47 protein-coding genes and 2 pseudogenes (1 of these 49 running past the window's edge) are annotated in these 57,243 nt (G+C 73.8%); 30 read left to right on the top strand and 19 right to left on the bottom strand.

From position 1 onward, the window contains the following. Both IG05_RS0130635 and IG05_RS0130640 read left to right on the top strand, forming a co-directional pair. A protein-coding gene (locus tag IG05_RS0130635; RefSeq protein ID WP_030347285.1) for a LysR family transcriptional regulator crosses the window boundary here: on the top strand, positions 1-282 show its 3' end. Its footprint begins 684 nt before the window's first position; the window shows 282 of its 966 coding nt (coding positions 685-966); its start codon lies beyond the left edge, outside the window; it ends in the stop codon at positions 280-282. Next, positions 279-1,214 carry a serine hydrolase gene (locus IG05_RS0130640; protein WP_051790417.1) on the top strand — a complete coding sequence of 312 codons (936 nt, stop codon included), beginning with the start codon at positions 279-281 and terminating at the stop codon, positions 1,212-1,214. The genes IG05_RS0130635 and IG05_RS0130640 overlap by 4 nt, the downstream gene beginning before the upstream one ends. A gap of 37 nt (positions 1,215-1,251) precedes the next feature. Here IG05_RS0130640 and IG05_RS0130645 read toward each other — a convergent pair whose 3' ends face one another. Continuing rightward, a complete protein-coding gene (locus tag IG05_RS0130645) occupies positions 1,252-1,899 on the bottom strand; it encodes a response regulator (RefSeq protein ID WP_030347287.1) in 648 nt (215 codons plus the stop codon). Then, positions 1,896-3,098 (bottom strand): sensor histidine kinase, encoded by a 1,203-nt coding sequence (locus IG05_RS0130650; RefSeq protein ID WP_030347288.1) that lies wholly within the window; start codon positions 3,096-3,098, stop codon positions 1,896-1,898. Before IG05_RS0130650 ends, IG05_RS0130645 begins: the two co-directional genes overlap by 4 nt. A gap of 186 nt (positions 3,099-3,284) precedes the next feature. Here IG05_RS0130650 and IG05_RS0130655 point away from each other — a divergent pair, with 186 nt between their 5' ends. Next, positions 3,285-3,848 (top strand): GlcG/HbpS family heme-binding protein, encoded by a 564-nt coding sequence (locus IG05_RS0130655; RefSeq protein WP_030347289.1) that lies wholly within the window; start codon positions 3,285-3,287, stop codon positions 3,846-3,848. A 175-nt stretch (positions 3,849-4,023) separates the two neighbouring features. On the opposite strand, the gene katG is transcribed toward IG05_RS0130655, so the two are convergent. The 3 genes from katG to IG05_RS45850 all read right to left on the bottom strand — a co-directional run bounded on the left by katG (position 4,024) and on the right by IG05_RS45850 (position 7,044). Continuing rightward, positions 4,024-6,249, bottom strand: a complete 2,226-nt coding sequence (katG, locus tag IG05_RS0130660; RefSeq protein ID WP_030347290.1) for a catalase/peroxidase HPI — start codon at positions 6,247-6,249, stop codon at positions 4,024-4,026. A gap of 33 nt (positions 6,250-6,282) precedes the next feature. Next, complete coding sequence (locus IG05_RS0130665; protein ID WP_030347291.1) at positions 6,283-6,720, bottom strand: Fur family transcriptional regulator; 438 nt, start codon at positions 6,718-6,720, stop codon at positions 6,283-6,285. 126 nt (positions 6,721-6,846) lie between these two features. After that, on the bottom strand, positions 6,847-7,044 hold the full coding sequence (locus IG05_RS45850; RefSeq protein ID WP_199808410.1) for a hypothetical protein: 198 nt from the start codon (positions 7,042-7,044) through the stop codon (positions 6,847-6,849). A gap of 84 nt (positions 7,045-7,128) precedes the next feature. Between IG05_RS45850 and IG05_RS48530 the strand changes: the two genes are divergently transcribed. Then, positions 7,129-7,416, top strand: coding sequence for a hypothetical protein (locus IG05_RS48530; RefSeq protein WP_199808411.1), 288 nt, complete (start codon positions 7,129-7,131; stop codon positions 7,414-7,416). Between the two features lie 85 nt (positions 7,417-7,501). After that, positions 7,502-7,711: pseudogene (locus tag IG05_RS0130675) on the top strand (DUF1062 domain-containing protein); the annotation flags it as partial. An 11-nt stretch (positions 7,712-7,722) separates the two neighbouring features. Here the strand turns inward: IG05_RS0130675 and IG05_RS0130680 are convergent. Continuing rightward, the gene (locus IG05_RS0130680) at positions 7,723-8,433 is read right to left on the bottom strand and encodes a hypothetical protein (protein ID WP_030347294.1); all 711 of its coding nucleotides are present in this window, start codon (positions 8,431-8,433) and stop codon (positions 7,723-7,725) included. 385 nt (positions 8,434-8,818) lie between these two features. Here IG05_RS0130680 and IG05_RS0130685 point away from each other — a divergent pair, with 385 nt between their 5' ends. From IG05_RS0130685 to IG05_RS0130710, 6 genes are all read left to right on the top strand, one after another. Continuing rightward, entirely contained in the window at positions 8,819-9,982 is a 1,164-nt protein-coding gene (locus IG05_RS0130685; RefSeq protein ID WP_030347295.1) for an acyltransferase family protein, read from the top strand. Positions 9,983-10,529: 547 nt separating this feature from the next. Further along, positions 10,530-11,423 carry an STAS domain-containing protein gene (locus tag IG05_RS0130690; protein ID WP_030347296.1) on the top strand — a complete coding sequence of 298 codons (894 nt, stop codon included), beginning with the start codon at positions 10,530-10,532 and terminating at the stop codon, positions 11,421-11,423. Then, on the top strand, positions 11,420-11,800 hold the full coding sequence (locus tag IG05_RS0130695; RefSeq protein WP_030347297.1) for an STAS domain-containing protein: 381 nt from the start codon (positions 11,420-11,422) through the stop codon (positions 11,798-11,800). The genes IG05_RS0130690 and IG05_RS0130695 overlap by 4 nt, the downstream gene beginning before the upstream one ends. After that, positions 11,800-12,246 (top strand): anti-sigma regulatory factor, encoded by a 447-nt coding sequence (locus IG05_RS0130700; RefSeq protein ID WP_030347298.1) that lies wholly within the window; start codon positions 11,800-11,802, stop codon positions 12,244-12,246. The genes IG05_RS0130695 and IG05_RS0130700 overlap by 1 nt, the downstream gene beginning before the upstream one ends. Continuing rightward, positions 12,243-13,304, top strand: a complete 1,062-nt coding sequence (locus IG05_RS0130705; RefSeq protein WP_199808412.1) for an ATP-binding SpoIIE family protein phosphatase — start codon at positions 12,243-12,245, stop codon at positions 13,302-13,304. The genes IG05_RS0130700 and IG05_RS0130705 overlap by 4 nt, the downstream gene beginning before the upstream one ends. Then, on the top strand, positions 13,288-14,955 hold the full coding sequence (locus IG05_RS0130710) for a PP2C family protein-serine/threonine phosphatase (protein WP_030347300.1): 1,668 nt from the start codon (positions 13,288-13,290) through the stop codon (positions 14,953-14,955). Before IG05_RS0130705 ends, IG05_RS0130710 begins: the two co-directional genes overlap by 17 nt. A gap of 111 nt (positions 14,956-15,066) precedes the next feature. Here the strand turns inward: IG05_RS0130710 and IG05_RS0130715 are convergent, their stop codons facing one another. Next, positions 15,067-17,343, bottom strand: coding sequence for a catalase (locus tag IG05_RS0130715; protein ID WP_030347301.1), 2,277 nt, complete (start codon positions 17,341-17,343; stop codon positions 15,067-15,069). Positions 17,344-17,792: 449 nt separating this feature from the next. After that, positions 17,793-19,256 (bottom strand): aminotransferase class I/II-fold pyridoxal phosphate-dependent enzyme, encoded by a 1,464-nt coding sequence (locus IG05_RS0130720; RefSeq protein ID WP_030347302.1) that lies wholly within the window; start codon positions 19,254-19,256, stop codon positions 17,793-17,795. A gap of 141 nt (positions 19,257-19,397) precedes the next feature. Here IG05_RS0130720 and IG05_RS0130725 point away from each other — a divergent pair, with 141 nt between their 5' ends. Continuing rightward, entirely contained in the window at positions 19,398-20,564 is a 1,167-nt protein-coding gene (locus IG05_RS0130725) for an amidohydrolase (protein ID WP_030347303.1), read from the top strand. A 22-nt stretch (positions 20,565-20,586) separates the two neighbouring features. On the opposite strand, the gene IG05_RS0130730 is transcribed toward IG05_RS0130725, so the two are convergent. After that, positions 20,587-20,943 (bottom strand): ANTAR domain-containing protein, encoded by a 357-nt coding sequence (locus tag IG05_RS0130730; protein WP_030347304.1) that lies wholly within the window; start codon positions 20,941-20,943, stop codon positions 20,587-20,589. Positions 20,944-21,075: 132 nt separating this feature from the next. Between IG05_RS0130730 and IG05_RS0130735 the strand changes: the two genes are divergently transcribed. Next, positions 21,076-22,026, top strand: a complete 951-nt coding sequence (locus IG05_RS0130735) for a helix-turn-helix transcriptional regulator (protein WP_030347305.1) — start codon at positions 21,076-21,078, stop codon at positions 22,024-22,026. 8 nt (positions 22,027-22,034) lie between these two features. Here the strand turns inward: IG05_RS0130735 and IG05_RS0130740 are convergent, their stop codons facing one another. The 4 genes from IG05_RS0130740 to IG05_RS0130755 form a co-directional block, all read right to left on the bottom strand. Then, complete coding sequence (locus IG05_RS0130740) at positions 22,035-24,575, bottom strand: discoidin domain-containing protein (protein ID WP_030347306.1); 2,541 nt, start codon at positions 24,573-24,575, stop codon at positions 22,035-22,037. A 141-nt stretch (positions 24,576-24,716) separates the two neighbouring features. Further along, positions 24,717-26,072, bottom strand: coding sequence for an FAD-binding protein (locus tag IG05_RS0130745; RefSeq protein WP_037814995.1), 1,356 nt, complete (start codon positions 26,070-26,072; stop codon positions 24,717-24,719). 128 nt (positions 26,073-26,200) lie between these two features. Beyond that, the gene (locus IG05_RS0130750; protein ID WP_324605029.1) at positions 26,201-27,988 is read right to left on the bottom strand and encodes an RICIN domain-containing protein; all 1,788 of its coding nucleotides are present in this window, start codon (positions 27,986-27,988) and stop codon (positions 26,201-26,203) included. Positions 27,989-28,142: 154 nt separating this feature from the next. Further along, positions 28,143-29,309: an FAD-dependent oxidoreductase gene (locus IG05_RS0130755; RefSeq protein WP_030347309.1), complete on the bottom strand. Its 1,167-nt coding sequence runs from the start codon at positions 29,307-29,309 to the stop codon at positions 28,143-28,145. A gap of 303 nt (positions 29,310-29,612) precedes the next feature. Between IG05_RS0130755 and IG05_RS0130760 the strand changes: the two genes are divergently transcribed. Next, on the top strand, positions 29,613-30,620 hold the full coding sequence (locus tag IG05_RS0130760) for a hypothetical protein (RefSeq protein ID WP_051790419.1): 1,008 nt from the start codon (positions 29,613-29,615) through the stop codon (positions 30,618-30,620). A gap of 101 nt (positions 30,621-30,721) precedes the next feature. Continuing rightward, the gene (locus IG05_RS0130765) at positions 30,722-31,951 is read left to right on the top strand and encodes an MFS transporter (RefSeq protein WP_063760110.1); all 1,230 of its coding nucleotides are present in this window, start codon (positions 30,722-30,724) and stop codon (positions 31,949-31,951) included. A 4-nt stretch (positions 31,952-31,955) separates the two neighbouring features. On the opposite strand, the gene IG05_RS0130770 is transcribed toward IG05_RS0130765, so the two are convergent. After that, entirely contained in the window at positions 31,956-33,278 is a 1,323-nt protein-coding gene (locus IG05_RS0130770; RefSeq protein WP_037815013.1) for a PP2C family protein-serine/threonine phosphatase, read from the bottom strand. A gap of 134 nt (positions 33,279-33,412) precedes the next feature. Continuing rightward, positions 33,413-34,281 (bottom strand): annotated as a pseudogene (locus tag IG05_RS42640) (helix-turn-helix transcriptional regulator). 137 nt (positions 34,282-34,418) lie between these two features. On the opposite strand from IG05_RS42640, the gene IG05_RS0130780 reads away from it, so the two are divergent. The 6 genes from IG05_RS0130780 to IG05_RS0130805 all read left to right on the top strand — a co-directional run bounded on the left by IG05_RS0130780 (position 34,419) and on the right by IG05_RS0130805 (position 41,975). Continuing rightward, positions 34,419-35,171 carry an SDR family oxidoreductase gene (locus tag IG05_RS0130780; RefSeq protein WP_030347313.1) on the top strand — a complete coding sequence of 251 codons (753 nt, stop codon included), beginning with the start codon at positions 34,419-34,421 and terminating at the stop codon, positions 35,169-35,171. Positions 35,172-35,848: 677 nt separating this feature from the next. Next, positions 35,849-38,029, top strand: a complete 2,181-nt coding sequence (locus tag IG05_RS0130785; RefSeq protein WP_420707642.1) for a TIM-barrel domain-containing protein — start codon at positions 35,849-35,851, stop codon at positions 38,027-38,029. Positions 38,030-38,148: 119 nt separating this feature from the next. Then, positions 38,149-39,363 (top strand): chitinase, encoded by a 1,215-nt coding sequence (locus tag IG05_RS0130790; protein WP_030347315.1) that lies wholly within the window; start codon positions 38,149-38,151, stop codon positions 39,361-39,363. 121 nt (positions 39,364-39,484) lie between these two features. Then, positions 39,485-40,261 (top strand): polysaccharide lyase family 7 protein, encoded by a 777-nt coding sequence (locus IG05_RS0130795; RefSeq protein ID WP_030347316.1) that lies wholly within the window; start codon positions 39,485-39,487, stop codon positions 40,259-40,261. 95 nt (positions 40,262-40,356) lie between these two features. Next, positions 40,357-40,818 (top strand): hypothetical protein, encoded by a 462-nt coding sequence (locus IG05_RS0130800; protein ID WP_030347317.1) that lies wholly within the window; start codon positions 40,357-40,359, stop codon positions 40,816-40,818. A 176-nt stretch (positions 40,819-40,994) separates the two neighbouring features. Beyond that, a complete protein-coding gene (locus IG05_RS0130805) occupies positions 40,995-41,975 on the top strand; it encodes an SMP-30/gluconolactonase/LRE family protein (protein ID WP_030347318.1) in 981 nt (326 codons plus the stop codon). Positions 41,976-42,074: 99 nt separating this feature from the next. Here the strand turns inward: IG05_RS0130805 and IG05_RS0130810 are convergent, their stop codons facing one another. Beyond that, on the bottom strand, positions 42,075-45,449 hold the full coding sequence (locus IG05_RS0130810) for a pyruvate carboxylase (protein ID WP_030347319.1): 3,375 nt from the start codon (positions 45,447-45,449) through the stop codon (positions 42,075-42,077). A gap of 331 nt (positions 45,450-45,780) precedes the next feature. On the opposite strand from IG05_RS0130810, the gene IG05_RS0130815 reads away from it, so the two are divergent. The 8 genes from IG05_RS0130815 (at position 45,781) to IG05_RS0130850 (ending at position 54,159) form a co-directional block, all read left to right on the top strand. Beyond that, a complete protein-coding gene (locus tag IG05_RS0130815; RefSeq protein WP_030347320.1) occupies positions 45,781-47,487 on the top strand; it encodes an ATP-binding protein in 1,707 nt (568 codons plus the stop codon). Next, positions 47,484-47,891: a roadblock/LC7 domain-containing protein gene (locus IG05_RS0130820; protein ID WP_030347321.1), complete on the top strand. Its 408-nt coding sequence runs from the start codon at positions 47,484-47,486 to the stop codon at positions 47,889-47,891. Before IG05_RS0130815 ends, IG05_RS0130820 begins: the two co-directional genes overlap by 4 nt. An 11-nt stretch (positions 47,892-47,902) precedes the next feature. Then, positions 47,903-48,250: a DUF742 domain-containing protein gene (locus tag IG05_RS0130825; protein ID WP_030347322.1), complete on the top strand. Its 348-nt coding sequence runs from the start codon at positions 47,903-47,905 to the stop codon at positions 48,248-48,250. Further along, complete coding sequence (locus IG05_RS0130830; RefSeq protein WP_420707640.1) at positions 48,231-48,857, top strand: GTP-binding protein; 627 nt, start codon at positions 48,231-48,233, stop codon at positions 48,855-48,857. Before IG05_RS0130825 ends, IG05_RS0130830 begins: the two co-directional genes overlap by 20 nt. Beyond that, the gene (locus tag IG05_RS0130835; RefSeq protein ID WP_030347324.1) at positions 48,854-50,065 is read left to right on the top strand and encodes a cytochrome P450; all 1,212 of its coding nucleotides are present in this window, start codon (positions 48,854-48,856) and stop codon (positions 50,063-50,065) included. Before IG05_RS0130830 ends, IG05_RS0130835 begins: the two co-directional genes overlap by 4 nt. Before the next feature lie 64 nt (positions 50,066-50,129). Beyond that, complete coding sequence (locus tag IG05_RS0130840) at positions 50,130-51,356, top strand: cytochrome P450 family protein (RefSeq protein WP_030347325.1); 1,227 nt, start codon at positions 50,130-50,132, stop codon at positions 51,354-51,356. A gap of 187 nt (positions 51,357-51,543) precedes the next feature. Next, entirely contained in the window at positions 51,544-52,533 is a 990-nt protein-coding gene (locus IG05_RS0130845; RefSeq protein ID WP_030347326.1) for an aldo/keto reductase, read from the top strand. A gap of 375 nt (positions 52,534-52,908) precedes the next feature. Continuing rightward, positions 52,909-54,159, top strand: coding sequence for an MFS transporter (locus tag IG05_RS0130850; protein ID WP_030347327.1), 1,251 nt, complete (start codon positions 52,909-52,911; stop codon positions 54,157-54,159). Positions 54,160-54,186: 27 nt separating this feature from the next. Here IG05_RS0130850 and IG05_RS0130855 read toward each other — a convergent pair whose 3' ends face one another. From IG05_RS0130855 to IG05_RS0130865, 3 genes are read right to left on the bottom strand one after another with little or no spacing between them, the layout of a single operon-like run. Beyond that, positions 54,187-54,918 carry a metallophosphoesterase family protein gene (locus IG05_RS0130855; RefSeq protein ID WP_030347328.1) on the bottom strand — a complete coding sequence of 244 codons (732 nt, stop codon included), beginning with the start codon at positions 54,916-54,918 and terminating at the stop codon, positions 54,187-54,189. After that, on the bottom strand, positions 54,915-55,190 hold the full coding sequence (locus tag IG05_RS0130860) for a BON domain-containing protein (RefSeq protein WP_030347329.1): 276 nt from the start codon (positions 55,188-55,190) through the stop codon (positions 54,915-54,917). Before IG05_RS0130860 ends, IG05_RS0130855 begins: the two co-directional genes overlap by 4 nt. After that, positions 55,187-55,867, bottom strand: a complete 681-nt coding sequence (locus IG05_RS0130865; protein ID WP_030347330.1) for a nucleotidyltransferase family protein — start codon at positions 55,865-55,867, stop codon at positions 55,187-55,189. Before IG05_RS0130865 ends, IG05_RS0130860 begins: the two co-directional genes overlap by 4 nt. 185 nt (positions 55,868-56,052) lie before the next feature. Here IG05_RS0130865 and IG05_RS0130870 point away from each other — a divergent pair, with 185 nt between their 5' ends. Further along, the gene (locus IG05_RS0130870; RefSeq protein ID WP_030347331.1) at positions 56,053-57,198 is read left to right on the top strand and encodes a PP2C family protein-serine/threonine phosphatase; all 1,146 of its coding nucleotides are present in this window, start codon (positions 56,053-56,055) and stop codon (positions 57,196-57,198) included. Positions 57,199-57,243 lie beyond the last annotated feature (45 nt).

Raw genomic sequence — 57,243 nt, forward strand, 5'->3', positions numbered from 1 at the left:
GCCACCGCGCTCGCCGAGACCCTGGCCGGCAGCGCGCTGCTGCTGTGCACGGAACCGTTCGCCCGGCAGCACGGGGCCCACTGGGCCCCCCTGGCCGACCGCGCCCTGCACCGCGGGTACGACGTACGCGCCGCCCCGGGCCGGAACGGGGCCGGTGAAGTGCCGGGCTGGCTGGCCGCGTCGCTGGCGGCGGCCGTGGGCGCCGTACCCGCCCGGCGCGCCGAACCGGGACCCGGGGCCGGGAGCGAGGACCCGCGCGCACGGCTGGCGGCACGCGGGTGAGCGCGGCAGCCGCGCACCACCCGGTGTACACCGGCGACGACACCGCCCTGCTGGACGTCGCCGAGGCGATCGCCGCGGACTGGGCGGCCCTCGGCGTCCGCGGTTCCTTCCTCGCCCGCAGTCTCGACACCGGCCGGCAACTCGGCTTCGACGTCGACGAGCCGACGCCCCTGGCATCGGTGGTGAAGGTCCCGCTCGCCCTCGCCGTGCTGGAGCGGATCGCGACCGGCGACCTCGATCCGGCGCTCCCGGTGACGGTGGACCCGGGCACGAGCAGCGTCGGCCCCACCGGGCTCGCCGCCTTCCGGCACCCCGCCACCGTGGCCGTCGCCGACCTGGTCCTGCTGATGCTGTCGGTGAGCGACAACGCCGCCGCGGACGCGCTGCTCGGCCTGGTGACGGTGGCGGACGTCGACGCCCGGCTGCGCGCGTGGGGGTGCGACGGCATCCGGATGCGGCACCGGATGAACCACCTGTACGAGTGCGCCGCCGGGGCCGCCGGAAACGACTTCTCCCTCGCGCTGGAGCTGGCCGTCCGGGACGAGCGCGCGGGCCGGCACACCATCGAGACCCTGGACCCGGCGCACGCCAACGCCGGCTCGGCCGCGGCTCTCGTCGCACTGCTGCGCCGCGTGTGGTGCGACGAGATCGCCACTCCCCCGGCGACGGCCGAGCTGCGCCGGCTGATGGGGCTCCAGGTCTTCACGCAGCGGCTGGCGGGCGAACTGCGGGCGGACACGCTCCGGTGGAGCGGGAAGACCGGTACGTTCCTGCATCTGCGGCACGAGATCGGGGTCGTCGAGGCGGAGTCCGGCGAGCGGGTGGCGATGGCGGCGCTGACCCGTTCGGTGCGCCGGGCGGGGCTCGCTCCGGACATCGACCTGGCGATCGGGGTGGCGGGGCGGGAGGCGTTCGAGGCGCTGCGGGGTTAGGGGCGGCTCGCGCCCGGGCGGCGGAGCCGCTCGTTCGTCAGGGCAGCAGGCGTTGTTCCTTCGCCACCGCCACCGCGCCCGCCCGCGTGTCCACGCCGAGCTTGTCGTAGATGCGGCGGAGGTGGGTCTTGACCGTGGCCTCGCTGATGTGGAGGGCGCGGGCGATGGCGTGGTTGGGCAGGCCCCGGGAGAGGTGGGCCAGGATGTCGCGTTCGCGTGGCGTGAGGGAGGGGCGGGGGTTGCGCAGGCGGGACATGACCCGGTCGGCCACGGGTGGTGAGAGTGCCGGGCGGCCCTGGGCCGCGGCGTGGACGGCCGTGAAGAGGTCCTCGGCGCGCTCGGCCTTCAGCAGGTAGCCGGTGGCGCCGGCCTCGATGGCGCGGGTGACGTCGGCGTCGGTGTCGTACGTGGTCAGGACCAGGACGTGCGGGGCGGGCGGGGTCGCGCGCAGACGGCGGGTGGTCTCCACGCCGTCGATGCCCCCGCCGAGTTGCAGGTCCATCAGGACGACGTCCGGGGTGGTCTTGCGGGCCAGGGCGAGCGCCTCCTCGCCGCTGCCGGCCTCGCCGACGACCTCGATGTCCGGTGCGCTGTGCAGGAGCGCCAGCAGTCCGGCGCGTACGACGGCGTGGTCGTCGCAGACGAGGATGCGCACGGGCGGGCGGGGGGCCGTCTCGGGGGTCATCGTGGCTCCAGGGGGATCGCCGCCGACAGGGCCGTGCCCTCGCCCGGTGCCGACTCGACGGTGAGGGTGCCGCCCAGCTGGCGCAGGCGGGCGCGGATGGCGGGCAGGCCGTGGCCGCGCGCGTCCGCCGCGGCGGCGGGGGACGCGGGCGCGGCCGGGGTGTGCGGGTCGAAGCCGCGGCCGTCGTCGGTGACGTCCAGGACGATCTGGTCGTCCAGGCAGGTCAGGGTCAGGGTGGCGGTGCGGGCCGCCGCGTGTTCGCGGACGTTGGCGAGGGCACCCTGGGCGATGCGGAGCAGGGCCGACTCCACGGGGGCGGGCAGGGGGTCGGGCGGGGTGCCCTCGGTGTGCACGCGCACGGTGAGCGCGGGTGTCGTCTCGCGCTCGGCGACGGCGCGCAGGGCCCGGAGCAGGCCGCCGCCCTCGGCCAGGTCGGCCGGGGTCAGGTCGTGGACGAAACGGCGGGCCTCGGCGAGCCCGCGCTCGGCGATCGCCGCGGCCGTACGGACGTGGTCGCGGGCGGTGCCGGGCGCGGTGTCCCAGAGCCGGTCGGCCGCCTGGAGCAGCATGCGCTGGCTGGACAGGCCCTGGGCGAGGGTGTCGTGGATCTCCCGGGCGAGCCGTTCGCGTTCGGCGAGGGTGCCCTCTCGGCGCCCGGTGGCGGCGAGTTCGCGCCGGGTGCGGACCAGGTCGTCGATGAGGGCGTCCCGGCGGGCCGCCTGGCGTTGCATGACGACGAACACGGTGGTGGCCACGGCGGCCACCGCGGGCGGTGCCAGCAGTACGTTCGGGTCGGGCCAGCCGGCCAGGCCCAGCTGGGCGGCGACCGTGAGCGCCGTCAGCAGCGCCACCAGCGGGATCGCGGCGCGCGGCGGCAGGGTGCGCAGGCCGGTGTAGAAGAGCGGGACCGCGCACCAGGCGAAGCTGGGGGCCAGGACGACGAGCAGCGCCCAGGCGGCCACGACCAGACCGAGCCAGGTCAGGCGGCGCGGGGTCGGCCGGGTGCCGAGGGCGGGACCGAGGACGTAGAGCGCGGCCAGCAGCGCGGACAGGGCGAGCACCCACGGGGTGTGCGGCCCGCCGGCGTGCCGGGCGAGGTAGCGGGCGACGGACGCGGCCAGCAGCACGAAGAACGCCGTGTGCATGACGACGGTCAGGGCGCGGGTGTCGTCGCGCTCGGGCACGGCCACCGCAGGCACCTCCTCCGCCTCGCTGAACTGGGCAAACACCTCTCATTGTGCCCAGGTCCGCGGCCCCCGGGGTCATCCGATCGGATGACCCCGGGGACAACCGGTACGGCGACGCGGGGCGGCCGGGTCGGGGCCGAGGATCGGTTGCGGGAGCCACCGACGCTCCCGGCCCCGCCTACCGGAAGGTTCCCCAGCATGCCCAGCCGAACGAAGCCGTCCCGCCGTACCCGTGTCCTCGTGGGCGGTGCCGCCCTGGCCGTCGTGGCCGCCGGTGTCGCCGGCACGGTCGCCGCGAACGCCGCCGACGCCACGGACGCCACACCCGCCGCCCCCGTCGCGGCCCGCCAGGGTGAGCTGACCCGGAGCACGCACCTGACCCTGGACGCCGCCACGAAGGCGGCGCGCGCCGCGGTGGAGGCGGCCGGGAAGGACGGCCGGCAGGTGTCGGTGGCCGTCGTGGACCGCGACGGCAACACCCTGGTCACCCTGCGCGGGGACGGGGCGGGCCCGCAGTCCTACGAGTCCGCCGAGCGCAAGGCGTTCACCGCGGTGTCCTGGAACGCGCCGACCTCGGAGCTGGCCCGGCGGCTGGCGCAGGCGCCGAACCTGAAGGACATCCCGGGCACGCTGTTCCTCGCGGGCGGCACGCCGGTGACCGCGCAGGGCGCCCCGGTCGCGGGCATCGGCGTCGCGGGCGCTCCGTCGGGCGACCTGGACGAACAGTACGCGCGGGCGGGCGCGGCGGTGCTCGGCCACTGATCCCGGCGGGCCCGGGACCACGACCACCGCCGGCCTCCGGCCTCGGGGCTCCGGCTCCGGCTCCGGCTCCGGCTCCGGGAACGACGGAACGTCCGGGTCCGCCCCGCGGGGCGGTCCCGGACGTCCTGTCCCGGCGCGTCGGGAGGGTCAGACCAGGTCGGCCGGACCAGAAACGTCAGACCAGGTCGAACCGGTCCGCGTCCATGACCTTGCTCCACGCGGCGACGAAGTCCTTGACGAACTTCTCCTTCGCGTCGTCGGAGGCGTACACCTCGGCGAGCGCGCGCAGCTCCGAGTTGGAGCCGAAGACCAGGTCGGCACGGCTGCCGGCCCACTTCACCTCGCCGGTGGCGGCGTCGCGGCCCTCGAACGTGGTCTGGTCCTCGGAGGTCGCCTTCCACGTCGTACCCAGGTCGAGCAGGTTGACGAAGAAGTCGTTCGTGAGGACGCCGGGCGTCGTGGTCAGGACGCCGAGCTGCGACTGCTGGTGGTTGGCGCCGAGGACGCGCAGACCGCCGACGAGCACCGTCATCTCGGGGGCGCTCAGGCTGAGCAGGTTCGCCTTGTCGAGCAGCAGGTACTCGGCCGGCAGGCGGTTGCCCTTGCCGAGGTAGTTGCGGAAGCCGTCCGCGGTCGGCTCCAGCGCCTCGAAGGACTCGGCGTCGGTGTGCTCCTCGGTCGCGTCGACCCGGCCCGGGGTGAAGGGCACCTCGATCTCGAAGCCGGCCTCCTTGGCGGCCTTCTCCACGCCGGCGGCACCGCCGAGGACGATGAGGTCGGCCAGGGAGACCTTCTTGGCACCGGAGGAGGCGTTGAACTCCTGCTGGACGTTCTCCAGGGTGCGCAGCACCTGGGCCAGCTGGTCGGGGTCGTTGACCTCCCAGCCGCGCTGCGGGGCGAGGCGGATGCGGGCGCCGTTGGCACCGCCGCGCTTGTCGCTGGCGCGGAAGGTGGACGCGGACGCCCACGCGGTGGTGACCAGCTGGGACACCGACAGACCCGACTCCAGCAGCTTGGTCTTCAGGGTGGCGACGTCCGCCCCGTCGATCAGCTCGCCCTCACGCTCCGGCAGCGGGTCCTGCCACAGCAGGGTCTCCTGCGGGACCTCCGGGCCGAGGTACAGCGCCTTCGGGCCCATGTCACGGTGGGTGAGCTTGTACCAGGCGCGGGCGAAGGCGTCCGCGAACTCGGCCGGGTTCTCGTAGAACCGGCGGGAGATCGGCTCGTAGATCGGGTCGAAGCGCAGGGACAGGTCGGTGGTGAGCATCCTCGGGCGGTGCTTCTTCGCCGAGTCGTGCGCGTCCGGGATGATCTCCGGGGCGTTCTTGGCCACCCACTGGTTGGCGCCGGCCGGGCTCTGCTCCAGCTCGTACTCGTACTCGAAGAGGTTCTTGAAGAACCCGTTGCTCCACTGGGTCGGCGTGGCGGTCCAGGTGACCTCCAGGCCGGACGTGATGGCGTCCCCGCCCTTGCCGGTGCCGTAGGTGCTCCGCCAGCCCAGGCCCTGCTCCTCCATCGAGGCGGCCTCGGGGTCGGCGCCGACGTGGTCCGCCGGGCCGGCGCCGTGGGTCTTGCCGAAGGTGTGGCCACCGGCGATGAGGGCGACGGTCTCCTCGTCGTTCATCGCCATGCGGCGGAACGTCTCACGGATGTCGCGGGCCGCGGCGATCGGGTCCGGGTTGCCGTTCGGGCCCTCCGGGTTGACGTAGATCAGGCCCATCTGGACGGCGCCGAGCGGGTTCTCCAGCTCGCGGTCGCCGCGGTAGCGCTTGTCGTCCAGCCAGGTGGTCTCGGGACCCCAGTAGACGTCCTCCTCGGCCTCCCAGACGTCCTCGCGGCCGCCGCCGAAGCCGAAGGTCTGGAAGCCCATCTGCTCCAGGGCGACGTTGCCGGTAAGGATCAGGAGGTCGGCCCAGGAGATGCTCTGGCCGTACTTCTTCTTCACCGGCCACAGCAGACGGCGGGCCTTGTCGAGGTTGCCGTTGTCGGGCCAGCTGTTGAGCGGCGCGAAGCGCTGCTGGCCGGCACCGGCGCCGCCGCGGCCGTCGCTGATGCGGTAGGTGCCGGCGCTGTGCCAGGCCATACGGACCATCAGGGGGCCGTAGTTGCCGAAGTCGGCGGGCCACCAGTCCTGCGACGTGGTGAGCACCTCGGCGATGTCCCGCTTCACGGCCGCGAGGTCCAGGGCCTTGAAGGCCGCCGCGTAGTCGAATTCCTCACCGAGGGGATTGGCCACGGCCGGGTTCTTGGCGAGGATCTTCAGGTTGAGCCGCTCCGGCCACCACTGGCGGTTGCCGCCACCCTGGGTCGGGTGCAGGGCCCGGTCGTGCGCGACGGGGCAACCGCCGCTGCCCTCCTCCGACTTCGCGTCTGTGACGATCGCGTCGTGGTTCTCAGTCATGGCAATCCTTCCGAACTGTGCGGAACTCGGTGCTCAGGAACTGCGGCCGGTGGAACAGCCGGGGCACACGCCCCAGTACACGACCTCGGCCTCGTCGATGGCGAAGCCGCGGTCGTCGGCGGCGGTCAGGCAGGGCGCGTCGCCGACGGCGCAGTCGACGTCGGCGACGGTGCCGCAGGACCGGCAGACGATGTGGTGGTGGTTGTCGCCCACGCGCCCCTCGAACCGGGCCGGGTGACCGGCCGGTTCGATACGGCGCACGAGGCCCGCGGCGGTGAGCGCGTGCAGGGCCTCGTAGACGGCTTGCAGGGAGATGTGGCCCACGCGATCGCGGACTCCGGCGGCGATCGCCTCGACGCCGAGGTGGTCGCCGTCCCGGACGGTCTCCAGCAACGCGACGCGGGCCGCCGTCACGCGCAGGCCGGCACCGCGGAGCTCCTCGGCGGTGGTCGGACTCGGGGAGGCGGTCATGACGGCGAACCTATCGCCATAAACACGAGTCGTTCAAGAAAACGAACGATGCAATTCAAGCCGTGTGCGGGGCCCATGGGCCGGCGGATGGCTTGCGGGCCGTCGTCCGGGGCGGTATGCGTCGCCTCATGCGTGACGCGAGTGGTCCCGGTAGTGGCGGGCCAGGGCGTGGAAGGCCTGCCTCGGTTCCCGGTGCCAGGCGGAGTCCGGGTCGTCCGGGTGGTCCCTGACGGTCCTGGTGGCGGCGTGGCTCGCCATGTCGAGGTCGCGCCGCGGGCCGTCCACGCGGTGCGGGGCGTCGGGCGTCACGAACTCGAAGGCCATCGCCGCGTAGACGAGCAGGAGCTGCGCGCCCGGCAGGAGGAGGCCTAGGCATCCGGACGGGCGGTCGAGGAGGCCGGCACCCGGATGGGCGAGGCGGAGGAACGGGTCCGCGAGCTGCGGGAGCGGCTGCGGCAGGCCGAGGAGGAGCAGCGCCGGGCGCGGGCCGGCGAGCAGGAGGCGCGGGAACGGGCAGGACAGGCCGGCCGGGCCGTCCGCGAGGCCCGGCGCCGGGCCGGCACCGCCGCCGCACGGGCGGACCGTCCGGTTCCGAACGACAGGCCCTGGCCCCGCGGCCACCACGGCGGGCGCTCGAAAACCGTTGGAGCGGCGCCGTCGCGCCCCACTGCCGTGCTGCCGGACCGAGTCGTCTGAGCGAAGGCGTGCCGTTGTACACCGTGTGAGACCTCCCGAGCGCTGCTTCCTGCTGCGGACTTCTCACTGAGATCGGTGTACTCCCGTGCTCAACACCTGGGTGGACGCGCCCACCTGCCTGCCGCTCGTGCTCCACCGCTGCCGCGCGTGCCCGTCGGAGCGCTTCCGGGCAAGCGGCGAATTCCGCGTCAACGCACATCACAAGGCCATCGACGCCTGGCTCCTCCCGCTCTGCATCTCGTGCGGGGACACCGCGAAGTTCACGGTCCTGGAGCGGATGAAGGTGCGCTCCGTATGACGGCGGCTCTATCCGTGGAGCCAGATCCGCAGCGGGCCGACCGGCTCGAAGCCGTGGCGCAGGGCGGCCTCCAGGCCGGCGCCGTGCTCGTAACCGACCACCGGCAGGTCCGGGAACAGCCGGTGCACCGCCTCCAGTACGCCCAGCCAGGCAGTGTCCGGGCCGCCGTCCGAGGCGAAGACGTTGGAGACGCCGACCACCTGGTCGCTGCGGCTCGCCACCGCTCCGGCGGCCACCCGGCCGCCCGCGTCCCGTCCGGCGAGCACGAACGTGGCCGCATCGCCGAGCAGTTCGGACCGGAAGAGGTCCGCGTCGCCGTCGCCGTCGTCCCAGGCCAGTGCCCAGGCGTGCAGGTCGTCCGGCGCGTCGGCCACCCCCCACGCGAGGCCGGAGGCAGTGGCGGCCGCGCTCGTCGCACGATGGATCCACTGTGCCTCGAAGAGGACCTGGAAGCCGGCCGCGGTCAGGTCGAGGTCGGCGAAGCTGTCCTTGACGGAGGCACCCGGCGCGGTGGTGTCGATGCGGGCCGCCAACGCGGCCGGGTCGGCGCCCGGCGCCAGCGTCACCGCGTCGGGGTAGTACGGGGGCGTGCGGGCCGGAGCGGCCCATGCCTCCTCTCCGAACTCGCCCGCCAGGCCGTGCGATCGGCTCATCGCCGCGCACCACTCGGCGTTGTTGCGGGCGGCGGCCCGGACCATGGACTGCTCAGACGTCGTCACGAGCGGATCATGGCCCGTTCCGGACGGTGTGTCGAACGGTTTCCCGGTGCGGTGGGAGCAGGTGGTCGGGCCGGACGGCGGCTTCGGAGCGGCACCGAGGTTTCCTGGCGGGAACGACGGGCGCGGCCGGGGGAAGACGACCACGCAGGCGATTCCCGGTGCATGAACTACCGGGAACGCGGCCGAACGAGCCCGCCCGGCCGGTGCCTTCGAGCGCGCCGGACCTGCTCACCCATGCGGGCGCACCCCGCCCCGCCGTCCGCGGCATCCGGGGGCCGGCCGTTCGGCAGCAGTGTGATCTTTGCCATGTGGCGTGATGGATCGGCGTTGAACGGGCAACGTTCCCCTTCATGCCCCACGCGAACCCCCAGCAGCAGGTGATGTGATGACCACGGCGACGACCCGGGCGCCCCGGACGCCATCCGCCCGGACCGGCGCGGCCACCGCCGGGCCCCCCGCGCCGACCGCTCCGCCCTCCCTGCCGTCGCTCACCGGGCTGCGCTGGATGGCGGCGCTGCTGGTGTTCGGCCTGCACGTGAACAACTTCGGCTACTTCGGCGGCACCGGTGGCCGCCTCGTGAACTGGGCCTTCGGCGCCGGCGCCACCGGAGTGTCGTTCTTCTTCGTGCTGTCCGGATTCGTACTGACCTGGTCGGCCCGGCCCCGCGACCGCGCGCTCGCCTTCTGGCGGCGGCGCATCGCCCGGATCTACCCGGTGCACCTGGCCACCCTCGTCGTGGCGCTCGTCATGGCGTGCACGCTGTCCCACCAGCCCCGGCCGACGGTGAAGCAGGCGCTGGCGAACGTGCTGCTGCTGCACTCCTGGTGGCAGCCGTGGTGGCAGACCCTCGACCCCGTGAGCTGGTCCCTGGCCTGCGAGGCGTTCTTCTACGCGGCCTTCCCGCTGCTGTTCCTGCTGCTGCGCCGGCTCGGGGTGCGCGGCGCGATGGCGCTGGGCGGGCTGTCCGTGGCGGCGGTCCTGGTGCTGGCCTGGTCGGACGCCCACCACTGGTGGGACCACCCGATCTACTCGTTCCCCGCAGCGCGGCTGCCCGAGTTCGTGCTCGGCGCGGTCACCGCGCGGCTGGTGCTGCTCGACCGCTGGCGCGGACCCGGTCTGGAGGCCTCGCTCGCCCTGGCCGTCATCGGCTACTTCCTGGTGCCGCAGATCACGCCCGGCTACTCCTCGCTCGTGTGCACCCTCACCGGTTTCACCCTGCTCATCCCCGCGGCGGCGGCCGCCGACCTGCACGGGCTGCCGTCCCTGTGGCGCCGCCCGCGGATGGTGCGGCTCGGGGAGCTGTCGTTCGCCTTTTACATGATCCATCTGCTGGTGCTGCGCGCCACGGCGGAGGTGCTGGGCAAGAAACCGCATTTCGGCGCCCCGGCAGGGCTGATGGTCACCGCGGCCGTGTTCGGTGTCTCGCTCGGCCTGTCCTGGCTGCTGTACGAGGCGGTGGAGTGCCCGGCACGGCGCCTGCTGCTGCGCCGCCGCAGGCCGGCCCCGGTGCCGGCCGGCCGGGAGGCCCCGGCACCGGCGCACGACTGACGCCGGCACCGGCACGACGGGCACGGCGCTCCGCGCTCCGTGCGCCGCCCCGGCCGACGCCCGCCGCCCCCCCCTTCGCCACCCCGCGCCATGGTCCGTCCGGCCGCACGCGCGGGTGACGTCCGCAACAGCCGGGAGAGTCCCGCGTCATTCGGGGTAGGCGGCACCCGACACCGGCCCGGCGGCGCCCGCCGACGGGCCGGCACCAGTCGAACGCACGGAAGGAGCCGAGTCGGCGTGCGCGGGAAGCGGAGCGGCGGGGTCGTACGGCTCGCGCTCCCGCATGCCGTGCGCCTCGGCCGCCGCGGGCTGCCGGCGCCGGGTGCGGGACCGCCCCGGGCGGGCAGGCCGCGGCCCGGGCATCCGCTGTCGGCACCAGCCGCCCGGTGTTCCGGGCAAAGCGCCTGTGACCTGGGGAAAGTTCGCGTGAACGCGGGACCGGGAGCGGGTTTGGCCGTGCCGGACACAGAGAGCTACGGTGGGCGGTCGGCAATGATCGGCGTCGGGAGCCGGCGGACCGGCGGACCTGGCCGTGCGAGAGGAGAGGATGAGCGTGCCCGAGCAGGACGCGGTCGAATCGGCACCACAGGTGGTGAGTTCCTTCCTGGAACAGCGCAAGGAGCAGATCGCCCAGCGCTGGGCCGACGCCCCCCTGTTCCGGTCGGTCTTCACCGTCTCGCGTGACGAGGCGGTCGAGGCGTGCAAGGCCGTGGTGGAGGCGCTGTCCGAGGTGGCCGTCAGCGGTCGGCTGGAGGACATCGGGGCGTCCGGTTTCGCGCCGGTGCGTGACCAGCTGGGGCGGATGACGCAGACCCGGGCCCGGGCGGGATCGACCCCGGCGCAGATCGCCGACGAGGTGGGCGGGCTGCGCGACTCGGCGGTCGAGCTGCTGCGCGAGGAGTTCACCGACCCCGCGGCCCCGCAGGCCCAGGAGTCCGTGCTGGCGCTGACCCTGCTGCTGTGCACGCTGCGCCTGGTGGTGATGGAGACGGCGCTGGACGCGAACGCCGAGCTGATCGAACGGCAGCGGCAGCAGCTGCTCGAAGTGGCCACCCCGGTGATCAAGCTGTGGGAGGGCACGGTCGCCGTACCGCTGATCGGGACGCTGGACAGCGCGCGCAGCCAGGTCGTGATGGAGTCGCTGCTGGAGGCCATCGTCGACCAGCGGGCCCGGTACGCCATCCTGGACATCACCGGGGTGCCGACGGTCGACTCGCTCGTCGCCCAGCACCTGATGAAGACGGTGGCCGCGGCCCGCCTGATGGGTGCCGAGTGCATCGTCTCCGGGATCCGCCCGGCCATCGCGCAGACCATCGTGCAGCTCGGCATCGACCTGGGCACCGTGCTCACCCGTGCCTCGCTGTCCGACGCGCTGGCCTACGCGCTGGGCAAGCAGGGCATCGAGGTGTCCCGTTCGGACGCGGGTGCGAGCGCCCGGTGAACCAGCCCACTCCCGGTCAGTCCGCCCAGGTCCCCGTCCTCGCCCTGGGCGACGTCCTGCTGGTCTCCTTGCAGGGCGAGCTGCACGACGGCATGGCCGAACAGCTGCAGCACGACATCTCCAGCCGTATCGCCACCAGCCGGGTGACCGGCGTGGTGCTCGACATCTCGGGCGTGGACGTCGTCGACTCCTTCCTCGGCCGGGTGCTCGCGGAGATCGCCTCCACGGCCAGCCTGCTGGCGGCCCGTACGGTGCTGGCCGGGATGCGGCCCGCCGTGGCGATCACCCTGGTCGAACTGGGACTGACCCTGCCCGGTCTGGTCACCGCCCTGGACGTCGACCGTGCCATGGAACTGCTCACCCAGAGGGGGAGCTGATGCAGCTGTCCGGCCAGGCGACCGCGACGCGCCTGCCCATCGGCTCGGACGCGGATCTGGCCTGGGTCCGGCAGCAGGTGCGGCAATGCGCGGCGCAACTCGGTTTCGGTCTGGTGCAGCAGACCAAGCTGGTCACGGCGGCCAGCGAGCTGGCCCGCAACACGCTGGTGCACGGCGGCGGCGGGCGGGCGGAGATCACCCCGCTGGACAACGGCCGTACCCGGGGCCTGCGCATGAGTTTCATCGACGACGGTCCGGGCATCCGCGACCTGGAGCTGGCCATGACCGACGGATACACCTCCGGCGGCGGCCTCGGACTCGGGCTGAGCGGAGCAAAACGGCTGGTGCACGAGTTCAGCGTCGACACCGAGCCCGGCCGGGGCACGACCGTCACGGCCGTCGCCTGGGTCGCCCAGGTTCCCTCGTCCCGTCCGGGGGTGGGATGAGCCGGGTGTGGGAGGTCCCGGTGCACGACTCCACCCGGGTCCGGGACGCCCGGATCGCGGCCCGTGAGGCGTGCGAACAGGCGGGCCTGGCCCCCGTGCGCACGGCGGACGCGGAGCTGGTCGCCACCGAGCTGGCCACCAATCTGCTCAAGCACGCCGGCGGGGGCCTCATGGTGGTGAACCTCGTGGAGCCGCCGACCGGTGAGGCGGGCACCTCGGTGCAGGTGTACTCGCTCGACCACGGGCCGGGCATCGCCGACGTCGGCGCGGCGCAGCGCGACGGCTGGTCCAGCGCCACCGGCTCGCTCGGCGCGGGCCTGGGCAGCTGCCTGCGCAGCGCCAACTCCTTCCATCTGCACAGCGTGCCGGGCCGCGGCACGGTGGCCGCGGCACGGATAGACCCCGAACCCGACCGGCGCGGGGCCTTCGCGGCGCCGGTGCCCGCGGGCGGCATCACGGTCGCGCTCGCGCAGGCCGAGCAGTCCGGCGACGCCTGGGGCTGGGCACGCTCGGGCGGCCTGCTGACGCTGCTGCTCGCGGACGGCCTCGGGCACGGCGCGAAGGCCGCGCACGCTTCCGACGCCGCCGTGGCCGAGCTGCGCAGCGCCCCGTACCTGCCGCCGGGGGAGCTGCTGCGCCGCCTGCACACGGTGCTGCGGCGCACCCGGGGCGCCGCGGTGGCGGTGGCCCAGGTGGACGAGGAACGGGCGGAACTCAGTTTCGCCGGGGTCGGCAACGCCGGCGCCCGGCTGCGCACCGCGGACTCCTGGACGTCCCTCGTCTCCCACCCGGGGATCGTCGGGGCATACTTCCCGTCGAACGTTCCGGTGCGCCGGATGCCGTGGCGCCGGGACAGTCTCCTCGTGCTGCACAGCGACGGACTGCCCAGCCGCTGGCATCCTCCGGAGGATCCCCTGCTGCTCGCCCACGACCCGTCGGTGGTGGCCGCGGCGATCCTGCGGGACGCCGGCAGCCCCGCCCGCCCCGTACGCGACGACACCAGCGTGGCCGTACTGGCCCCCGACCGCCGGACCAGCGCCCATGACAGCCGCCTCTGAGAACTGGACCATCGCCACCGCCGCCGACGCGGCCCGCGCCCGTGCCCTGCTGGCCCGGCTCCTCGCGGACGCCGGGGTGTCCGCGTTCGACCGGGTCCGCTTCCTCGCCGCGCTCGGGGCCCGGCTGCGCGCCGGCCTCGCCGCGGACGGCACGGACCTGACCGTGACCGCCGGCGCGGGCGGCGAGCTGCGGGTCGCCCTGGGCGGGCCCGAGCCCTGGCAGCACACCGTCGTCTGTCCCTCGCCGGTGGCCGCTCCGCCGTCCGGCCTGGACGACGCCCCGCTCGCCGAGGCGCTGCTGGACGCCGACGCGGACGCGGACGCCCTGCTGGCGCGCCTGACGGAGACGGAGGAGCTGCTCGGGTTCCACCGGGAGGAGCTGCACCAGACCAACCAGGGGGTGCTGGCGCTGCACGCCGAACTGGAGGCGGCGGCGCGGGCACAGCGTGAACTCCTCGACGCGGAGCGGGCTGCGCGCGCGGAGGCGGAGAACGCGCGCCGCCTGTTGACGTTCCTGGCCAACGCCAGTGCCGTCCTGAACGCCTCCCTGGAGCACGAGGACATCCTGCGCCGGCTGCCCGAGCTGCTGGTCCCGGAGTACGCGCGGCACGTCGACATCTGGTTCATGGACGACGAGCGGACCGCGCCGGGCGAGCGGGCGGCGGCCACGGTGACGGCGGCCCGCACCGGCCGCCCGCAGCACGCGGGCCCGCACCCCGCCGAACTGCCGGGCGTGGACGACCTGCCGGCCTCGGCGCTGTACCCGGACCGGCCGCTGCTGTGCCTGCCGCTGGGCGCGCGTACCGTGCAGGGCGTGCTCACGCTGGCCGCGCCCGGTGACCGGTTCGACCCGGACACCACCGTGATGCTGCTGGAGCTGGCCCGGCGGGCGGGCATCGCCCTGGACAACGCCCGCCGGTACGAGCAGCACCGGGACGTCGCCAAGGCCCTGCAGCGGGCGCAGCTCACCGATCTGCCCGCCACCCGGGGTCTCGACCTGGCCGCCCGCTATCTGCCGGCGACGCACGGTCTGAACATCGGCGGCGACTGGTACGACGCGTTTCCGCAGCCGGACGGCAGTGTGCTGGCGGTGATAGGGGACGTCACCGGGCACGGGCTGCGCGCGGCGGTCATCATGGGCCAGTTGCGCACCGCGCTGCGCGCCTACGCCGTCGAGGGCAACGGCCCGGCGCAGATCCTCACCCTGCTGCACCGGATGCTCCGCCACCAGCAGCCGGAGCTGTACGCGACCTGTGCGATCGCCCGGTTCACGCCCGGCGAGCCCGGGGTGGTGTGGGCCGCGGCCGGGCATCCGCCGGCCGTCACGCGCGGTCCCCGGGGCGAGGTGCGGGTGCTGGACGCCAAGCCGGGGATCATGCTCGGGGTTCCGGTGCCGTTCACGTACGAGGAGCACACCCTGGAGCTGCCGGCGGGGTCGACGCTCGCGCTGTACACGGACGGTCTGGTGGAGCGCCGGGCCGCCGGGATCGACGCGGGCATCGACCGGCTGGCCCAGGCGATGGGGGCGCTCGGCGGGGCGGATCTGGTGGATCTGGACGCGGCGGCCGACGCGGTGCTCAAGCCGATGCTGCACGACTCCGAACACGACGACGACATCTGTCTGTTGCTGTGCCGCACCACGCAGGAGTGAGCGGGCGGTGACGCCGGCCCCGTGACGGGGCCGGCGCCGCGCCGTGCGGGCGGTGTCCCGCCCCGGCACTCCTGGTCGCCTTGGCACTCCTGGCCCGCCCTGGCCTCCTGGTCAGGCGGCGGACGGGAACCTTTCCCAGACCCGGTGGGTGGCCAGCAGCCGGGTCAGCTGCTGGAACACCGTGGTGGCGCTGTCGCCGTCGACCACGCCGGGCGCGTCGAGCGGGATGCCGACCGCCTCCAGCGCGACCTCCCCGCCCTTGGCGGCGCCGATGGCCTTCCCGTGCCGGTACGCCTCCGCCAGCAGCAGACCCACCCGGGGGTCGGGCGTGGCCTCCCGGAGGCTGGGCTGGCCCGCCTTGGCGTCCCGGGCGCCGAAGGCGTCGGTCCCCACTCCCGGGGTGCCGGCGACCAGCAGCGCGTCGAACTCCACGGAGCGCGCGGTGGCGTAGGTCCGCTGGACGGTCAGGGCGTCCGCGCCGTCGCCCAGGGTGCCGCCCGCCGGTGCGATGATCAGCGGGACCATGCCGCTGTCCAGGATCTCCTGGCGTACGGTCCGTACGCCGTCGAGGTCGCCGTCGGGCCCGGTGACGATGCCGATGATCCGGCCGTCGGCGGGCCAGCTCTGCCCGACCTGGGAGAGGGCGGGGCTGGGCTCGACGTCGGCCAGGGCGACCGTGGGTTCGGGTGCGGGCAGGCCGAGTCCGTCGGCGACGCCCGCGCACAGCTCCGGGTCGATGTTGGCGAGGACCTGCAATGCCCTTTCGCGGATGGCCTGTTCGTAGCACTTGCCGAGTTCGAAGGTGTAGGCGTGGATGATGTGTTCGCGCTCCACCGGGCTCATGCTGAGCCAGAACCGGCGCGGCTGGCTGAAGTGGTCGTCGAACGACTCGGGCGCCTCGCGGACCTTGGTCGCCTCGGGGACGCGCACCGGCGTCTCCACGAACGCGCTCATGTCGGCGCCGGCGGTGAAGGGGCAGCCGCCGTCCAGGGAGTTGGGCCGGTAGGGTGCCACGCCGCGGTGCACGGCCGTCTGGTGGAAGCCGTCGCGCAGCATGTCGTTGACGGGAGTGTGCGGCCGGTTGATCGGGATCTGCGAGAAGTTGGGTCCGCCGAGCCGGGTGATCTGGGTGTCGAGGTAGGAGAAGAGCCGTCCGGCCAGCAGCGGGTCGTCGGTGACGTCGATACCGGGGACGAGGTGGCCGACGTGGAAGGCGACCTGCTCGCTCTCGGCGAAGAAGTTCGACGGGTTGCGGTTCAGGGTGAGCAGCCCGATGGGCTGCACGGGGGCCAGTTCCTCGGGGACGATGTTGGTCGGGTCCAGCAGGTCGATGCCCTCGAAGGTCTGGTCGGGGGTGTCGGGGAAGGTCTGGATGCCGAACTCCCACTCGGGGTAGGCGCCCGCCTCGATGGCGTCGTAGAGGTCGCGGCGGTGGAAGTCGGGGTCGACACCGTTGATGATCTGCGCCTCCTCCCACACCAGGGAGTGCACGCCCAGCTTCGGCTTCCAGTGGAACTTCACCAGCGTGCTCTCGCCGGCCTCGTTGACCAGGCGGAAGGTGTGGACGCCGAAGCCCTCCATGGTGCGGTAGGAGCGCGGGATGCCCCGGTCGGACATGTTCCACAGGGTGTGGTGGGTGGCCTCGGTGTGCAGGGTGACGAAGTCCCAGAAGGTGTCGTGGGCGCTCTGCGCCTGCGGGATCTCGCGGTCCGGGTGCGGCTTGCCGGCGTGGATGACGTCGGGGAACTTGATGGCGTCCTGGATGAAGAAGACCGGGATGTTGTTGCCGACCAGGTCGAAGACGCCCTCGCTGGTGTAGAACTTCGTCGCGAAGCCCCGGGTGTCGCGGACGGTGTCGGCGGAGCCGCGGGAGCCGAGCACGGTGGAGAAGCGCACGAACACCGGTGTCTCGACGTCCTCGGCGAGAAAGGCCGCCTTCGTCACGTTCGCGGCCGTGCCGTAGCTGCGGAAGACGCCGTGCGCTCCGGCGCCGCGGGCGTGGACCACGCGCTCGGGGATGCGCTCGTGGTCGAAGTGCATGATCTTCTCCCGCAGGTGGTGGTCCTGCAGGAGCACGGGGCCGCGGGGGCCCGCCTTGAGGGAGTGGTCCGTGTCGGGGAGCCGGGTGCCCTGGGCGGTGGTCAGGTAGCTGCCGCTCTGTGCCATCCGTGCCTGGTCGGCGCCGGTGGGCTGCCCGGTGGGCGAGACGGTGGCCGGGCCGGTCTGGTCGGGCTTGGGGGGAAGCGGCTCACGCGGTTCGGTGGGCTCGGCGACCGAGGGCGACTGGGGTCCCGGCTTGCCGGGGATGCCGTCCTCGGGGCCGGTGGCACCGTGCAGGGCGTCCGCCACCTTGTCCGCCGCTCGCTTCAGGGGGTTCGTCTCGCTCATCAGTACCTAATCCTTCACTGGGTCACGCGGCGGGTCCGGCAGGGACGGACGGGATGTGTCCGGTGCGCGGTGGCCACGCCGGGTATGCGACCGACACCATGGGCATAGCGGGTGAATCTATGAGGAAAGGGTCGACAGCGACCCTGGTACCGAGGTCCCCGGACCGGGGCGTCCGAAACCGGGAACCACAGGTGATTTCCGGTCAGGGTGAAGTCGGGCCGCCTCCCGCCGAGTCGACGGGAGAGCAGGGCCGCCGGACGCACCGGTCATGGATCCGGGGACCAACGGCAGGGCCGAATGCGCCCCTGCCGAGGGCGTGTTCGTCAGCAGGGCCGTCTTCTTGACCCGGGGCAGGCGGAACAACCGTCCGCCCGCACCCGCCACCCTAGGTGCTGCCGGCGGCCGGCGCAGTCCGGGAGCGGCCGGTCGCGTGGGGCCGGGCCGGCCGGTCACGGCCGGGCCGTCACCCGTACGGTCTCCAGGGCGGGGTCCGCCGCGCCCGCGATGAGGAAGCCGTGGGCGACACCGCTGCGCAGGTAGTCGAGGACCTCCGCGGTGATCACCTCGCCGGGCGCGACGACCGGCACGCCCGGCGGGTAGGGGCAGATCATTTCGGCGGCGACCCGGCCCACGGCCCGCTCGGCGGGCACCTGTTCGGCCGGTCCGAAGAAGGCGTCGCGGGGCAGGACGGCCTGTTCGAGTTCGAGGACGTGGGGCTCGGGCAGGTGCACGGCGGGCTGCCGCTCGATGGTGTCCGCCCGCTCGACCAGTGTGCGCACGGACTCCAGCAGCAGCTTCTCGGTCTCCTCGTCGTCGGCGTGGGTGATGGAGGCGCTGATCCGGCAGGTGTCGGAGCCGCCGGTGTCGATGTGGCAGTTGGCACGCAGCCACTCGGCCGCCTGCATGCCGCTGATGCCGAGGTCGCGTACGTCGACGACGATCTTCAACGGGTCGAACTCGGCGGCCAGGCCCTCGTCGACGATCTCGCCGCCCATCACCCGCAGTCCCGGCAGCTCCCGGAGCCGGGCCCGGATGCGCTCGGCGCGGTGCAGGGCCGCGTCCAGCAGTCCGTGGCCCTGTTCCACCATCTGCCGCCGCCACCCGTCGAGCGTCGCGTAGACCAGCGAGGAGGCGCTGGTGGTGCCGAGCAGGTCCTCACGCTGCTTGAGGACGTCGGGCGAGATCCGGTCGTGCTGGAGGTGGAACACCGAGCTCTGTTCGATCGCGCCGCCCATCTTGTGGACGCTGGTGACGACCAGGTCGGCGTCCGCGTCCATGCCCCAGGCCGGCAGACCGGGGTGGAAGGGCAGGTGGGCGCCCCATGCCTCGTCCACGATGAGCGGTACGTCGCAGGCGTGACAGGCGTCGGCCACGCCCCGGATGTCGGCGCAGGTCCCCCAGTCGGTGGGGGTGATCAGCAGCATGCCCTTGGCGTCCGGGTGCTCGCGCAGCCGGGCGCGGACGTCGTCGGGCTCCGGCGGGTGGGCGAGGTGCCGTTCCGTGTCGAACTTCGGGTGGACCCAGATCGGCTCCACACCGTTGATGATCACCGCGGAGATGACGGCCTTGTGCGCGTTACGGGACAGCAGCAGCTTCTCCCCCGGCCCGGCGACCGCGCACATCGCGGTCTTCACGGACAGGGAACTGCCGCACGTGGAGAAGAAGGCGTGCTCGGCGCCGACCGCGTCGGCCATCAGCTCCTCGGCCTGTTGCAGCACGCCCTGCGACTGACGGCGGTCGTCCAGGCCGTTCAGGGAGAGCACGTCCGAGCGGAAGACGTCCATGCCGACGATCTCGGCGACGCGCGGATCGGCCCCGCGGCCCTGCTTGTGCCCCGGCGGCCCGTACGCCACGTCCCCCCGGCGGCGGAACTCCTCCAGTGCCTCCAGGACGGGTACGCGCGAGTGGTCCATGGGTGTCCTCCTGAGCTGAACGGGGCCGCACCCACCGTGTTGCACCGGCCTGGCGCCCCAAACACTCCGGCTGGTGTCAGGGGCCGTCCGGGTGGAACCCGGGCCGGCACGCTCCACGCCCGCCGGACCGGAGGAGGTCTCGTGTCCCTGTACCAGCGGATCCGGGAGGAGGCCGCACGGCGCGCCGACGCGCTGTGGGCCGTGGCCTCGGCCCTGCACGCGGAGCCGGAGACCGCCTTCGCCGAACACCGGGCGGCGGCGCTGCTGAGCGGCGAGCTGGAGGGCGCCGGCTTCGAGGTCCGGCGCGAGGCCGCGGGCCTGCCGACCGCGTTCACGGCCCGCTCGGGCGAGGGCCGGCCGGTGGTGGCGTTCCCGCTGGAGTACGACGCCCTGCCCGGGCTCGGGCACGCCTGCGGGCACAACCTGATCGCGGCGGCCGGCCTCGGGGCCGCCCTGGTCGTGGACGCCGTACGGGACGGCGCCCCGGGCACGGTCCTGGCGGTGGGGACGCCGGCCGAGGAGGGCGGCGGCGGCAAGGCCCTGGAGGTGGAGGCCGGGGTCTTCGACGGGGTGGACGCCGCCCTGATGTTCCACCCCGGGGTGTACGACTGGGTGCGGGCACCGCTCACCGCGCAGGAGCAGTACCGGGTCGGCTTCCGGGGCCGGGCCGCGCACCCGACGGGCAACCCGACGGAGGGCATCGACGCGCTGGCGGCGCTGATCGAGCTGTTCAACGTGGTGTCGGCGCTCGGCCGGCGGCTGCCGGAGGGATCCCATGTGCAGGGGATCATCACCCACGGCGGTACGGCCACGAACATCGTCCCGGAGTACGCCGAGGGCCGCTTCGGGCTGCGCGCGCTCACCACGGCCGCCCTGGACGAGCTGGCGGCGCAGCTGCGCACGGCGGCCGAGGGCGTCGCGCTGGCGACCGGGACGAGTGTGACGGTGGAACGCGCGAGCGTGCGCTACGAGCACTTCCGGGACAGCACGGTGCTGTCCGAGCGGTTCGCCGGGCACCTGGACCGCGCCGGGATCACGCTCACGCCGCCCGCTCCCGGGGTCTACCTGGGTTCCTCCGACATCGGCAACGTGAGCGGCCGGGTGCCCGCCATCCACCCGTTCGTGGCGATCATGGGCGCGGACGGCTCCGACCACACGCCGGAGTTCGCCGAGGCGGCGGCCTCGGAGCGGGCCCGCGGTGTGCTCCTCGCGGTGGTGGAGGCGCTGGCCTGCACGGCGGCGGACGTCCTGGGGGACGCGGAGCTGCGCGGCCGGGCGTGGGAGGACCTGCGCCGGGCCCCGGCCTGAGCGCGCCCGGCCGCGGCCGGGCTCAGCCCGGCCGGCCGCACGCCACCTCGTGCCCGGCCTTGCGGTGGTCGGCACCGGCCTGGGCGCGCGCGTGCTCCACGGCGGCGGGCAGCGCCCGGCGGATCACCTCGGGGAGCGTGCGCCGCGCCGGCCACTCGACCAGGCAGCGCGCCACCTCCCGCAATTTGACGTTGGTGTGCTGCGACATGTGCTTCAGGGCCTCCCAGCCCTGCTCCCGCCGCAGACCGCCCACGGTGATGACCACGCCGATCGCCTGGTCCACCAGGGCGTGCGAGACCAGCGCCTCACGCAGCTGGTCCACCTCGTCCTGGAGTGCCTTCACCTGGTCCTGGTCCGTCCGCTCGTCGGGTCCGATCATGTCTTTCACCCTGAGCGGCCCGGCCGCCCGCCGCAAGCCGCCATGCGAACAGCAGGGCAAGCCACCGTACAAAAAACGAAAAATGGCTGGTAGGAGGCCCATACACGTGGGTTTCAGGGGCAGCGGAAGGCCATGCAGACACTCACCTTCGACAGCGACGACATGGACGTGACGGAGGATTTCCTCAGCCGTGCCTACGCCCGGATGCGGATCGGCAGCGGCAGCCCCGGTTCCCACCGCGCCCGGATCCGCCGTACCGGCATCGACTCGGTGAGTGTCGACGAGCTCGCGCTGGACTTCGAGATGGACTACTCGGTGACCCCGCTGGGCCGGATCTGTCTGTGCGTCATGCACGACGGGACCGTGCGGGACCACGCCTTCCAGGGCGTCGAGGACGCCTTCGGCCCGGGTGACGTGGTGCTGTTCGCGCCGCCGGACCTGCCGTACACGGGCCGGATCTGCAACGCCCGCTACAACATCACGATGCTGGAACCGGCGCTGCTCACGCAGGTGGCCGGGGACGCGGACGGCTCGCGGCCGGTACGGCTGACCGGGCATCGGCCGCGCTCGGGGGCGTCGGCGCGCAATCTGTACCGCACGATCGCCCATCTGCGGGACACGGTGTTCGCCGATCCGGAGCTGGCGGACCAGCCGCTGATCGCGGCCACGGCGGCCCAGCACCTGGCGGCGAGCGTGCTGGCCGCGTTCCCGAACACGGCGCTGGACGAGCCCGCCGCCGGCGGCGCCGACGCGCACCCGGCGGTGCTGCGCCGTGCGCTCGCCTACATCGACGACCACGCGGACCAGCCGGTGACGGTCGCGGACATCGCCGCCGCGGCCCATGTCACGGTCCGCGCGCTCCAGTACGCCTTCCGCCGCCATCTGGACACCACGCCGCTCGCCCAGCTGCGCCGGGTCCGGCTGGCGCACGCCCATCACGCCCTGGTGGCCGCCGACCCCGGCGCCGGGGCCACGGTCACGGAGATCGCGGCCCGGTGGGGTTTCCACCACCCGGGCCGCTTCGCCTCCCTGTACCGGGACACCTACCGGCGGGCCCCGCACGAGACCCTGACCGGTGGCTGACCGGTGTTCTAGGGGAAGGACGTCACCTTGGACGGGACCGTGTCGGTGCCCGAGGTGGGTGCGCCGGTGCTGTTGACGACGTGCGCGTACTGGCCCTTGCCGCCCAGGGAGATCACCAGCAGGTCGTGCATCCTGATCCCGGGGGTGACGGGCACCTGGAAGCCGTGCGCCTGGACGATCGACGGGTCGGCCGTGTAGTTGCAGTAGCTGCCCAGGCCCCACGCCTCGTGGGTGGTGACGGAGTCGGCGACCTTGTAGGCCGCGTAGCCGGTGATGCCGTCGTGGGTGACGGCGGCGGCGTTCGGGGCGTCATACGCCTTCTCGTTCTGGAAGAAGATCGTCCGGCCGCGTTCGCCGCTCCAGTAGACGTCGTACTTGTTGAAGTGCTCCACGAACAGGCCGGTGGCGAGGACGTCGTCGCCGTTCACGCGCAGGCCGTAGTCGGCGCGGTTGGTGTTCCAGCCGACGCCGTCGCCGTGGTCGGCGCGCCAGAGCCAGGTGTGGTCGATGACGACGTCGTCGCTGTCGATCACCACGGAGTTGGTGGCGAGGCCGGGTCCGGCGCCGCCGACGCGGATGAACACGTCCTGCATGGTGGTGGGGTCGGCGGAGTGGTCGGCGCTCGCTCCCGGCGAGCCGATGCGCAGCAGCGTGTCGGAGTTGACCGGGCCCGCGTCGATCAGGAATCCGGCGAGCCGCACTCCGTCGACGTCGGCGACGTGCATCGCGTCGACGCCGTTGTCCGGGACCAGGGTGGCCAGGCCGAGGCCGAGGACGACGGTGTCCGGGCGGGTGACCTCGATGGTCCGGTCGAGGTGGTAGACACCCGGCGTGAACAGCAGGTTGAGGCCCTGGGCGAGGGCCGCGTTGATGGTGGCGGCCGTGGCGCCGGGCTTGACGACGTAGAACTGGTCGAGCGGGAGGGACGTGCCCGCGTTCGCGGGCCAGGAGACGCCCCGGGCGTTGGTGCGCTTGGCCGGGACGAACACCTTGTAGGCGGAGCCGTCCAGGTACAGGAAGGGCTTCTCGCGGGAGACCGGGGTGGTGTCCAGGGTGGTGTACGGGCCGCTGTCGAAGTTGGTGGCGGGGGCGCCCTGGACACCGGAGAACGTCATGTTCCACACGCCGTTGGTCCAGCCGCCGACCGAGCTGTCCCGGGTGTACCACTGCTGCTGGGAGTAGGGGCCCACCGTACCGTCGATCTTCGAGTCCGCGATGTAGCCGCCGGAGGCCCAGCCGTAGCCGTTGGGGGCCAGGTTGAGGCCGCCCTGGACGTGCATCCGGCGGAACGGCGCGGCCTGGGCGACGGCCCAGCGGTCGGTGCCGTTGACCGGCTTGAGGGAGAGGTTCTCCGCCGAACGCCAGAAGTTCTGGGTGGCGTTGCCGTTGAACCAGCCGGCGTCGACCGTGACGTCACCGTTGATCCGGGTGTCGTCGGGGTTCAGGCCGAGGCCGGAGATCGAGGTGTAGAAGCCGAGCTGGGCGTTGATGCCGTCGTAGGTGCCGGGCTTGAGCAGGAACTGGTAGCGGCCGGTGCCGAACTGGGCCGACTCCTGCTTGGCGAAGACGTCGTCGAACTTCTGCTGGAGACCCGGGGTGGAGGGGTCGACGACGATGACGTTCGGGCCGAGGTCGCCGCCGCCCTGCACGGGCGGGACGCCGGTGCTGCCGGTGTGCACGGCGAGCTCCCACAGGGAGTAGCCGTAGCCGGTGCCGCGGGCGGTGCCGTACAGGCGCACGTACCGTCCGGAGCCGCTGACGTCGTAGGACGCCGTGCCGCCGGTCGCCCCGGTGACGCTCTTGAGGGTGTTCCAGCTCTGCCCGTCGGAGGAGGCCTCGATCCGGAAGTCCTTGCCGTAGGCGGCTTCCCAGTTCAGGTCGACCTTGCACAGGTCCTTGACGGAACCGAGGTCGACCTGGAGCCACTGCGGGTCGGCGGCCTGGCTGGACCAGCGGGTCGCGGTGTTGCCGTCGACGGCGGCGGAGGCGGGCGTGCCGGCGTTCTCGGTGGAGGAGGCCGTGGCGGGCCTGCCCTGGGCGGCGTCGGCGGTGCCGCAGCCCGCCTGGCCGCCGCCGGTGCTGCCGAACACCTGGAACTCCCAGAGGGAGTAGCCCCATTGGGTGGCCCGGTGGACGCCGAGCATCCGTACGTAGCGGCCCTGGCCGGAGACGTCGAGCGTGTCGACGCCGCCGTCGGAGCCGGTGACGGACTTCAGGTCGGTCCAGGTGGTGCCGTCCGCGGATATCTGGACCTTGTAGTCCTTGCCGTAGGCGGCCTCCCAGGCGAGGACCACGCGGTTGACGGTGGCGGTGGTCCCGAGGTCGACGCGCACCCACTGGTCGTCGCCCGCGGCCGAGGACCAGCGGGTCCCGGTGTCGCCGTCCACGGCGAGGGCGGCGCTGGTGCCGTTGTTCTCCACGGACGACGCGGTGGCCGTCTTCCCCTGGGACAGGGGGGTTTCGGCCGCGGTGGCCGACGGGTGTGCGGTGGGCAGGGCGATCAGCGCTGCCGTGGCGGCCAGCGCGACACCCAGGGATCTCAGTCTCATTCGGCGGCTCCAGACGAGGGCGGGGTCGGCGAACCTGACCCCACGGCTTAGTTCATGTTTTGATTTAAGTGATGAACCAAGCGGGCCACAAGACTTGCGACATGAGATCCTTCAACCGGTGTGCGAGGGGGAGGAGTTCACTCAGAGGCGCAGACCGTGCCCGCGCCCCAGGACCAGATGCGGATCGTGGCGCCGTTTGGCGTCCGCGAAGGACCGCCAGCCGGCGCCGTGGTGCTCCCGCCAGTCCGCGGCGGACAGGGGCAGGGCGTTGACGGGGTAGGCGACGGCGCCGGCGGCCCGGGCCAGGTCGTGGGCGGCGCGATTGGCGGCCACCATCCGGGCGGCCGTCTCCGGGCTGCCCGGCGCAGCCGTGCGCAACAAGGCGAACAGCCACAGGACTTGACCGGGCGGGCGGCGGAAGAGCGGCGCGCGCAGCCGGCCGGAGACGAGCGGGTAGAGCAGGACGAGACCGGTGGTGCGCAGGTCGGCGAAGGCGGGGTCGGCGAGCACCGAGCGGACGACGGTCTCGGCGGTGTGGTCCGGGAGGAGCAGGTTGAGCCACGGGTGCGGATGCAGCCACTCCCCCGTCGCCCGGAGGATCTCCTCGTCGCTGTCGACGCGGTGGGCGAACTCGGCGTACCCGAGGTCGGCCGTCTCCACGGTGACCGGATCGTGCGCGAGCCCGTCGAGCAGGCGGCCGTCGTCCGGTGGACGCGGCCCGTCGTGCCAGGCCACGGCCTCGATCATGTACTGCCAGTCGCGGTCCCCCACCGGGCGGGCCTGGCCCTCCAGGTAGGCGAAACGCCCTTCCCCGGCGAGCCGCCGCTGGTCGGCGAGGTAGCGGGGGAGGTCGTCGTAGAAGAGGCAGTAGCGGCGGACGCGTTCGGGCGCGGGGACCAGGCGCAGGGTGGCCCCGACGATCACGGCGCACTGGCCGAGCCCGGCGAGGACGGCGTGGAACAGCGCGGGGTCCCGGCCGGGCGAACAGACGCGGTGCTTCCCCGCCCCGGTCACCACCTCCAGCTCCCGCACCTGGTCCGCGACCAGGCCGTGCCGGTGGGTGGCGCCGCCGAGGCCGCCCGCGGACAGGACGCCGCCGACGCCCGCGCCCAGGTAGTCGGTGAGGACCGGGGGCGTACGGCCGGAGGGCAGGGTGGCGGCCAGCACCTCCCGCCACAACGCGCCTGCCTGCACGGTGACCTGGTCATCTGTCACCTGGCCGACGCCGTTCATGGCGCGCAGGTCGACGACGATCCCGCCCGCCGCCTGGCTATGGCCGTACAGCGCGTGGCCGCCGCCGCGCACGCCGACCGGGATGTGCCGCGGTCCGGCGAATTCCAGCAGGTCCCGGATCTGGGCGGCGGACCCCGGCCGCAGTACGGCCCGCGGGGTCGCCCGCACGAGCTGCCCGAAGTCCTGGGCGGCGTCCCGCAGGGTGTCCGGGCGGGTGTCCAGGGCCGGGCCGAAGCGGGCGGCCAGGTCGTCGGCCAGGGTCATGCGGGCATCCCATCAGACGGCGGCGCCTTCCGTCGAGACGGCCTCCGGCCGGCTCCCCGGACCCGATCGTCATGGGGTGCACGACGGGCGGTTCCCACACCGGAGTCGGGCGGGAACCGGTCGCCGGGTCAGGTGGTGGCCGGGGTGAGGGTCAGGGTCTGTTCGGCCGCGGTGCGTCCGCCGCCCACCGGGCCGCCGGTGCGGTCCGTCCAGGTGCGCACGGGTGTGGTCTCGGCGAGTCGGCCCGCGGTCGCGGAGAGGCCGAGGGCGAGACCGCTGTAGCGGTTGACCAGGCGGTAGGTGCCGTCTTCGGGGGTTGCGGGCAGGACGAACCACTGCTGTCCGACGGCCGGCCCGCCGGTGCGGGGCGCGGTGACCACCGGCTTGGCGCCCCAGGCGCGGCCGGCCTTCCTCGCGGAGTCGACGGCGAGCAGCCGGCCGGTCGCCGCGTTGGCGACGGTGAAGGCGCCGTCGCCCGTCGGGGTGAAGGACCACGAAGCGCGGGCGGAGCCGGTGGCCGGGGCCACCGAGGTGACCGCGGAGCCGCCGGACGCCTGGGCCAGGACCCGGCCCCTGCCGCTCGCGATGCGGTAACCGCGGCCGGTGTCCACGGGCGGGGCGGCCGGGGCGACGGGGTCGACGGTGACGTCGACGTACTCGCCGGAGGCGTCGTGGGAGCAGCCGAAGGAGCAGTAGGCGCGGAAGGTCCGGCCGAGGACGGCGGAACCGGTGCGGCCGGCGGGGTCCAGGAACCAGCGGTACCAGGACGCGGTGGTGTAGGCGCCGGTGTCGCCGATGAGCCGCCACTTCTGCGTGGCCAGGTCGTCGGTGGCGTACAGGTACTGCGGTGCGCCACCGCTCTGGTCGACGGCCTGCGGGGTGCCGATGTACAGGCCGAGATGGGCGTCGTAGGCGATGTCGAGCACGAACAGCGGCGAGGTCGGGGGCATGGTGCCGGCCGCGATCTGCTCCGCGGCGGTACCGGGGTTGGCCGGGTCGTACTCGGCTCCGGCGGGGGTGTAGCCGGTGGGGTGGCCGGCGTCGACGGGGACGATGTCGCTCTCCCGGCCGCCGGTGCCGGGCTCGGACCAGGCGCCGTCGTACCACTTGCGCCAGGAGCCGGGGGCCATCTTCGCGGCGATCGGGGCCCGGGCCACGTGCTCGTAGAAGGCTTTCCAGCCGCCGCGTTTGTCGACGATCCGCGAGCCGTAATAGACGTAGAAGTAGCCGGAAGCCGCGTCCACGAACAGGCGCTGGTCGCCGTCACCGTAGGAGTACGTCTCGTGCGGGAAGGCCGCCGTGTCCCCGCGCTCCGTGCTGTACGGCGAGGTGATCACGTGGTCCTCGATGGTCCAGGTGCGGCCCTGGTCGGTGGAGACGGCGTAGTCGACGGCGTCGTAGTGGAGGCCGTCGCCGAAGGGCTGCGGGGTGAACTCGTTGTGCGCCAGGCCGTACCAGTCGCCCGTGTCGGGGTCCACCCACACCCCGGACAGGTCGCAGTAGTTCTTCTGCGCGTAGCCCGAGCCGCTCGGCGCGTACGTCGCCTCCCGCCCGGTGGGGCCGGTGTTGCACCGCCGGGTGGTGTCGTCGTTGCGGTCGGCGGGGTCGGCCGGGTCGACCGCCTCGCTCAGACTCCGGTCGAAGGCGGCGCTGTCGAAGTCCTTGCCGGTGTAGAAGTCCCAGACCCGCGGGTCGCCGGCGCCGTAGAGGGCGGCCGACTGCTGGTAGTGGAAGGTGCCGTCCCTGTCGAGGTAGGGGGTGGCGGGGGTGTCCGTGGGGTGGGTGAACGGCACCGGGGTCCCGACGGTCACGGTGTAGCCGGCGGCGCCGGGGGACGCGGTCCGCGCGGGCGCCGCGGTGCCGACGCCCAGGACCAGGGCGACGGCCGCGGCGACGGCGCCGCCTGCTCTGCTCAACGGTCGCACGGGTACTCCTTGCTGCCGAAGGGCCGGTTGCACGGAACGATCCGGCCCGGGCGGCGCCCCGGCAATGGACTCCCGTGCGCCGCCTCTTGCACTTTCGTGCGTGCGGGACGGCTGGTGCGGCCACGTTCGCGCAGGGGGCGTGGCCTCAGTGCGGCGCGGGCGGGACCGCGGACAGCGGGGTGTCCCAGGCCAGTTGGCGCAGCAGCCCCTCGTCCGGTCCGGCGGGCCGGGCCGTCACGGGTGCCGGGCCGGACGGCGTGCGGGTGCCGCGCGAGAGGCCGCCGCTGACGGTGATGTTGTGCTCGGCCCGCGGGCGGCGGTGCCGCTCGTACGCGGTGAACGCGGTCCCGGGGGCGGGCAGGTCGCGCAGCGCCTTGGCCAGGACGACGGCGTCCTCCAGCGCCATCGAGGCGCCCTGGCCGGTCGCCGGGGACGCGGCATGGGCCGCGTCCCCGGCCAGCAGGACCCGTCCGGTGTGCCAAGCGGTGCCGAGCGGCAGCTCCGTGGCGTTGGTGACCATGACCGCTCCGTCGGCGGCCTCGACCAGACCGGCGGCGGGTGTCGCGTCCTCCCGCAGCAGTGGCAACAGGTGGGCGCGCAGCTCGGCGGCGGGCGCGGCGGGCGCCCCGGCGGGCAGCGGGTCGCCGCCGGCGCGGGCGAACCAGTACGTCTCCCCCGCCGGGGACACCGCATAGCCGAACGCGGTGGCACTGCCCCGCACCATGGTGATCGCGCCCTCCGGGCCGGGGGCGGGTGCGGTGCGGGTGTAGCCGTAGTACACCCGCTGACCGGCGTATCCGGGGCGCACCCCGGGCCGGAGCAGCCCGCGTACGGTCGAGTTCAGCCCGTCGGCGCCGACGAGCACGTCCCCGGTGGCGGTGGTGCCGTCGGCGAAGCGGGCGGTGACGGCGTCCGGTCCGTCGGCCAGGGACACCAGGCGGGCGCCGTGGCGCAGCCGGATGCCGCGCCGGGCCGCCTCGCCCTGGAGGGCCGCGTTCAGTTCGCCGCGGCGCAGACAGCGGTAGCGCAGGGCGGGGTCGCCGGCCTCGCCCAGGGGCTGGTGTGCGACCTCGGTGCCCCGGCTGTCGAGCAGCCGCAGCGAAGTCAGCGGAAAACCGACGGCCGTGACGGCGTGCGTGGCGCCCAGTTCGGCCAGCGCGCGCATGCCGTTGCTCGCCAGGGTGAGGAAGGCCCCGATGTCCTCGGCCGTGTCCGGGTGCGCCTCGAACACGGTCACGTCGATACCGGCCTTGTGCAGCCCCAGGGCGGTCGCGGTCCCCGCGATGCCACCGCCGATCACCAGTACCCTCATCGCACCCGCTCCGCTCACCTGCCGCTCCCGGTGCCGGCAGTGGTCGTGACCATCTAAGGACAACGGGGGCCCGGCCGGGGCCGGTTCGAGGCGGGTTTCGGACAGCGAACCGGCGAAGAGACCCCGGGCGCCGCCCGGTCCCGGTGGATGCGCCGCCCGGTACCGGCGGGTGCGCCGCGCGGTACCGGTCCGCGTCCGGGCCGCCGCGCGCGTCCGTCCTGAGGCGCGCGGCCGGGGCGGCGTGCACCGGCACGCCCCCCGTGTTCACGGGTCGCCGCCGGTGAAATGGGTACTCCCCCGCTTATGCGGGTGAGCGTGGTGGATGCGGGTTCGAACACGGTCCGGTTGGTGATCGCCGACGTGGAGGGGGGTGTTCCGCTGCCGGTGCACACCGTCAAGTGGAAGCTCCGCCTGTCCGAGCAGGTCGGCCCGGACGGCGCCATCGCCGACGAGGCGGTGGAGCAGCTGGTGAAGGCGGTGGCCGCGGCGGGCGCCACGGCCCGGCGCTGGCACGCGACGGGACCCCTGGCCTTCGCGACCGCGGTCGTCCGCAGCGCCCCGAACCGCCACGAGGTGCTGCAGAGGGTGGCGTCCGGTACCGGGATCCACATGTGCACCCTGCCCGGCGAGACGGAGGCCGAGCTGACCTTCCTGGCGGCCCGCCGCTGGCTCGGCTGGAAGGCGGGCCCCCTCGCGCTGCTCGACATCGGCGGCGGCTCGCTGGAGGTGGCCTTCGGCCGGGGCCGGCTGCCCGACTTCGCCGCGTCGCTGCCGCTCGGCGCGAACCGGCTGACCCGGGAGTACCTGGGCGTCCAGGACCCGCCGGCGCCGGGCGAGCTGAAGGTGCTGCGCCGCCGGATCCGCCACGAACTGCGGGACGTGGCCTCGCGGATCCGCTGGGAGGGCCCGCGCACCGCCGCCGTCACCTCCCGGACGTTCCAGCAGCTGGCCCGGTTGTGCGGGGCGGCGCCGGGGCGCTACGGCCCGTTCGTGGAGCGGGAGCTGGCCTGCCGGGACCTGCGCGAGGCGGTGCGCTCCCTCGCCGTACTGCCCGCCGCCGAGCGCGCCCTGCTGCCCGGGATCTCCGCACCGCGTGCCGCCCAGAGCCTGGCCGGAGCGGTCGTCGGGCACACGGCACTGAAGCTGATGGGCCTGCGCCGGGCCGTCGTCTGCCCCTGGGCGATCCGCGAGGGCGTGCTCCTGCGCTATGCCGAGGACGGCAGCGACTGGTGGACGGACGCGACGGGCGAGACCGGCACCCCCGCACCGTCCCTGGCGGCCACCCTGTGCATCGCCGGTCCGCCCGCCTGACCCGGACGGACGGCCCGGGCCGCCGCCCCCGCTGCGGCCCCGCCGCCGCCCGCCGTCCGTCCCCGATGGCCGGGCCCCGGCCAAGGCCCTAGCGTCGGATCATGCAGTCGCCCCGTGGCGCGCCGGCCGTGGACACGGTGCCCGGCCTGTCCGCCGGGCCGGTCGCGCTGGCCTGGCTGACGCAGTTCCTGGTGGGAACCGATCTCTTCGTGGTGGCGCCGCTGCTCCCGCACATCGCGGCGTCGTTCGCGGTCTCCGTGGCGAGCACCGGCCTGCTGGTCACGGCCTTCTCGGTCGCCTACGTGGTGGCGTCACCGTTCGCCGGCTGGCTCTCCGACCGCTGGGACCGCGCGTCCGTACTGGTGGTGGCCCTGGTGCTGTTCTCCGCGGCCAACGTCGGCACCGCTCTGGCGCCGTCCTTCGGTGTGCTGCTGCCGGCCCGCGTGGTGGCCGGCCTCGCGGCCGCCGCGACCGGCCCCACGGTGTACGCCCTGGTCAGCACCCGTGCCCGGCCGCAGTCCCGGGCGCAGCTGCTGGCCGTGGTGGGCTCGGGCCTGCTCACCGCCCTGTGGGTGGGCGCGCCGGCCGGGTCGCTGCTGGGGCGGTACACGGGCTGGCGGCCCGCCTTCCTCGTCCTGGCCGCGGGCACGTTCCTGCTGGCGCTCCCGCACGCGTTCGTCTGGCGGGCCCGTCCGGTACCGGTGGCCGCCGCGCCGCCGGAGCGGACCGGGCGGCCGGGCCCGGGCGCGGCGGCGCCGCCGCGGGCGGGGCGGCCCGGTACGGCCGTGGCCGTGTCCGCCGTCGCGGTGACGACCCTGTGGGCCTTCTCCGTGTACGGCCTCTACACCTTCCTGGCCGTCGCGCTGCACTCCGACGGCAGGGCCGCCACCGTGCCGTGGCTGCTGGTCGCCTACGGCATCGGCGCCGTCGTCGGCGGGCAGCTGGGCGGCCGGTGCGCGGACCGGGCCGATCCCGTGCGGGTCACCAGGTCGGCACTGGCACTGACGGCGGTGCTGGAGGTCGTCGTGGCCCTGGCGTTCCCGCTGACCGGGGCACTGGCCGGCGCCCTGGCCCTGTTCGCGCTGGCCGCCTACGCCTTCTTCCCCGCCCAGCAGCGCCACCTGGTCGACCTGTTCCCGGAGCGGGCGACCGCCCTGCTGTCGTGGAACAACAGCGCCTTGTTCGTGGGCCTGTCCCTGGCCGGCGCCGCCGGCGGGCAGACCGTGCACGCCCTGGGCTATCCCGCGCTGCTGTACCTCGGCGCCGGGGTCGCCGTACCGGCGTGCCTGGTCGCCCGCGGCCGGCCGGCCCGGAGCCGCGGGGGCACCTGAAGCCTCACCGGCCCGTGGCGGGAGCGCGCTCGTCGAGACGGACGGCGATCAGCGCGATGTCGTCGCGCGCGCCGCCGCTGACCCCCAGGCGGGCCAGCAGCGCGTCCGCGAGGCGCTCGGGGCCCAGGCGGACGGAGCGGGACAGGGCGTCGCACAGCTGGCGCAGGCCCACGTCGATGTCCTCGCCCCGACGCTCGATGAGGCCGTCGCTGTACAGCACGAGGGTGTCGCCGACGGTGTAGGGCAGCCGTGCCTCGGTCCGGGAGACGTGCTCGACGTGCGCCCCGAGCGGCGGATCGGTGGCCCGGTCGAGCAGCTCGCAGGTGCCGTCGGCGTGCAGCAGGACCGGTGGCGGGTGTCCGGCGCTGCTGTAGGAGATCACGCGTTCGCCGGTGTGGATCACCGCGTTGACCGCGGTGGTGGTGAGTGCCCCCTCCACGCAGAGGGCGTACCGGCACAGCACCTCCAGCGCCTGCGCGGGTTCCTCGACGGTACGGGTGACCGCGCTCAGCGCGCTGCGGAGCATGCCCATGACGGCAGCGGCGGCCAGGCCGTGGCCGACGACGTCGCCGACCGCCACCGCGAAGCAGCCGTCGGGCAGATCGACCACGTCGTACCAGTCGCCGCACACGTTGAGCGAACCCACGGCGGGCAGGTACCGCACCGCGATGTCGGGGTGCCGGACCAGGTCCGGGGAGCTGAGCATCGCCTCCTGCAGGGTGACGGCGACCTGGCGCTCACGGGCGTGGGCCAGACGCAGTTCCTCGTTGAGGCTCTGCAACTCCTTGGCCCGGCCGTACAGCTCCGCCTCCAGGACTTCCCATTCCTCCGGCTCCCGGGGTTCCCCGGGTCGCTCCGGTCCGGCGCCGCTCCCGGGGACCGGCCGCTGTTCGTGTGCCGTGCCCCGGCGGGAGCGGCGGGAGCGGACGAACTCCGTCACGTCCTCGACGCGGTGGATGATCCAGACGACCGCCCCGTCGGGGGCGACGACCGGGGTGTTGACCGGGGACCACCAGCGCTCCTCGAACGCACCCGGCCGGTCCACGACCGGGATGTCGTACTGCTGCAGGGCCATCGTGTCGCGTGCCCGGGTGGCCAGGACCCGGTGCAGGGAGGCGCTCAGGTTCCGCACGCCGTCCGCGTAGGGGTCCGCCGGGTTGTCGGGGAAGGCCTCGAAGATGTACGTCCCGACCAGGTCCTGACGGGTCCGCCCGGTCGCCCGCAGGTAGGCGTCGTTGACGTCGACGATCACCAGGTCCGGGCCGAGGACGAGGTAGGGGCTGGGTGTGGCGGCGAACAGTGCCGCGTAGTCGATCCGTGCCACGATCTCCATGGCTGCTGCCCGCCGTCCCGGGCCCGTGGGAGTCCCACCTCTCAATGTACGGGTCGGCGCAGGCCGCGCACCCGGGCCACCGCCGTCACGGCGGAGGGCCGGCCCCCGGCCCCGGAGCCCGCAGGACCTCAGGGGTGCCGGCCCAGCCGGTCCGTGCCCGGCGTGAGGTCCTGGGTGCCGATCACCGACAGCAGTTCCAGCTGGGCGGCCCCCTCGGTGCCCGGCGGGGCGCTGAACCACAGCAGGCGCTGCCGGCCGTCCTCGCTGAACAGGTTGTGGCAGTCCACCTCGACGACCCCGAGCGAGGGGTGGACGATCCGCTTGTGGTCGGTGCGGCGCAGGGCCACCTCCCGCTGCTCCCACAGCGCGGCGAACTCCTCGCTGCGCCGGCGCAGCGCGGCCACCAGCCGGGTGACGTCCGGGTCCTTGGCGCGCCGGGCGGCGACGGCCCGGAGGTCGGCGGCGAACACCCGGGAGTGGTGCGGGTGGTCCTCGGCCGGGTGCAGCGCGCGGGCGGCGGGGTCGGTGAACCAGCGGTAGGCGAAGCTCGCTTCGAGTCCGCGCCCGACCGGTGCCGGGCCGAGGAGCGCGACGGCGAGGGGGTTCTGCGCGAGGGGTTCGTGCAGGTCGGTGATGATCTGGGCCGGGGTGGTGACGAGCCGGTCCAGCAGGCCGAGCAGGGCGGGCTGGGCGTGCGCGGCGGAGCTGTGGGCGACGGCCGGGAGCGGGCGCTCGGCGAGGTGGAAGAGGTGGTCGCGCTCGTCGCCGCTCAGCCGGAGCGCCCGGGCGAGGGCGGCCAGGACCTGCGCGGAGGGCTGGGCGCCCCGGCCGCGTTCGAGTTCCGTGTAGTAGTCGGCGGACAGCCCGGCCAGCTGGGCGACCTCCTCGCGTCTGAGGCCCGGCACCCGGCGGCGGGGCCCGCGGTCAGGCCGACGTCGGCGGGGCGGACCCGGTCGCGCCGGGACCTCAGGAATGCGGCCAGCTCCGAGTGGTTCACGCCCTCCATGGTCCTGCCCGCGGCCGTGCGGAGCCAGGGGTTGCCGACCCCAGGGTGCGGACAGCCCTGGTCGGTGTCCGGGCCGGGGCCGAGGCTGGAGGCACGACGTCCCGCCGTCTTCGAGCACAGGAGCTTCCATGTCCGCACAGGCAATCCCCGCACAGCCCCGCGTCGCCGTCGTCACCGGCGGTTCCCGCGGGATCGGCCGCGAGACGGTGCAGCGGCTGGCCGCCGACGGCTACGCCGTGGTGGTCGGCTACGCGGGCAACCGCGAACGGGCCGAGGCCGCCGTCGAGGAGGTCGCCTCGGCGGGCGGCAGCGCGCTCGCCGTCCGCGCCGACGTGGCCGAGGAGCAGCAGGTCGCCGCGCTGTTCGAGGCCGCGACGGCCGAGTACGGCGGTGTCGACGTCGTCGTGCACACGGCGGGCCGGATGTACCTGGCGCCGATCGCCGAGCTCGACCTCGCGGAACTGGACGCCCTGCACCGCACCAACGTCCGTGGGACCTTCGTGGTGGCCCGGGAGGCCGCCCGGCGGCTGCGCCGGGGCGGAGCGCTGATCACGTTCTCCACGTCCGTGGTGGGCCTGGCGTTCCCGGGCTACGGCGCCTACAGCGCGAGCAAGGGCGCGGTCGAGGCGCTGACCCTGGTGCTGGCGCGCGAGCTGCGGGGCCGGGACGTCACGGTGAACGCCGTGGCCCCGGGCCCGACGGCGACCGAACTGTTCCTGGAGGGCAAGGACGAGGAGACCGTCGCCCGCCTGGCCGCCCAGCCACCGCTGGAGCGCCTCGGCACGCCGGCCGACATCGCCGAGGTGGTGGCGTTCCTCGCCTCCCCGGCCGGTCACTGGGTCAACGGCCAGGTGGTCCGCGCCAACGGCGGCATCGTCTGACGCCCGCGGGGCGGGCCGGACCAGCTGCTCGCGGCCGGCGGTCGCGCGGCGGGCCGGGGCCGGCCGGGACGAGCACGGTATTGACATGAACGTGCATCAACCCCGAGGCTTCGTGCGTGAAGTTGCTCGATCGGCGCTTGTTTCAAGCGTTTCCGAGCAGTGCAGCCGCAAGAACAGTCAGTCCGCGAAGGTGCGAGGGGAGCTGTTCCGCCGTGCGAAGACTCCGACACCGTGTGCCGTGGCCGGCCTGGATACCGCTGGGGCTGGCGAGCGTCCTGGCCGCGACGGCGCTCGCCGCCCCGGCGAGGGCCGCCGCCCCCGCGGCCGGCGCCGTACTGGACCCGGCGCACAGCAGCGTCAGCTGGCAGAGCCCGGTCTACGCCAAGGGCACCGGCGGCGGGCCCGAGACCTGTCCCGACGCCGCCGCCGACCCCGGCGGGGCGGTCTGTGCCCGCTCCGACCTGACGGTCTCGGTGCCGGACGGCTACTGGGACGACAACCCCGAGGGCGGCATCCCGCTGTCCGTCACCTGGCAGCACCCCTCGGACGACTTCGACCTCTACGTCTACGACGACCACGGCAAACAGGTGGCCTCCAGCGCGGGCACCGCGGACCCGGAGGCCACGGTGATCCCCCGGGCCTCGGGCACCTACCACCTGCTCGTGGTGCCGTACGACGTGCACGACAACTCCTTCGCCGGCACCGCCTACCTGCCCGCGACCACGGACGCGGGCGACCTCACGTCGTTCTCCGGCGGCGGGGGCAGCTACACCGTCGCCGCCGGACAACTGACCGCACGGGCCGACTTCCTGACGGGTGGCCGGCTCAGGCTCCAGGCCGACCCGTCCGGCGCGCTGAGCGATCCGGCCGGCACCGCCATCGTGCGCGAGCAGCCCGCGCTCCAGCGGCACACCTCGTCCTTCGACGCCGGGGACTACTACGGCGTCCGCTCGCCCGAGGCCGTGCTGCGGGTGTACAAGAAGCCGCTGCGGTTCGGCCTGTACCGGCCCGACAACCGCACCCGGATCTGGCAGGAGGACAAGCCGCTGCGCTGGTCGACCGGCGGGATGCGGCAGAGTCTGGCGCGGGGCGCGGACGAGCAGTTCTTCGGCGGCGGCGAGCAGAACGGCAGCTTCTCGCACCGCGGCCGGACCATGTACGTGGCCAACAGCTTCGACTGGAACGAGGGCGGCTACAACAACTCGCAGCCGTTCTACCTCTCCAGCGCTGGCTACGGCGTCTTCCGCAACACCTTCGCGCCGGGCGTGTACACCTTCGGTTCGCCGGTGACGACCGGCCAGCAGGAACGGCGCCTGGACGCCTACTACTTCCTCGGTGACGCCAAGCAAGTGATCGGCAAGTACACGGCCTTGGTCGGCAGGCCCTTCATGCCGCCGGTGTACGGCCTCGAACCGGGCGACTCCGACTGCTACCTGCACAACGCCAACCGGGGCGAGCGGCACACCCTGGACGCGCTGAAGATCGCCGACGGCTACACCGAGCACCGGATGCCGCTCGGCTGGATGCTGGTCAACGACGGGTACGGCTGCGGGTACGAGAACCTGGAGCAGACCGCCGGGGGCCTCCAGGACCACCACGCCCAGCTCGGCCTGTGGACCCAGGACGGCATCGACAAGCTCGCCGGCCAGGTCAAGGCCGGTCAGCGGGTGGCCAAGCTGGACGTGGCCTGGGTCGGCAACGGCTACAAGTTCGCGCTGGACGCCTGCGACGCCGCCAAGAAGGGCATCGAGGACAACAGCGACGCCCGCGGTTTCGTCTGGCTGCCGGTGTCCTGGGCGGGGGCCCAGCGCTGCGGGGTGCTGTGGAGCGGCGACCAGAAGCTGTCCTGGGACTACATCCGCTGGCAGATCCCGACGTACGCCGGGGCGACGATGTCCGGCATCGCCTACAACACCGGTGACATCGGCAGCATTTACCGCCACGACGCCGAGATGTACACCCGCGACCTCCAGTGGAAGGCGTTCCTGCCGGCCGTGATGACGATGGACGGCTGGGCCGGCGACCTCACCACGGGCAAGCCCGCCGACCAGCAGCCGTGGCGGGACGGCGAGCCGTACACCTCGGTCAACCGCACGTACCTCCAGCTGAAGGAGCGGCTGCTGCCCTACATGTACACGCTGTCCGCGCAGGCCGCGAGGACGGGTGTGGGCGCGGTGCGCCCGCTGTGGCTGGAGTACCCGGACGATCCGGACACCCTGGGCGCGCAGGCGAAGTACGAGTTCCTGTCCGGCCCGGACTTCCTCGTCGCCCCGGTCTACCAGGACTCTGACACCCGTGACGGCATCTATCTGCCGAAGGGCACCTGGACCGACTACTGGACCGGCCGCACCTATCGGGGCCCGGCCACACTGAACGGCTACCACGCCCCGCTGGACACCCTCCCGCTGTTCGTGCGCGAGGGTGCGATCGTGCCCATGTGGCCGAAGGGCACCACGAGTTGGCAGACCCGTGACCGGCACGAACTGGACTGGGACCTGTACCCGGCCGCGCACGGCACCGGTCGCTACACGCTGTACGAGGACGACGGCGTGACCCGTGACTTCGCCGAGGGCGCGGCGGCCACGCAGCGGGTGTCGGTGCGGGCCGGCGCCCGGGGTACGACCGTGACGGTCGGCGCGAGCAGGGGCGACTACGCGGGCAAGCCGGCCACCCGGACGTACCGGTTCACCGTGCACGGCGGCACCGCCCCCGCGCGGGTCCTGCTCGACGGGCGCCGGCTGCCGGACAGCGCGTGGTCGTACGACGCAGGCACCCATGTCACCACCGTCAGCACGCCGGGCCTGCCGCTCGACCGCGGGTTCACCCTGCGGCTGGCCGGCCCGAGGGCCGCAAGGTAAAGGAATCGCATGGTCTAGTCCAAAGTGAGCTTTGGTCTAGTCCAACTTATTGACGTGACCGCAACAGTCCCGGAGGGTGGGGCTCCCCGCTCTGGGGTCCCCACCCTCTGGAGGCACACGTGAGACGTCTTCGGGCATGTCTGGGCGCGGCGGCGGCCGTCACCCTCGCCGCCGCCGGCAGCACCGCGCTGGTCGCGGGCAACGCCTCGGGCGCGGCCGGTGCGCTCAGCAACCGCTGGTACGCCGCCGCCCCTTATCTGATGCCGCTGGACAACGACCCGCCGGACCCGGCCGCCATCATGGACGCCACCGGTCTGAAGGCGTTCCAGCTGGCGTTCGTCCTGGCCCCCAACGGCGGCGGCTGCACGCCGACCTGGGGCGGCACGGCGCCGGTCGCCTCGGACACCGCCGTCCAGTCGGTGATCGGCACCATCCGCGCCAAGGGCGGCGACGTCTCCGTCTCCATCGGCGGCTACGGCGGCACCAAGCTCGGCCAGGCCTGCGCCGACCCCGCGTCCACGGCGGCGGCCTACCAGCAGGTCATCACCAAGTACGGCCTGCACGCCATCGACTTCGACCTGGAGGAGCCGGAGTACGAGAACAGCGCGGCGATCCACAACGAGATCGGCGCCGCCAAGATCCTCCAGCAGAACAACCCGGGGCTGTACGTCTCCGTGACCACGGCCGGCACGGCGGACGGCACCGGCTGGTTCGGCAAGCAGATGCTGCTGGAGGCCAAGTCGCAGGGCTTCACCCCGAACAACTTCTCCATCATGCCGTTCGACGGCGGCTTCAACGGCGCGGCGAGCCAGACCGGCGCGCTCACCAACTTCAACTCCGTCCTCCAGTCCACGTTCGGCTGGGACCAGGCGACCGCATACGCCCACGAGGGCTTCTCCGGCATGAACGGCCGCAGCGACACCGGCGAGTACTTCACGCAGGCCGACTTCCGGACCGTGCTGGACTACGCCACGAGCCACCACATGGACCGGTTCACCTTCTGGTCGCTGAACCGCGACCGGCAGTGCACGCCGGCCGACAACGGCGGCCGTACGTCCGGCACCTGTTCGAGCGTGGCCCAGAGCGCGTGGGACTTCGCCAAGTACTCGGTGACGTTCGCCGGGGCCACCCCGCCGAGCACGACCCCCACCCCCACCCCCACGCCCACGCCCACGCCGGCCTCCTGCAAGCCGGCCTGGAGCGCGAGCGCGGTGTACACCCAGGGCAACGAGGTCTCGTACGACAAGCACAACTGGAAGGCGAAGTGGTGGACCCAGAACGAGGCGCCCGGCGCCTCGCAGTGGGGTCCCTGGCAGGACGAGGGTGCCTGCTGACACGGTCGCCCTCTTGACGTGTCTGGTTCAGACCTTTAGCTTCACGGGTCATCGGCGACCAAGGATGCGTTCAGCGTTCAGCGTGCTGAACGCATCCCGGTCCGACGGAAGGACCCCCCACATGACCCGGTCACGGCTTCTCACGGCGGCGGCCACGGCGGCCCTCGCCGTCGCCCTCACCGCACTCGGCACCGGCGGCGCGGACGCGGCGGACCCGCGTGTCGCGCCCGGCGGCAACTTCGACCTGTCCGTCTGGCAGCTCCAGGAACCCGTCGGCTCCCCCGGCAAGCCCACCACCATCCCCTCCTCCCGGCTCCAGGGCCCGAACGGCTACCAGGACGCGTACTTCTACACCGACACCCGCGACGGCGCGATGACCTTCTGGGCGCCCGAGAAGGGCGTCACGACACCGAACTCCCACTACGCCCGCTCCGAGCTGCGCGAGACGAACCGCGACGGCTCCCCCGCCGACTGGGCGCTCGCCGGCAGCCACCGGATGAGCGCGACCCTGCGGGTGGTGTCCGTGACCAGGAACGTGTGCGTCGGCCAGATCCACCTCGGCTCCGGCGGCTCCTCCACCAAGCCGCTGGTCGAGCTGTACTACCACGCGAACGGGGACATCGTCCTCGGCACCGAGGACTCGCCGTCCGGCGGCCAGACCCAGCACCCCGTCGGGCATGTCTCCCTCGGCAGAACCTGGAGCTACACCATCGCCGTCACCGGCGGGAACACCGTCGAGCTGACCGTGAACGGCACCACCAGCCGGTACGCCGTCCCGTCCGCCTTCAAGCCGTACAGGCAGTACTTCAAGGCCGGCTCCTACAACCAGTCCTCCTCCGACAGCACCACCGACGGCGCCCGCGTGGCGTTCTACGGGCTGACCGTCTCCCACGGCTGACAAAACGGCCCTACCTGCGCGACTGGTGCAAACGGCGGGACGGCCGTAGCGTCGGGTGCACGCGGTCGGACACAGTACGACGGGTGGGAGCGACCATGCGCGGATCAGTGGTGGGAACGGCGGCCCTCGTGGCGGGAGCCCTGCTCACAGCGGCCATGACCACGGCCACGGCCAGTCCGCCGAGTACCGGTACCGCGCCCCCCGCCCACGCCGGCGGTGCGCAGCCGGTGCTGGTCGACTGCTTCTGGCACCGCACCGTCCGGCCCGGCGACTTCATCCTGGCCTGCGGTGACGGCAACAGCCGGCTGACCGGACTCCACTGGTCGCAGTGGAGTCCGGACCACGCGACCGCCGAGGGCGTCAACATGGTCAACGACTGCAAGCCGTACTGCGCGGCCGGCAGCTTCCGCGCGTACCCGGTGACCGTCCGGCTCGACGACACCCGGCCCTGGAAGAAGCAGCCGGGCGTCCAGCACTACACCCGGATGAGCCTGACCTACCAGAAGGACCGTCCGGAGGGCTTCCAGCAGGTCATGACGCTTCCGCTCTGGGACTGACGGCTGGGGCCGGCGGTCCCGGACCGGGTGTCACCCGGGCGCGTCCGGTGGGGCGCGCGGCGGTGGGCCGCGCGGGCGATCCCGCGGCCCGGCTCCCGCCACCGGTGACCCGTCGCCCGTCATGTTGGTGTGGCCCCGCACGCCGGCGCCTCGCGCGCCGACCGAAAAGAGGTCACATGCCCCGACTCCCCCGGCTGACCGGTGCCGCCACGGCCGCACTCGCGCTCGGCCTCCTCGCCGCCGCGCCCGCCGCCGGCCACGAGCCGCTCGTCACGGACGCGCGCGTCCTCGCCCACTTCGACCTGGCCGCCGGGCAGACACCCGAGAACATCGCGCTCGACCGCGACGGCTCCGCCGACCTGACCTTCGCCTTCGCCCGGCAGATCGCCCATGTCACCCCGGAGGGCCGCACCCAGGTCCGCGCGACCCTGCCCGCCGTGGCGCACCCGGCCACCCCGCTCGTGCACAGAGCCGCCGTCACCGGCATCGCCCGCGCCCAGGACGGCACGCTGTACGTCGGCTACGCCACCGGCACCGACGCGACCGGCATCTGGCGCCTCTCCCCCGACGGCGGCGCACCGCAGCGGATCGCCGCGCTGCCGGCCGACGGACTGCCCAACGGGCTGGCCCTCGACGAGCGGCGGGGCGTGCTCTACGCGGCCGACTCGGTGCGCGGCACGATCTGGCGCGTCCCGCAGGAAGGCGGCACGGCCACGGCGTGGGCGACGGGCCGGGCACTCGCCCCGCTCCCGGCGCCGGCCGCGCGCGGCTTCGGCGCCGACGGCATCAAGGTCCGCCGGGACTCCGTGTGGGTGTCCAACAGCGACCGGGGCACGCTGCTGCGCATCCCGGTCGGCCCGGACGGCTCAGCCGGTCCCGTCGAGACCCGGGCCGACGCGCTCCCGGGCATCGACGACTTCTGCTTCCCCGGGCAGGGCAGGAGCGTGCTCGCCGCGCTCGACTCCGCCGGCAAGGTCGTCCTGATCCGGCCGGACGGCACCGTCACGGACGTGCTCACCGCCCGGGACGGCCTGTCCGACCCGACCTCCGTGGCCGTCCGCGGCCGGACCGTCTACGTGCCGAACTCCGCGCTCACCACCCGGCGGGACCCCAACCTCCTCCTCTCCCGCCTGCGCCACCTCATCGGCCGGGGATAGCCGGGGTCAGCCCGGGACAGCCGGGGGCAGGAGGAGACCGGTCCGGGCACCCGGGCCGGCCCCGGCCGCGACCCGTGCGAGGGGCGGCCGGGGCGGCCGTCAGCCCAGTTCCGCCAGCAGGTCGCCGCCCTCCACCTGCTGGATGCGGGTGATGGCCAGCCGGGAGACACGGCCCGCCCGGGGAGCGGTGATCGTGGCCTCCATCTTCATCGCCTCGATGGTGGCGATCGTCGCGCCGGCCGCCACCTCGTCGCCCTCGGCGACGGCCAGGGTCACCACACCGGCGAACGGTGCCGCGACATGGCCGGGGTTGGACCGGTCGGCCTTCTCCGTCACCGGGATGTCGGAGGCCGCCGCCCGGTCACGGACCTGGATCGGGCGCAGCTGGCCGTTGAGCGTGGACATCACGGTGCGCATGCCGCGCTCGTCGGCCTCGCCGACCGCCTGCAGCTCGATCAGCAGCCGGACGCCGGGCTCCAGGTCGACGGCGTACTCCTTGCCCGGGCGCAGGCCGTAGAAGAAGGCCTTGCTGTCCAGCACGCTGGTGTCGCCGAAGCTCTGCCGGTGCGTGTCGAACTCGCGGGTCGGGCCGGGGAACAGCAGCCGGTTGAGGGTGGCCCGCGGGTCCTTGGCCAGTCCCTCGCGGTCCTCGGCGGACAGCTCGGGGGTGGGCTTGGCCGCCGCGCGGCCCTGGAGCGCCTTGGTGCGGAACGGCTCCGGCCAGCCACCGGGCGGGGTGCCCAGCTCGCCGCGCAGGAAGCCGATCACCGAGTCGGGGATGTCGAACTTGTCGGGGGTCGACTCGAAGGCATCCGGGGAGACGCCGGCGCCGACGAGGTGCAGGGCCAGGTCGCCGACCACCTTGGAGGACGGGGTGACCTTGACCAGGCGGCCGAGGATGCGGTCGGCGGCGGCGTACATCGCCTCGATGTCCTCGAAGCGGTCGCCGAGGCCGAGCGCGACGGCCTGCGTGCGCAGGTTGGACAGCTGGCCGCCGGGGATCTCGTGGTGGTAGACCCGGCCGGTCGGCGAGGCGAGGCCCGCCTCGAACGGGGCGTAGATCCTGCGGACACCCTCCCAGTACGGCTCCAGGTCGCCGACCGCCTGGAGGTCCAGACCGGTGGGCCGCTCGGAGTGGTCGGTGGCCGCGACGATCGCGGACAGCGACGGCTGGGAAGTCGTACCGGCCATGGAGGCCACCGCGCCGTCGACCGCGTCGGCCCCGGCCTGGATCGCGGCGAGGTAGGTGGCGAGCTGGCCGCCGGCCGTGTCGTGCGTGTGCAGGTGCACCGGGAGGTCGAACTCGCGGCGCAGCGCGGAGACCAGCTTGGCGGCGGCCGGGGCGCGCAGCAGGCCGGCCATGTCCTTGATCGCGATGACGTGCGCGCCGGCCGCCACGATCTGCTCGGCCAGGCGCAGGTAGTAGTCGAGGGTGTAGAGCCGCTCGCCCGGGTCGCTGAGGTCGGCGGTGTAGCAGAGGGCGACCTCGGCGATCGCGGTGCCGGTCTCGCGCACGGCCTCGATGGCGGGGCGCATCTGGCCGACGTCGTTGAGGGCGTCGAAGATGCGGAAGATGTCGATGCCGGTGGCGGCGGCCTCCTGCACGAAGGCGTCGGTGACCTCGGTCGGGTACGGGGTGTAGCCGACGGTGTTGCGGCCGCGCAGCAGCATCTGGAGGCAGATGTTGGGGACGGCCTCGCGCAGCGCGGCCAGCCGCTCCCAGGGGTCCTCGGCGAGGAAGCGCAGGGCGACGTCGTAGGTGGCGCCGCCCCAGCACTCCAGGGACAGCAGCTGCGGCAGGGTGCGGGCGACGACCGGGGCGACGGCGAGCAGGTCCTTGGTGCGCACCCGGGTGGCGAGCAGGGACTGGTGGGCGTCGCGGAAGGTGGTGTCGGTGACACCGATGGTCGGCGATTCGCGCAGGTGCCGGGCGAAGCCCTCGGGGCCGAGGTCGACGAGCAGCTGGCGGGAGCCGGCGGGCGGCTCGCCGGCGGGCAGCGGCGGCAGCTTGGTCAGCGGGTCGAGCAGGTCGGGCCGCTGCCCGTGCGGCTTGTTGACGGTGACGTCGGCGAGGTAGGTGAGCAGCTTGGTGCCGCGGTCGGCGGAGGAGCGTGCGGTGAGCAGGTGGGGGCGCTGCTCGATGAAGGAGGTCGTCACGCGCCCGGCCTGGAAGTCGGGGTCGTCCAGGACCGCCTGGAGGAACGGGATGTTGGTGGCGACACCGCGGATGCGGAACTCGGCCACGGCACGCCGGGCCCGGCCGATCGCGGCGTGGAAGTCACGGCCCCGGCAGGTGAGCTTGACCAGCATGGAGTCGAAGTGCGCGCTGATCTCCGTACCGGCGTGGGTGGTGCCGCCGTCGAGCCGGATGCCGGAGCCGCCCGGGGAGCGGTAGGCGCTGATCCGGCCGGTGTCCGGGCGGAAGCCGTTGGCGGGGTCCTCGGTGGTGATCCGGCACTGGAGGGCGGCGCCGCGCAGGGTGACCGTGTCCTGGGAGAGGCCCAGGTCGGCGAGGGTCTGGCCGGAGGCGATCCGCATCTGGGCCTGGACCAGGTCGACGTCGGTGACCTCCTCGGTCACGGTGTGCTCGACCTGGATGCGCGGGTTCATCTCGATGAACACGTGGTTGCCGTCGCGGTCGAGCAGGAACTCCACGGTGCCGGCGTTGCGGTAGCCGATCTCGCGGGCGAAGCGTACGGCGTCGGCGCAGATCCGGTCGCGCAGGTCCGGGTCCAGGTTGGGCGCGGGGGCCAGCTCGATGACCTTCTGGTGGCGGCGCTGCACCGAGCAGTCGCGCTCGAAGAGGTGGATCACGTTGCCCTCGCCGTCGGCGAGGATCTGCACCTCGATGTGGCGGGGCTCGACGACGGCCTTCTCCAGGAAGACGGTCGGGTCGCCGAACGCGGACGCGGCCTCGCGGGAGGCGGCCTCGATGGACTCGCGCAGCTGGGCGGGGTCCTGCACGCGGCGCATGCCGCGCCCGCCGCCGCCGGCGACCGCCTTGACGAAGACGGGGAATCCGATCTCCTCGGCGGCCCGCACCAGTTCGTCCACGTCCGTGGAGGGCTGGGAGGAGCCGAGCACGGGTACGCCGGCCGCGCGGGCGGCGGCGACCGCGCGGGCCTTGTTGCCGGTCAGCTCCAGCGTGGCCGCGCTCGGGCCGACGAAGGTGATGCCCGCCTCCTCGCAGGCGCGGGCCAGCTCCGGGTTCTCCGACAGGAAGCCGTAGCCCGGGTAGACGGCGTCGGCGCCCGCCCGGCGGGCCGCGGCCACGATCTCCTCGACGGAGAGGTAGGCCCGCACCGGGTGCCCCGGTTCCCCGATCTCGTACGCCTCGTCGGCCTTCAGCCGGTGCAGCGAGTTGCGGTCCTCGTGCGGGAACACGGCGACGGTGCGCGCGCCGAGTTCGTAGCCCGCACGGAACGCGCGGATCGCGATCTCGCCACGGTTGGCGACCAGCACCTTGCGGAACATCATGGATTCCCTTCAGCTGCCTGCCGGCGACGAACACCCTGGTGTCAGCCACGCCCTGCCGTACTCGCGGCCACCTTAGGGGGTGCCCGCACGGGTCGAGGTGCGAAAACCATCACACCGACGGGGTGGCCGGCGCCACAGGGGCACGCCGACCCGGTGGGCGGGCGCGGGGACCCGTTTCACCCGAATGCTCTGCAACCGTTCCGGCACGGTCTCGCAGCACGACGCAAAGAACACGGAACCGTTCTGTTTCGATCACAAACTCTCGTATAGTTACGGCCACTTGACCTCCAGTGTCAGCCGTCTCTGCCGCGAGGACCCCACCGGACCGATGACCGCGCCCACGCACCCCGGCGACCGCCCCTCACTCCGTCCGTTCGCCTCCGCCCTCGCCGTGACCGGTGTGCTGTCAGCGCTCGCGGTCTGCGCGGCCGTGGCGGCGGCCCCCGGCCCGGTGCGCACCCCGCTCGCCTGGGGCACGGGCGCGGCGGCCGTCGTGCTCAGCGCGGCGGTGGCCACGGCCGCGCACGCCCTGCACACCGCGCGCACCGCCCGGCGCAGGCTGGAGGGCGCCACCCAGGACATCGGACGGCTCCTGCGGCAGCAGGCCCGGAGCACCGAGGAGGCGAGCCGGGAGCAGCAGCGGCTCATCGACGAGCTCGCCCGGCAGCGCACGGAGCTGACGGAGTCGTTCGCGGCCGAACGTGCCCGTCTCGACCAGGAGGCCGCGCACGAGCTGGACCGGCTCCGGCAGGAGAACGCCCGGCTCACCGGCGAGTCCGAGCGGGCCCGTCGGGAACGGGCCACCGCGCTGTCCGCCACCTCCAACGCCGCCGCCCGGATGCAGGCCCTCGCCACCGCCACGCTCGCCGACCTGCGGGCGATGGAGGACCGGCACACCAACGAGGACGTGCTGGCCGACCTGCTCCACCTCGACCACCGCACGGCCCAGGCCGGCCGGCTCGCGGACTCCGTCGCCGTGCTCACCGGGGCGCGTTCGGGCCGCCGGTGGGCGCGGCCGATCGGGATGGAGTCGATCCTGCGGGGCGCGATGGGCCGGATCGCCGGGTACCGGCGGATCCGGGTGCACTCGGTCAGCGAGGCCTTCGTCGCCGGGCACGCCGCCGAGGGCGTGATGCACGCGCTCGCCGAACTCCTCGACAACGCGGCGAACTTCTCGCCGCCGACCGCCGAGGTCCACGTCTACGTGGAGGAGGTGCCGGCCGGTGTCATCGTGTCGGTGGAGGACAGCGGGCTGGTGATGGGCGAGGTGCAGTTGCGCCGGGCCGAACGGGCGGTCTCCGGTGACATCACCGGCCTCGGCGGCCTCACCGGCACCCGGCTCGGGCTCGCCGTGGTCGGCCGGCTGGCCCGCAAGCACGGGCTGAAGGTGTCGTTCCGGCCGTCGGCGCGCGGGGGCACGGGCGTATTGGTGCTCGTTCCGCAGGCCATCCTGACCGGTCCCGCCCCGGCGGAGCCGGCCGCCGCCACCCCGCCCCCGGTGAGCAGCCCGCCGGCAACGGCGCCGGCCGCCGTGGACACCGCCGTGGTCCATGAGTCCGCCGCGCCGCCGGAGGAGGGCCCGGCCGGACTGCCCAAGCGCCGCCGGGGCCGTACGCTCGCCGAGGCCGAGCGCGCCCGGTCCGCGCCGGGCACCGCCGCGTCCGGCACCGCCGCGCCCCGCACCGCACCGGCCCCCGGCGCGGCCAAGGCCCGCGTCGCCCGCTTCAGCAGCTTCCGCCAGGCGGTACGGCCCTCCGACCCGGGCCCCCGGCAGCCCGACCCGGCACCGCCCGCGTCCATGGCACCGGACCGGCGGGCCGGCTCCGCGGCACCCGACCCGCATCACGGCACGGCCCCCGACGACCTCACGGCCGGTCCTGCGCGGGACGCCGTACGGGACGGTCGTACCGCCGCTGCCCCGCACACCCCCGCGCCGGACGAGCCGGCCGGCGACCCCTCGTCCGGCGGTGGCCGGCCCACCGGCCCCGACCCCTCCCACCCGCACGCGCACCCGGAAGGCGACACCACCTCATGACCGGCCCGATCACCGCCGACGACAAGCTCACCTGGCTCCTGGAGGGACTGCTGGAGAGGACCCCGGGGGCCCGGCACGCACTCGTGCTGTCCCGGGACGGGCTGAAGCTGTGCCGTACGCCGGAGCTGAGCGTCGACCGGGCCGACCAGCTGGCCGCGATCGCCGCCGGCATCCAGTCGCTCTCGCACGGCGCCTCGGTGGAGTTCGGCGACGGAACCGGCGGGGTGCGCTCGGCGATGACGGAGTTCTACGGCGGTGTGCTGTTCATCGTGGAGGCGGGCGCCGGCGCCCATCTGGCCGTGATCGCCGCGGAGGACGCGGACGCCGGAGTCGTCGGGCACAACATGAGCGAACTGGTGGAGCAGCTCGGGGAGCACCTGACCGCTCCGCCCCGTACGTCATGAGCGGACCGGGCATGCACCGTCCGGGCCGGGACGACGCCCCGGACCGGCTGTACACCCTCACCCAGGGACGCACGCGGACCGGCCCCGACACGCCCTTCGACCTGGTCACCCTGGTGGTCGCCGAGTCGGAGCCGGCAGCCGGGATGCAGTCGGAGCACGCGGCGATCCTGAAGCTGACCCGGTTCCCCACCTCGGTGGTGGAGATCGCCGCCGAGCTGCGGCTGCCCGTGGGCATCACCAAGGTGCTGCTGTGCGACCTGCTGGCGGCGGGCCGGGTCAGCGCCCGTCATCCGCACCGGCCGGCCGTCACCGACCCCGACATCCTGGAGCAGGTGCTCGTTGGACTCCGCAACCTCTGACGCGCGCACCCCGTTGGGTGCCTCCGCCGACCAGGGTTTCAAGATCGTGGTCGTGGGCGGCTTCGGCGTCGGCAAGACCACCCTGGTCCGTTCCGTCAGCGAGATCCGTCCCCTGAACACCGAGGAGACGATGACCCGGGCCGGCGAGGGCGTCGACGACGTCCGGCAGGTGCGCGGCAAGACGGGCACCACCGTCGCCTTCGACTTCGGCCGGATCTCCCTGGACGCCCGCAACGTGCTGTACCTGTTCGGCGCGCCCGGCCAGGAACGCTTCTGGTTCCTGTGGGACCGGCTGTTCGCCGGCACGCTCGGCGCGGTCGTGCTGGTCGACACCCGGCGGATCGACGACTCCTGGTACGCCATCGACCGGCTGGAGCACCACGGCACGCCGTTCATCGTGGCCTGCAACGACTTCGGCGGCCCGGTCCGCGCCGGCGCGGACGTCCGCGAGGCCCTCGACCTGGATCCGCAGGTGCCGCTGGTCGACTGCGACGCCCGCTCCCGGGAGTCGGCCAAGCAGGTGCTGATCACGCTGGTGCAGCACGTCAAGCACCGGTACGCCGACCCGTCCGTGCGAACGGGCCCGCCCCTACAGGAGCTCGTGTGACCACCCCCGACGCCGTCCCGCTCAGCGGACCCCGGTTCCAGACCGAACCCGCCACGCTCTACCGGGAGATGCGGCGCGACCACGGCGCCGTGGTGCCGGTGCTGCTCGACGGTGACGTCCCGGCCTGGCTGGTGCTCGGCTACCGCGAACTGCACCAGGTCACCGGCGACCCGGCGCTGTTCAGCCGGGACTCGGGCCTGTGGAACCAGTGGGACGACATCCCCGCCGACTGGCCGCTGCTGCCGATGATCGGGCGTGGGCAGCCGTCGATCCTGTACACGGTCGGTGAGCGGCACCGGCAGCGCGCGGCTCTGATAGCGAACGCGCTGGAGGCGGTGGACCCCTTCGAACTGCGCGGGCACGCCGAGCGGTTCGCGGACGAGCTGATCGACGCGCTGTGCGCCGCGGGCGAGGCCGATCTGGTCGCCCAGTACGCGATGCTGCTGCCGGTGCGGGTCCTGGCCCGGCTGTACGGCTTCCCGGACGAGGACGGTCCGGGGCTGGTGACCGCCCTCAACGACATGATCGACGGGCGGGAACGGGCCCTGGCCGGACAGGCCCGTCTGGCCGCGTCCATGGGGCAGCTGCTGGCCGACCGGAAGAAGGAGCCCGCGCAGGACGTGGTCTCCCGGATGCTCGCCGGTGACAGCGGGTTCGGCGACGAGGAGATCGCCCAGGACCTGATGGTGATGATGGCGGCCGGGCACCAGCCGACCGCGGACTGGATCGGCAACTCGCTGCGGCTGATGCTGACCGACGACCGGTTCGCCGCGTCCCTGTTCGGCGGGCGCAACAGCGTCGCCGAGGCGATGAACGAGGTCCTGTGGGAGGACACGCCGACGCAGAACGTGGCCGGCCGCTGGGCCGTCCGCGACACCCGCCTCGGCGGCCGGCGCGTCAAGGCCGGCGACCTGCTGCTGCTCGGCCTGCAAGGGGCCAACTCCGATCCGCGGGTACGCACCGACGCCTCCGCGCTGACCGGCGGCAACAACGCGCACTTCTCCTTCGGTCACGGCGAGCACCGCTGTCCGTTCCCCGCGCAGGAGATCGCCGAGGTGATCGCGCGGACCGGCATCGAGGTGGTCCTGGACCGGCTGCCGGACATCGACCTGGCGGTGCCCGCCGGCTCCCTCGCCCGCCGGCCCTCGCCGTGGCTGCGGGGACTGACCCGGCTGCCCGTGCGGTTCACGCCCGTACCCGCCCGCTGAGCCCGCGCCAACCCCGCCGTCCCGCCCACGCCGTACCCGACCCCGCCCTGAAAGGCACGTCACGATGACGACCGGTACCGAAGCACCCCGCATCGCCCTGGACCCCTTCGTCACCGACCTGGACGGCGAGAGCGCGGCGCTGCGCGCGGCCGGCCCGCTCGCCGCCGTCGAACTGCCCGGCGGGGTCCCGGTGTGGGCCGTCACGCACCACGCCGAGGCCAGGGCGCTGCTCACCGACCCGCGGCTGGTGAAGGACATCAACGTGTGGGGCGCCTGGCGGCGCGGCGAGATACCCGCGGACTGGCCGCTGATCGGCCTGGCCAACCCGGGCCGCTCCATGCTCACGGTGGACGGCGCCGACCACCGCCGGCTGCGCGGCCTGGTCGCGCAGGCGCTCACCCCGCGCCGGGTGGAGCGGATGCGGGAGCGGATCGAGAAGCTCACCGGGGACCTGCTGGACGCGCTGCCCGCCGACGGCTCCACCGTCGACCTGAAGGCGGCCTTCGCCTACCCGCTGCCCATGTACGTCGTCGCCGACCTCATGGGCATCGAGGAGGCGCGGCTGCCCCGGCTGAAGGTGCTGTTCGAGAAGTTCTTCTCCACGCAGACCCCGCCGCAGGAGGTCGTCGCGACCCTGACCGAGCTGGCGGAGATCATGGCCGCGACGGTGGCGGCGAAGCGGGCCGCGCCCGGCGACGACCTGACCAGCGCGCTGGTCCTCGCGTCGGAGGACGGCGACCGACTCACCGACGAGGAGATCGTCTCCACGCTCCAGCTGATGGTGGCGGCGGGCCACGAGACGACGATCTCGCTGATCGTCAACGCCGTCGTCAACCTCTCCACCCGCCCCGGGCAGCGCGCCCTGGTGCTGTCCGGGCAGGCCGGCTGGCCGGCAGTGATCGAGGAGACCCTGCGGTACTCCACCCCCACCTCCCATGTCCTGATCCGGTTCGCCACCGAGGACGTGCCGGTCGGCGACCGGGTGATCCCGGCCGGGGACGCGCTGATCGTGTCGTACGGGGCGATCGGCCGGGACGAGAACGCACACGGGCCGACCGCCGGGGAGTTCGACGTCACCCGCGAGACCCGGAACCGGCACATCTCCTTCGGTCACGGCCCGCACGTGTGCCCGGGCGCCGCGCTCTCCCGGCTGGAGGCGGGGGTGGCCCTGCCCGCGCTGTACGAACGGTTCCCCGGCCTGGAGCTGGCGGTGCCGCCGAGCGAGCTGCGCAACAAGCCGGTGGTCACGCAGAACGACCTGTTCGAGCTGCCCGTGCGGCTGCGTCCCTAAGGCCTGTCGTCCGGATCATGCCGGGCCCCGGGCGCGGCTTGACTTCGAGAGCGCTCCAGCTCGTAGCGTCGCGGACGGCGCGCACGGTCCCTCCCACGGGATGCCGGGTGCCGGGATCCGTCGCTAGATGGAGTAAGGCCACGGGCCGCGCCGGAACGACGATCGGGTACGCACGAAGGGATTTCCCATGCAGAAGCGCAGGCTGCGGGACCTCCAGGTATCGGCCATCGGGCTGGGATGCATGGGGATGTCCGCCTTCTACGGCTCCGCCGACCAGGGCGAGGGCATCGCGACCATCCGGCGCGCCCTCGAACTGGGCATCGACTTCCTCGACACCGCGCAGGTCTACGGGCCGCTCACCAACGAGTCGCTCGTGGGTGAGGCGATCAAGGGGCACCGCGACGAGTACGTGATCGCGACGAAGTTCAACTACCGGATGGACGACGCCGTGCCCGGCGACATGAGCACGGTCGGCCGGCCGGACGGCTCGGCCGAGCACGTGCGGGCCTCGGTGCACGGCTCGCTCCAGCGGCTCGGCACCGACCACATCGACCTGTACTACCAGCACCGGGTCGACCCGGACGTGCCCATCGAGGAGACGGTCGGTGCGCTGGGCGAGCTGGTCGCCGAGGGCAAGGTGCGGTACATCGGGCTGAGCGAGGCGAGCGCGGAGACCATCCGGCGGGCCGACGCCGTACACCCGGTGACCGCGGTGCAGAGCGAGTACTCGCTGTGGTCGCGGGACGTGGAGGCGGAGGTGCTGCCCGTCTGCCGGGAGCTGGGCATCGGCTTCGTGGCGTACTCGCCGCTCGGCCGCGGCTTCCTCGCCGGCCGGTTCAGCTCCCCGGACGAGCTGGACGCGAACGACTGGCGTCGCCAGAACCCCCGCTTCACGGACGCCCATCTGCAGGCCAACCTGCGGCTGGCGGAGAAGGTCAAGGAGATCGCCGCCGAGAAGGACGTGACCCCGGCCCAGCTGGCGATCGCCTGGGTGCTGGCGCAGGGCGACGACCTGGTGCCGATTCCCGGCACCAAGCGCCGCACCTATCTGGAGCAGAACGCCGCCGCTGTCTCGGTCGAGCTGACCGCGGACGACCTGGCCCGCATCGACGCCGAGCTGCCGCAGGCGTCGGGTGAGCGCTACGACGAGGCGGGGATGCGGACGGTCGACCGCTAGCCGGCGCGGGGGGGGCGGAACCGGTGTGGCCGAGGGCACAGCCGGCCGGTCCGGGCGGGGCCGGCGGGGCGGCTGTGAGGAACCCCACGCGGGCCCCAACTCGCCCTGCACGCGCGGGTGGTCGGGGGACGCCGGCCGGGGCGGCCGGTCGCCGTGGCGCGACCGCGGTGTCCCGTCTGCCACGATGGTCGGCGCCCTGACCAGGCGGCCCGGCCGTGCAACGCCGCCGGACCGACGGGAACCGCCGGTCTGTCCCACCGCCTGGTTGTCGAGTACCCCGCCGTGCCCTCTTCCTCTGCCCTGCCCGCGCCCACGTCCCTGTCCCCAGCCGCCCCGGCCTCCCGTTCGCCATGGCGTTCCCTGCGGTACCGGAGCATGCGCTGGTGGTCGGCCGCGAACTTCGTCTCCAACGCCGGTACCTGGATGCAGCTCACCGTGCAGAACCTGCTGGTGCTGCACATCACGGGCTCGGCGGCGGCGACCGGTCTGTCCATGTCGGTCCAGGCCGCGCCCGCGCTGTTCGTGAGCCTGCTCGGCGGCGCGGCTGTGGACCGCTGGCCCCGGAAGCTGACGGTCACCGTGAGCCAGGCCCTGCTCGGCGCGGTCGCCTTCACGACGGCGCTGCTGGTGGCGCTGGACCGGATCGACATGCCGGCCCTGCTGGTGCTGGCCGCGGTGACCGGCGTCATCGCCACCGTCGACGGGCCCGCCTGCGCGCTGCTCGGCAACGATCTCGTGCCGGTGGCGGACGTGCCGTCCGCGATCGGCGTGGGCGCACTGGTGCACAGCGCCGGCCGGCTGGCCGGGACCGCCCTGGCCGGCATCACCGTCGGTTTCCTCGGCACGGGCGCCGCCTACGCCGCCAACGGGCTGTCGTTCCTGTTCGTGGCCGCGGTGGTGCCGTTCCTGCGGCCGGCGCCGGGGGCCGCTCCGGAGCCCGCGGCCGGGCCGCGGACGGTACCGGCCCCGGCGCCGATGACCGTACGGGAGGGCCTGTCCTTCTTCGCGCGCCGGCCGCGCCTGGTCGCGCTGGCGGGCATCACCGGGCTCAGTTCCGTCTTCGGCCGCAACTACGGCCTGACGCTCGCCGTCCTCGTCACCGGGCCGCTGGCCGGCGGAGCCGGGGCGTTCGGCACGGTCTCCACGGTGCTGGCCGTCGGCGGCATCCTCGGCGCGGTCCTCGGCGCCCGGCTGCGCAGGCCGTCCGTGCGGACCGTGGGCCTGCTCGCGGCTGCGGGCGCGCTGCTCCAGGTGGTGGCGGGCCTGTCCCCGTCGCTGGCCGTGCTGCTGGTGCTGGTCCTGCCGATGGCCATCGTGGAGTCCGTCTCCGACACCGCCGGTACGGCCGTGCTCCAGACCGACCCGCCGCCGCACCTGCGGGGCCGGGTGCTCGGGGTGTGGAGCAGCGTCGGCACGGTGTGGAGCCTGGGCGGGCCGCCGCTGCTGGGCCTGCTGATGGAGTGGGCCGGTGCGCGCGGCGCCCTGGTGGCCGGCGGGCTGCTCATCGCCGGGTCGGTCGGCGCGGGTCTGCTGGTGCACCGCCGCGCCGCGCCGTCGGTGCCGCTGACGGTGTGCGCGAAGGACGGCGACATGACCGGCCGCGCGGCCCTGCAGACGGCGGCCTGACGCCCCCGGCCCCGGTGCCGGCCGGTGTCAGCCGGGCCGGCCGGGCAGGTGGTACACGTGGAAGGCCTGCCCGATCACCGGCTGGGCGACGTTGCGGACGCGGACGCCTCCGCTGGTCATGCCGTGCTCGGTCCCGGCGTGGGCGTGGCCGTGCACCGCGAGGTCGGCGCCGCCGGTGTCGATGGCCTCGGCGAGCAGATAGCTGCCGAGGAACGGATAGATCTCCAGCGGCTCCCCGGCCAGGGTGTCCGGGACCGGCGAGAAGTGGGTCAGCGCGACCGTCGCGTCGCAGTCCTGCTCCTCCAGGTGCTTCAGGGCGCCGAGCAGGGCGTCGGCGCACCGGCGGGTGTAACGCACGAACTCCTTCATGAGCGGTTCGCCGAACTCCCCGGCGCAGCGGCCGACGAAGCCGCCGCCGAAGCCCTTGGTGCCGGCGACCCCGATCCGGGCACCGTCGGCGGTGACGACGGCGGCCTGCCCTTCGAGGACGTGCGCGCCGGCGTCCCGGAGGATCGCGGCGACCTCCTCGGGCCGCTCGTCGTGGTGGTCGTGATTGCCGAGTACGGCGACGACGGGCACCCCGATGTCCTTGATCTCCCGGGCCACGATCGCGGCCTCCTCCGGTGTGCCGTGCCGGGTGAGGTCGCCGGCGAGCAGCAGGACGTCGGCGCATTCGGGCAGCGTCTCGAAGGAGGGCCGCAGGGTGCCCTGGCTCTCGGGGCCCATGTGGATGTCCCCGACGGCCGCGACGCGGATCATGTCAGGTCCTCTCCGTGGTCGGGCGAGGAGGTCCCGGCGATGAGCAGGTCGCTGTGGACCGGGTGCCCCGCCAGTTCCTCGCGGGCCATGCGCAGGATGTCCTCCCGGCACTGGGTGGACGGCACGGTGCCGGTGAGCAGGACGGTGTCGCCGCGCAGTTCGAGCCGTACGCCGAGCTCGGCGAGATCTCCGCCGGCCAGGTGCTCGGCGAGGTGGGCGACGCGGTAGTCCAGGCTCCCTGCCGCCGACGGCGGCGGGCTGGTGTCGGTCATGGCTGCCCCTCCTGGGGGTTGATCACGTTCAGCCGTTCGAGGAGGAAGAGGAAGGCGGCGGGCATGGGCTGGTCGCCGCACGACGCGCGGACCGTGTCCCAGTCGACCTTCTCGCGGACCGCGCGGGCCACCGGCAGCACCGATCCGAAGTCGCAGTAGTGTTCGGAGAAGGCGCTGATCAGGCTGCGGAGCAGATCGGTCGGCGAGAGCACGGGCATGAGCACCGAGTCGACCGGCAGGACGTGCGCCCGGTCGAGCATGTCCCGGGTGACCGGCTGGTGGGCCAGCGCGAAGATGATGTCGATGTTCTGCCCGTGGCAGGTGGTCTTCAGCAGCCAGTCCTCCGGCGGGGTCCGCACGCCGAGACCTGCCTCGCGCAGCGTGGCGGCCACCGCTTCCGCGTCGTCGGGCAGGATGGCGAAGTCGGCGTCGTGCTGGAGGTAGCGGCTGCCGCCGTGGGCGTAGACGGCCACGCTGCCGGCCAGCGCGAAGGGATGGCCGGCGCGTTTGAGCAGCGCGCCGATCGCCTTGGTGGCCTCCAGGATGGCCTGGCTGCGGTCCTGCGGCAGTTCCGACGGCTCGTGCGCGGGCATGAGCGGGTCCGGCCCCGAGGCGAGCCGGAGTTCGGTGACCTCCGGCCGCGTCAGGGGCGCGGTGTCCTCCCCGTTGTGCGTCATGACCTCTCCATTCGGCACCTCGCACCCCGGGCGGCGGCCCCGGGGGGTCGTACGGGTACCCGGCGCTCCGCCCGCGACACGGCGTCGCCGGAAAGGTTCACTCCGCCACCACGGGCGCCGGGGTCCCGGCGCCGCGGACCCGGTGTGACGTGCGCGGCACCCGCCCCGGGCGCAAGCTGAGAGGCATGGCACCTCCGCTCGGGCGCGTGGGCCCACGGCAGCCGTGGCAGTCGGCGCACGCGCTGCTGGTGCTCCCGGTCGCGCTCATCGCGGTGATCACGGTGGTGGACCTGCGGTCCCCGAACGACGTCCACCTCGGGCCGGCCCTGGTGATCGCGCCGGCGCTCACCCCGTCCTTCGCGGGGCCCCGGACCACGGCCTGCATCGGGGCGCTCGCGGTGGCCGCCCAGGCGCTCATCGGCATCCGACACGGCGGGATCGGCACCACGAACCACGTCGTGCAGCTCATCACCCTGTCCGTCCTGGTGGTGCTCACCGTCGTCTACAGCGCGCTGCGCCAGCGCCGGCAGGCCCAGCTGGCCCAGGTCCGCACCGTCGCCGAGGCCGCGCAGCACGTGCTGATGTGGCCGCTGCCCGAGCAGATCGGCCCGCTGCGGATCGCCTCGCTGTACCTGGCCGCGGAGGACGAGGCGCAGATCGGCGGCGACCTGTACGCGGCGACCGTGAGCGACGGCGCGATCCGGCTCCTGATCGGTGACGTCCGCGGCAAGGGGCTGCCCGCCATCGGTGAGGCCGCGCTGCTGCTCGGCGCCTTCCGGGAGAGCGCCCACCGGCACATCCCGCTGGCCGAGCTGGCGAACCGGCTGAACCAGAGCGTCACCCGGTACGCGGCCGATCTGGAGACCCCGGAGGAGGAGGGCGAGCGGTTCGCCACCGCCCTCCTCGTGGAGATCCCGGACCGCGACCCGGTCACCCGGATGACCAGCTGCGGTCATCCGCCGCCGCTGCTGCTGAGCCCCGGACACGTCGTGACGGTCCCGAGTCTGCACCCGTCGCCGCCCCTCGGGGTGCACGACAGCAGCGAACACACACTGGACGTGTTCTCCTTCGAGCCGGGTGACACACTGCTGCTGTACACGGACGGGGTCGTGGAGGCCCGGGACGAACACGGCCGGTTCTATCCGCTGTCCGACCGGGTCGTGCGGTGGGCCGAGGACAGCCCCGAGGCGCTGATGCACCACCTGCGACGCGATCTGCTGGCCCACGTCGGCGGCCGGCTCGGCGACGACGCCGCGCTCATCGCGGTACACCGCACCCACGTCGAACGCCGCCGGCACCACGGCCGCGGGGACCCGGGCCGCGGCGGCTGAGACGCGCGGCCGGCGGTGGTCCCGTTCCCGCTCCGGTGCTCGCGT

The organism is Streptomyces sp. NRRL S-1022 (assembly GCF_000720135.1).
Lineage (GTDB): Bacteria > Actinomycetota > Actinomycetes > Streptomycetales > Streptomycetaceae > Streptomyces.

Coding starts and splice junctions, on each gene's coding strand:
- IG05_RS0130825 (WP_030347322.1), top strand. CDS start 47,903: ATGCACCGTCCGGGCCGGGACGACGCCCCGGACCGGCTGTACACCCTC.
- IG05_RS0130855 (WP_030347328.1), bottom strand. CDS start 54,918: ATGATCCGCGTCGCGGCCGTCGGGGACATCCACATGGGCCCCGAGAGC.
- IG05_RS0130665 (WP_030347291.1), bottom strand. CDS start 6,720: ATGACCGCCTCCCCGAGTCCGACCACCGCCGAGGAGCTCCGCGGTGCC.
- IG05_RS0130800 (WP_030347317.1), top strand. CDS start 40,357: ATGCGCGGATCAGTGGTGGGAACGGCGGCCCTCGTGGCGGGAGCCCTG.
- IG05_RS0130705 (WP_199808412.1), top strand. CDS start 12,243: ATGAGCCGGGTGTGGGAGGTCCCGGTGCACGACTCCACCCGGGTCCGG.
- IG05_RS0130820 (WP_030347321.1), top strand. CDS start 47,484: ATGACCGGCCCGATCACCGCCGACGACAAGCTCACCTGGCTCCTGGAG.
- IG05_RS0130715 (WP_030347301.1), bottom strand. CDS start 17,343: ATGAGCGAGACGAACCCCCTGAAGCGAGCGGCGGACAAGGTGGCGGAC.
- IG05_RS0130765 (WP_063760110.1), top strand. CDS start 30,722: ATGCAGTCGCCCCGTGGCGCGCCGGCCGTGGACACGGTGCCCGGCCTG.
- IG05_RS0130865 (WP_030347330.1), bottom strand. CDS start 55,867: ATGACGCACAACGGGGAGGACACCGCGCCCCTGACGCGGCCGGAGGTC.
- IG05_RS0130735 (WP_030347305.1), top strand. CDS start 21,076: ATGCAGACACTCACCTTCGACAGCGACGACATGGACGTGACGGAGGAT.
- IG05_RS0130760 (WP_051790419.1), top strand. CDS start 29,613: ATGCGGGTGAGCGTGGTGGATGCGGGTTCGAACACGGTCCGGTTGGTG.
- IG05_RS0130840 (WP_030347325.1), top strand. CDS start 50,130: ATGACGACCGGTACCGAAGCACCCCGCATCGCCCTGGACCCCTTCGTC.
- IG05_RS0130740 (WP_030347306.1), bottom strand. CDS start 24,575: ATGAGACTGAGATCCCTGGGTGTCGCGCTGGCCGCCACGGCAGCGCTG.
- IG05_RS0130755 (WP_030347309.1), bottom strand. CDS start 29,309: ATGAGGGTACTGGTGATCGGCGGTGGCATCGCGGGGACCGCGACCGCC.
- IG05_RS45850 (WP_199808410.1), bottom strand. CDS start 7,044: ATGGCCTTCGAGTTCGTGACGCCCGACGCCCCGCACCGCGTGGACGGC.
- katG (WP_030347290.1), bottom strand. CDS start 6,249: ATGACTGAGAACCACGACGCGATCGTCACAGACGCGAAGTCGGAGGAG.
- IG05_RS0130780 (WP_030347313.1), top strand. CDS start 34,419: ATGTCCGCACAGGCAATCCCCGCACAGCCCCGCGTCGCCGTCGTCACC.
- IG05_RS0130870 (WP_030347331.1), top strand. CDS start 56,053: ATGGCACCTCCGCTCGGGCGCGTGGGCCCACGGCAGCCGTGGCAGTCG.
- IG05_RS0130805 (WP_030347318.1), top strand. CDS start 40,995: ATGCCCCGACTCCCCCGGCTGACCGGTGCCGCCACGGCCGCACTCGCG.
- IG05_RS0130810 (WP_030347319.1), bottom strand. CDS start 45,449: ATGTTCCGCAAGGTGCTGGTCGCCAACCGTGGCGAGATCGCGATCCGC.
- IG05_RS0130700 (WP_030347298.1), top strand. CDS start 11,800: ATGCAGCTGTCCGGCCAGGCGACCGCGACGCGCCTGCCCATCGGCTCG.
- IG05_RS0130730 (WP_030347304.1), bottom strand. CDS start 20,943: ATGATCGGACCCGACGAGCGGACGGACCAGGACCAGGTGAAGGCACTC.
- IG05_RS0130655 (WP_030347289.1), top strand. CDS start 3,285: ATGCCCAGCCGAACGAAGCCGTCCCGCCGTACCCGTGTCCTCGTGGGC.
- IG05_RS0130795 (WP_030347316.1), top strand. CDS start 39,485: ATGACCCGGTCACGGCTTCTCACGGCGGCGGCCACGGCGGCCCTCGCC.
- IG05_RS48530 (WP_199808411.1), top strand. CDS start 7,129: ATGGGCGAGGCGGAGGAACGGGTCCGCGAGCTGCGGGAGCGGCTGCGG.
- IG05_RS0130815 (WP_030347320.1), top strand. CDS start 45,781: ATGACCGCGCCCACGCACCCCGGCGACCGCCCCTCACTCCGTCCGTTC.
- IG05_RS0130720 (WP_030347302.1), bottom strand. CDS start 19,256: ATGGACCACTCGCGCGTACCCGTCCTGGAGGCACTGGAGGAGTTCCGC.
- IG05_RS0130690 (WP_030347296.1), top strand. CDS start 10,530: ATGAGCGTGCCCGAGCAGGACGCGGTCGAATCGGCACCACAGGTGGTG.
- IG05_RS0130845 (WP_030347326.1), top strand. CDS start 51,544: ATGCAGAAGCGCAGGCTGCGGGACCTCCAGGTATCGGCCATCGGGCTG.
- IG05_RS0130860 (WP_030347329.1), bottom strand. CDS start 55,190: ATGACCGACACCAGCCCGCCGCCGTCGGCGGCAGGGAGCCTGGACTAC.
- IG05_RS0130850 (WP_030347327.1), top strand. CDS start 52,909: ATGCGCTGGTGGTCGGCCGCGAACTTCGTCTCCAACGCCGGTACCTGG.
- IG05_RS0130645 (WP_030347287.1), bottom strand. CDS start 1,899: ATGACCCCCGAGACGGCCCCCCGCCCGCCCGTGCGCATCCTCGTCTGC.
- IG05_RS0130685 (WP_030347295.1), top strand. CDS start 8,819: ATGACCACGGCGACGACCCGGGCGCCCCGGACGCCATCCGCCCGGACC.
- IG05_RS0130710 (WP_030347300.1), top strand. CDS start 13,288: ATGACAGCCGCCTCTGAGAACTGGACCATCGCCACCGCCGCCGACGCG.
- IG05_RS0130745 (WP_037814995.1), bottom strand. CDS start 26,072: ATGACCCTGGCCGACGACCTGGCCGCCCGCTTCGGCCCGGCCCTGGAC.